The organism is Gordonibacter faecis, assembly GCF_030077735.1.
In the GTDB taxonomy this organism is placed as follows: domain Bacteria; phylum Actinomycetota; class Coriobacteriia; order Coriobacteriales; family Eggerthellaceae; genus Gordonibacter; species Gordonibacter faecis.
This window is the reverse complement of record NZ_JASJEU010000003.1, coordinates 113,919-171,589: the sequence shown is the minus strand read 5'-3', so window position 1 is coordinate 171,589 and position 57,671 is coordinate 113,919. Positions and strand designations below refer to the sequence as shown.

Genomic DNA, 57,671 nt, shown 5'->3' with positions numbered 1-57,671 from the left:
CTACGTAATGGTGGTCGCGGATGGTTCGAACATGATCATGGCGCGTGAGCTGGTGGAACAGGTGGCTGAAACGGCTGGCTGGCAGGACTGGCATCTGGTGGAAGAGTCCACGGGCACCCTGGTGTCTTTGAAGGGCCGCGAGCTCACGGGGCTCACGTACACGTGCCCCATCCGTCAGGATCTCAAGGGCACCATCATCTACGGCGACCACGTGACGCTGGACACGGGTACCGGCTGCGTACACACGGCCCCTGGTCACGGCCAGGACGACTACCTGGTGGCGCTCGAATTCGACGTGCCGCTGCTCATGCCGGTTGACGACAACGGCGTGCTCACCGACGAGGCGGGCCCCTTCGCCGGCCTTTCGGTGGACGACGCGAACCCGGTTATCATTGACTGGCTGCGCGAGCGCGGCACGCTGGTGGCTGAGAAGAAGATCACGCACAGCTACCCGCACTGCTGGCGCTGCCACGAGCCCGTCATCTTCCGCGCCACCGACCAGTGGTTCGTGTCGATGGACAAGAATTCCCTGCGCGAGGATGCGCTCCATGCCATCGATAACACGGTGGAGTGGATTCCCGCGTGGGCGAAGAACCGCATCGGAAGCATGGTGGCCGATCGTCCCGACTGGTGCATCTCGCGCCAGCGTTCGTGGGGCGTGCCCATCCCTGTGTTCAAGTGCGCGAAGTGCGGCAACACGGTGGCGAACGAGGCCACGTTTGACGCGGTGATCGACCTCTTCTATCGCGAAGGTGCCGACGCGTGGTTTACGCGCAAGCCGTCCGAGTATCTGCCGCGCGGCATCAAGTGCGAGACCTGCGGCTGTACCGAACTGGTGCCCGAGAAGGACATTTTGGATGTGTGGTGGGAGTCGGGCGTGTCGCACACCTCCGTGCTGAAGCACCGCGCTAATGAGGGCCTGCGCTTCCCGGCCGACATGTATCTGGAAGGCTCTGACCAGCACCGTGGCTGGTTCCAGTCATCCCTCCTCACCAGCATGGGCGCCTACGGTGTGCCGCCGTACAAGAGTGTCATGCACTGCGGCTTCACGGTGGACGGCGAGGGCCGTAAGATGTCGAAGTCGCTCGGCAACGGCGTGGATCCGGCCGAGGTTATGGCGAAGTCCGGCGCCGACGTGCTGCGCCTGTGGGTGGCGAGCGTTGACTACTCGCAGGACGTGAGTATCTCCGACGAGATTCTGCAGCGCACGAGCGAGGCCTACCGCCGCATCCGCAACACGTTCCGCTTCCTATTGGGCTCGCTCGACGACTTCAACGACGAGCGTAACGTCGTCACCGAGTGGGATGTGCTTGAGCCGATGGATCAGTGGATGATGGTGCGCACGCAGCACCTGCTCGCTGACGTGGAAGCAGCCTACGACGACTACAAGTTCCACCTGGTGTATCGCGCGGTGTATGACTACATCGTGAACGATCTGTCGTCGGTGTACATGGACGCCACAAAGGATCGCATGTACTCTGAGGCGCCCGATTCGCCGCGCCGCCGCGCCGTGCAGACTGTGCTCATGAACATTCTTGAGGTGCTTGTGCGCGTGCTGTCGCCCATCCTGTCGTTCACGACCGACGAGGTGTGGGAACACTACCCGGTTGCGCTGCGTGAGCGCGAAGGCCGTCCAACGAACGTACAGTTGGCGGGCTGGCCTGAGCGCCGCGACTTTATGCCCGCGCTGCCCGAGCATGCCGCTGCCGAGAAGATTGCCGAGAACTTCGGCGTGGTGCTGGGCGTGCGCGAAGTGGTGACCAAGGCGCTTGAAGATGCCCGCGCGGAGAAGGTCGTCAACAAGAGCCAGGAGGCGGCCGTCGTGGTGCGTGCGCCGCGCTCGGTGCTCGACGTGACGGAGCAGTTCGACCGTGAGGTGTTCGAGGAGCTGTTCATCGTGGCGAGCGTGGCCTTCGAAGAGGCCGACGAGCTGGCGGTAACCATCACGCCCGCTACCGGCGAGAAGTGCCCGCGCTGCTGGAACTACCGCGAACTGGGCGGCAACGCTAACCATCCGGATGTGTGTGAGCGCTGCGGAGATGTGCTGGACATCCTCGCGGCGAAGGGGGAGTAGGCTCTTGGAGGAGCAGAAGCACGCCGAAACCGCCAGCCCTGCCCCCGCGCGGCTGGCGGGGCTCTCACGCCCCCGCGCTGCCGTGATTCTCGCTGCCCTTGTGGCAGTGTGGTTCGCGCTTGACCAGCTTACCAAGGCATACTTCAACGGCTCGTTTGCGGTGGGCGAGGTGGCCGCGGGGCCGTTTCTTGGCCTCGTGCGCTTCCGCCTGGTGCACAACACAGGCATGGCCTGGGGACTGTTTGGCGACTCGACGTTTCTGCTGGGCGTGGTGTCGCTTCTGGTGTGCGTGTTTCTAACCGCGTATCTTTTCGTGCTTTCGCCGCGGCCGAGTGTGTTGGAAACCATCGGCGTGGGGCTTGTGGTGGCGGGTGGCCTCGGCAATGCGCTAGACCGCTTCACCCTGGGTTACGTGGTGGACTTCATCGAGCCGGTGTTTATTGACTTCCCGGTGTTCAATGTGGCTGATATTGGAGTGATGTGTGGGTTTGTGCTGTTTGTGGTCGGCATGCTGCTCAGCTATCGTCGCGCGGCGCATGAGGAACGCCAGCTTGCGGCATCGGGCGAAGAGGGCGAGGATCAATGAGTCGTTCGCTCTGTCATATCGTGGCCGCACCTGATGCGGGCATGCGCCTTGACGCGCTCTTGGCGGAGCGCGGGTTGTACCCCAGCCGCAGCGCTGCCGCGCGCGCCATCGAAGAGGGCGTCGTGTTCGTGAATGGCACCGTGGTGGCCAAGAAGTATGCCGTGGCTTCCGGCGACACCATTGTCTATGAAGTGTCCGAAGACCCTGCTCCCACCAAGCTGGAAGGCCAGCCCATCGACCTGGACGTGCGCTTTGAAGACGACCATCTTATGGTGCTGTCGAAGCAGGCGGGGCTTGTGTGCCACCCGTCGGTCGATCACTACGACGGCACGTTGGTGAACGCGCTCGTGTATCGCTGCGGGGCGGGCAATCTCTGCAATGTGCAGGGCGAAGATGACCGCCTGGGCATTGTACATCGCCTCGACCGCGACACAACGGGCCTTATGCTGGTGGCCAAGGATAACGCAACTGGCGAGGCGCTCATGGCCGACATCCGCGACCGCGCCGTCGACCGCCGCTACCTGGCGCTCGTGCATGGCGTGATTGCGCACGACACCGGCATGATTGATGCGCCCATCGCACGCTCGGCCAACGAGCGCACCCGCATGGCTATCCGCGACGTGCCCTCGGCGCGCGACGCTGTTACCACCTTCCGCGTGCTGGAACGCTTCGAACACGGCTCGCGCGACGACGGCTACACGCTCATCGACTGCAAGCTCTTTACCGGCCGCACGCACCAAATACGCGTGCACATGGAATACGCCAAGCATCCGTTGGTAGGCGAGCCCGTTTACACGTCGAACGCGCCGAAAGATGCGGCGGCAAACTGCGGACTTGAGCGGCAGTTTCTCCACTCGTTCATGCTGTCCTTTGAGCACCCGATGACAGGCGAGTCCCTTTCCTTCGCCGACAATCTGCCAGCCGACTTGCAAGGGGTTCTTGATGCCCTCGCGCCGCGCAGCACGGGGCGCACGGAGGCGGGCGACGAAGTGTTCTCGCTTCTAAGCAACGCGCCCCACCCGTATCTTTAGTCCTGCGCAGGTTCCGGGATAATTCCGCTCTTTCGTTGTTCACTGGTCGCAAAGCGCCGGCGGAAGGCTACACTGGTGCCGAATCGTCAACGACGAGGCAACCTGTCTCACACACGAAAGGGACTGTCATCGTGCACGAGCAAGACCGTTGTGGCATCCTTCTGGCGAATACCGGCACGCCGGCCGAACCGCGTCCTCACGCAGTGCGGAAGTATCTCGCAAAGTTCCTCTCGGATCCGCGCATTGTTCCCATGAACCGCGTGGGATGGTGGTTTATTCTGCACGCATTCATCCTGCCGAAGCGCGGACGGGCCTCGGCTGAAAAGTATGCGGCCATCTGGACCGACGAGGGTTCTCCTTTCGCCGTTGCGCACGACAAACTTCAGCATGCACTGGAAGCGCGGCTTCAGGAAGAAGGCTTCGATGTGGTGGTGCGCTGCGGCATGAGCTACAGCGAACCGTCCGTACACGATGCCGTTCGCGACCTCAAAAAGGGCGGGTGCACACGCCTCGTGGTGCTGCCGTTGTACCCACAAAGCGCGCATTCTACGACGGGCGCTGTGTCCGACGGCGTGCAGCGGGCGCTGCGTAAGGAGCGCTGGGATGTGCCGCTCACCTTCGTGGACAACTACCACGACAACGGCACCTACGCGCGCGCCATCGCCGCTTCCATCAAGCATGCCGGGTTTAACCCTGATTCTGATGACAAGGTGCTGTTCTCATTTCACTCCATTCCGCTCACGGATATTGAAGAGGGCGACACCTACGAGCTGCAGGCGGGAGCTTCCAGCTTGCATATAGCTGGTGAGCTGGGCATAGACCGTAACCGTTGGACTATTGGGTATCAGTGTCGCTTCGACAAGGGACGCGAATGGCTTTCGCCCTATACCACCGACGTGCTGGCACGTTGGGCCGAGGCACGGGTTGGGCGCGTGTTTCTCGTGTGCCCGAACTTCGCCGTGGATTGCCTGGAGACGCTCTACGACGTTGACCACGAACTCAAGCCGTACTACTACGACAAGATTAAGGAAACGGGGGGCACCCCGCACGAGGACAGCCTCGTGTACGTTCCCTGCCTTGACCGCAGCCGCGCGCACGTACGCGTACTGGCCGACGTGCTGCGCCCCCATGTGGAAGGAGACCGCTGATGGCCGAACGAGAAGCGCTGAGCGTTGAGGAAGCGCGCGACGCACGTCCCACGGTGCTGGTGGGTGTTACGGGATGCATCGCCGCGTACAAGTCCTGCGAGATCGTGCGCCTTCTGCAGAAGGCTGGCGTGCGCGTAAAGGTGGTCATGACCGAACACGCCACCGAATTCGTGGGGCCCACCACGTTCCGCGCGCTCACGCGCGAGCCGGTAGCGGTGGGGCTGTTCGACAACCCGTCGGACCCCATCCACCACATTTCGCTTGCTCAGGAGGCCGACGTCTTCGTTATTGCGCCGTGTACCGCGAACGTCATTGCCAAAATTGCGAACGGGTTGGCCGACGATCTGCTGACCACGACCGCGCTTGCCTGCACGTGTCCGCTGGTGGTGGCACCGGCCATGAACGTGAATATGTATGAGAACCCCGCAACGCGCTACAACATCGGGAAGCTGCACATTCGCGGCGCACGTATTGTGGAAGCGGACGAAGGGTATCTGGCCTGCGGCGATGTGGGGCGCGGGCGCTTGGCGGAACCCGTCGACATCGTGAGCGCGGTGCTGGATGAGGTGGGGATGACGCACGACTTGGCCGGACGCCGCGTGCTCGTGACGGCGGGCCCCACGGTGGAACCGCTTGATCCGGTGCGCTACCTCACGAACCGCTCATCGGGTAAGACCGGCTACGCCCTTGCGCGCGCGGCGGCGCGACGAGGGGCGGAAGTGACGTTGGTGTCAGGCCCGGTGGCGCTTTCTGCACCGGAAGGCGTGCGCACGGTGCACGTGGAAAGCGCGCGTGACATGCTTGTCGCCGCCGAGGCGGCGTTTGCTACGGCCGACATCGCGGTGTTTTCTGCTGCAGTGGCAGACGTACGTCCAAAGGAAGTGGCAGCTCAGAAGCTTAAGAAGGGTACTGAGGGTGTGGACTTGAGCACTATTGAATTGGTGGAGAACCCCGATATCTTGGCCACCCTTGCCGTCAGGAAGCGCCCGGAGCAGGTGGTAGTAGGCTTCGCTGCTGAAACCAACGACGTGATAGCCAACGCCCAGAAGAAACTCTCCACCAAGCACGCCGACCTGATTGTAGGTAATGAGGTGGGAGAGGGTCGCGCGTTCGGCACCGACGACAACGAAGTCTGGTTTGTCTCAGCCGAAGAAACCTACGCGCTCCCCCTTATGTCCAAAGACCGCCTCGCCGACGAAATCCTCGACAAAGCACTCCAGTTCTTCAAGTAACACCCAATGCTACCGTAGGGCAAGGGCTCTGCCCTTGCCGCTGCGAAAAAGTGTGACGCGCTTCGCGCTAGGAATGTGAGAAAACTTGTGGCATACTAGCCAGCGCGATAGCGCGTCACACTTTGTCCGCGCCAATCTGGCAGGTAAGGAACTTTCGTTGTGGCGCTTCATGCTGAAAATCGTCAATTCGCGTAAATTCCTTCTTGAAATGTGAAAGCGTTACCGGTAAGATAAGCAAGCTGTTTGAAACGCCCCGGGCGCAACAAGCAGGAAAACGGGTTGTGGCGCAGTTTGGTAGCGCACTTGACTGGGGGTCAAGGGGTCGCAGGTTCAAATCCTGTCAACCCGACCAGCAACTACACAGGTCGGAAGTTCAAAACTTCCGACCTGTTTCTTTTCCGGGAGGGAAGTATGAAACACCGCGTAACGGTGACCGTCCTCGAAACCACGGTGAACACGGCGCTTCAGAAAGCGTATCTGGCGAATCCTGAAAGCGGGCCGTGCCCTTGCTTCTCCGAGGGCGACGTTTTCGAATTCTGGCGCGAAGAGGGCCGTGACGATTTCTACCGGTTTGGCGGAGACACCCGCTTTCCCTGTGCGGAGGCGTGGGATTGCATCAGCCGCTACCTCTACACTGGCCTGCAAGGTGGCGCATTCATGCAGAAGTGGACTCGCGACGAGCGCGTGATGATTGCCTGCTGCAACGATGGCACGCGCCCGGTCATCTTCAAGCTTGAGCGCAGTGACGTGCCCGAGACCGACGAAGATCGCCGCTACCTTGAAGAGCACGATTTCACCTGGGGTGCCGCTGACGCCTATACCGGCTAGGCTGCCTTTCTGCCGTGTTACACGGCGGTATCAGATTACCCTCGATGCGCAACGCGCTGCCCACAACTCGCATACGGCCCGCTCATGTGGGGGTGTGTGTCGCTCCACTCCACTATGCTCCAAGATGAAGATTGACACAGTGGTGGAAGGAGTGGTGCAATTATGAGCATTATTGTTTGGATTATCATCGGTGGTCTTGCGGGTTGGGTTGCGAATATGATCATGAAGTCCGACGGCGGCCTCGTGAAGAATATCGTGACGGGCATCGTCGGCGCCTTGATAGGCGGGTTCGTCATGAGTTTCTTCGGCGCTGCGGGCTTTACCGGCTTCAACCTGTGGTCGTTTGTGGTGGCGCTTATTGGTTCGGTCATTTTGATTGCCATCATCAACCTGCTCACCGGCAAGCGCGCGTAAAGACGCAGCACCTAAAAAGGGGGCTGTAATAGAGCCCCCTTACTGCCAGGTCAATCGTAGGCAACTACAATTGACCTGGCACCTTTATGTTTGCTGAGCGGTAAGGGCAGAGCCCTTACCCTACGGAAAGCTTACTCTCAGTGGCCGCATTAGTTCAGCGGTATCTCCACGTCTCCCACAGTGATGGTTGCCACTTCGTTCACGTCGATGAACTGGGTGAACATTGAACTGGTATGACAGATAGTCTCGCCCTCAACTTCGTCCGATCCCCAGGCGCCATAGGTGGCATCAATAGTGCTGCCGTCTTTCATGGTAACCACAATCGTTGGCATAAAGCGCATCAGTTCGCGTGTGGATTCATTAGCGGCCAAACCTGAGTTTTCCTGCAGTGAGAGATGATCGTTCACCGTGTAATATACGGTTATGGCAATGGGGGAGATGCTTACCGAGTTAAGTTTCGCATCCATCCCGCCAAGGTTAAAGTACTGACCTGCGGGTACGTCAACCGTTGTGTCCTCGTAGTTGATAACAAATTCCATCTCCCAGGGGCCCTCAGCAATAACGATGTCGTTTTCCTTATCGTTGTAAGCCGACAAGTGTCCAAATGACACACGCGCCGTTTTGCCAATAAGTGTCTCGCCGTCTGCCATGGAGGCTGACATCTTCATAACGAGCTGAATAGCGTTATCTGCTGGGTCAGCATCATAGAAATAGGAGCTGCCTCCCGAGCCAGTCATCCCTTTAATGCTATTAAGGCCACCCCCGATGCTCATGGGTAATGCTCCGCCCTCCAAAGGCTCGATGCCCTCGAAGGGGGTTCCGTCGACGTTTGTTACGGTGAACACGATGGCATAGTTCGAGCGATCACCAATGATGGCATCGGCGGTTATGGTGACACCATCTGCTGTAGCGCTTGCTCCTACCGGGCGCCCAATCTTGTCAACCACTTCTGTCTGTGCAGGCGCGCCGCCGAACAAATCGGAGAAGGCCTGCTCCATGCTCACCAACACACCTGACGCGTACGCGCCGCCGCCCACAGCCAGTACAAGCGCCGCCGCAGCAGCCACCGCGGCAATCACGCGCCACCGGTGGCGACCACCGCGCACCGCTGTGACGGGCGCCGTTGCCTGCGACTCAGCAGCAGCCGCTGCAGTCACGTTCTGCACGAGGCGTTCCTTCGCCTCAGGCGAAAAATGCAAGGCATCCAGCGCCTCGTGATACTCAGGAAAGTCTTCATTCATGGGTGTCTCCTTCTAAAAGGGTACGCAATTTTGCGCGACCACGGCTGAGGTTGGCATGCACGGCATCCTCGTTGCGGTCGGTCATGCGGGCAATTTCCCGCGCGGTGTAACCTTCGTAGTAATACAGATACAGTGCCTCGCGAAACGCCTCGGGCAATTCCATCACCGCTTCCAGCACGGCATTGTCGGGCGGCTCCGGCGCGGCGGCGGTGGCTGCTGCTTCAAGAGGTGCGGATGTACGCCGGCGTGCACTTTTCAAAACATCCTTGCAGGCATTCGCCGTCGCCCTGATTACCCACGCGCGCTCGTGTTCGGCATTCTGGAATGTCTGCGCGCTTCCTATGAGTTTGATCAGCACGGTTTGGCAGATGTCTTCCGCGTCATGCGTGGACTTGAGGTAGGTATAACTCACACGCAAGATAAGATCCGCGTAGGTGTACACCAGCCGCTCCGCCTCGTGATCGCGTTCTGTTCTCGTGTTCATGCCTTGTCTTTCTGGTTGTCCCGGTTATGCTGGTGTTTCAGCAACGTCGCTTCACCTGCAATACGATTCAGGACCGCTTTTCCTGACAGCATAGCCGAAAAAAGCGTGAGGTCGCTGCGTTCATGCGTTTATGCCACCCACTTCACGGGGGGAGGGTGAATACCTATACTTCAGGGTAATCATTCACAAAGAGGAGGAATCTCATGAAGGAGCTTCGGTGCGCGGGGCCTCGGTTTGCCGCGTCCCTGGTGGCCTTTGCCCTTGCGGCACTCATTGCGGTGTGCTTCGCGCCGGGAAAAGCCTGCGCCGACGAATGGGTTTCTCTCGAGGAGTCCGGGTTCGAGTACAACGTCTTCTACGGCCACGTGGAAATAACGGGACACTCAGGCGAGGGCAGCCTGAACGCACGCATTCCGGCGTCACTAGGAGGCACGTCGGTAACCAGCCTCAACATTGGTTCGTGGAATAATCTTCCGGCCACCTCTTTTGACGTAAGTGCGTGTTATGCACTGGAAAGTTTTTCATGTCTCTTTGCACCCGACGCTTCGGTGGTGGGCCTCCAAGAGTGCACGTCATTGAGAGCTATCAAACTGGGGCAAGGCATGTCGGTGCTCCCCGACCCCGAACGCATTGATTTCTCGAACTTATCATGGCTCGAAGATCTCTCCATCGGTGAGTGCGGCGTGAAGCGCGTTGATCTCACGGGATGCGCCAGCTTGCGCCGCCTCTTCTTGGCGGGCAACTGCCTTACGGCGTTGGACGTAACGAATCTCGGCCGCCTGCAGTTTCTCAACGTGAAGAACAACTTCTTGGCCGAGACGAGCGGCCTGGTGGATCTGTTCGGCGCTGGTAACGTGCTGCCGCAGAAGACTTACACCGCTAAATCGCAGTTCAGCGACGTGAGTGCAGACGATTGGTACATGCAGGCGTGTGTCGTGCCCTACGTGGTGGAACACGACCTCATGGGCGGTTACGGTGACGGACGCTTTGGCCCCTACGATACCGTGACGCGCGGGCAGGTAGCAACGGTGCTCTGGCGCCTGGCGGGAGAGCCGTACAGCAAAGCGACACCGTTCTACGACGTGGACTACACGCAGTACTACGGACCTGCTATCAACTGGGCGCGCTCAACGGGTGTGATCAGCGGCTATCAGGATGAGCCGGGCGTCTATCGGCGCTTTGGGCCCGATGACCTGGTCACGCGTGAGCAGTTGGCCGCCATGATGGCCAACTACGCAACGCGCATAGCGGGAGCTGACATAGACAGCGACGGCGTGCGACTGGCTGCCATGCCCGATGCCGATTTCGTGTCGAGCTGGGCGCGTCCTACCCTTGCGTGGGCGATGGACGCAGGGCTTATATCGGGAGAAGTGACGTACCCCGGCGTGTCCTACTTGAACCCTGCGGGCACTGCACAGCGCTGTGCCTTGGCGAAGATGGTGTCGGCGTTGGACAGCAGGGTGATCTAACCCGCACCCCGCAGTTCACGGTAATCAGTCGAAGATAAGCACAAGCGGCGCGGCGAGGGTTGTTCCCACCGCGCCGCTCGCGTATACTGACGCCTGTTCGAGATGACCCGAATTGCGGCTGCGTTGAGCCCTACCAATGGTGGGAAGTTCCGCTCCGCGTTAGTCTGCCGGGACAACCCGGGAAATCCAGCGAGTAATCAGCGGGTGCGCTCAACACGAGTGCACCCGCTTCCAACCGCTTACACCACGCATAACGGAGCAACACTGATGGTAGAACAACAAGGGGAGAAGCACCCGATCAAAAGCACACCCGCCGCGCCTTGCGCTGAAGAGGAAAACATCAAGCGCTACTATGAGAACCGCCCCGCGGTGGATACGGGCGACTTGGAGGTGGCCGTACCGATAGAGCGCACCGACCGCCAGCGCGCGGGGGATGCGAAAATCGACCGCATGGGCACCGCGAGCACGTTTAAGCTGCTGCTGGAGTTTTCCATTCCGGCCGTGTTTGGCGTGCTGGTGCAAACACTCTATAACGTGATTGACGCCGTGTACGTAGGCGCATCGGTGGGGGAATATGGCCTCGCCGCCACCACGGTGGCGAACCCCGCCATGACCTTTATGGTAGCGGTGGCCATGCTGGTGGGTGTGGGCGGCAATGCGCTTGCAGCCATCAAGCTGGGCGAACGCAAGAAGCGCGTGGCTGAACGCGTGTTGGGCAACAGCTTTGTGCTTCTGGTGGGCGCAGGCGTGCTCGCCTGGATTGTGGGCCTTCTGGCGCTTGACCCCATCCTGATTGCCTCCGGCGCTGACGAGGCGGTGCTGCCGCATGCTCGCGCCTTCATGACGGTTATTATCGCAGGCTGCCCCTTGCAGTTCATCGCCTTCGGCATGAACAACTTCATCCGTACGGCAGGGCATCCCAACCGTGCACTGGGCTCTATGCTGGTGGGCACCGGTGCCAACATTGTGCTTGGCTACCTGTTCATTATTGTGCTCGACGGCGGCATGATGGGCGCGGGGTTGGCCACCGTGTGCTCGTGGGCGCTCTCCGCCGCCTTCGTCATGCAGTTCTTCCTGACGAAGAAGTCACCCATGCCGCTGCGGCGCGCGTCGCTGGGCATCAAGCCGAAAGTGGCACTGCGCATCTGCGCGCTTGGCGTGGCACCGTCGGTCATGGAACTGGGCTTCGCCGTGTCGAACATGATTATGAACAACCTACTTTTGACCTACGGCGCGTCTGACCCGTTGGGCGCGGATGGGGCGCTTGCCGTCATGCGCGTGCTGTCGGCCGTGGGTATGTTCACCATTATGCCGTCGATGGGTATTGCCATGGGTGCGCAGCCCATCATTGGGTACAACTACGGCGCGCGGAAGTTCGGTCGCATGAAACGCACGCTGGGGCAGGGCATTTTGCTGGGCATCGTCATCACCACACCGCTCTGGTTCACGGTGCTGTTCATGCCCGATATGTATGCGCACCTGTTCAGTCTGCCCGAGGCGTATCTGCCGGCCACGGCATGGGCGCTCATTGCGTATCTGGTGTTCATTCCCATTCTGCCCGTGGCACTCATCGGGTCGAACTACTTTGACGCGACAGGCCAGGCGCTCAAGGCAACGCTGCTCACGCTGACGCGGCAAATTTTGTTCTTCATCCCGCTTTTGTTGGCAAGCCCTCATGTACTGCCGGCGATCTTGCCCATGACGCCGCTGCAAAGTTTATTCTTCGCCCCGTCGATCTCGGATATCACCTCCACGCTTTTGGTGGTGTCGTTTCTTATAGTAGAGTGGCGTCGCTTGAAGAAACTGGAGGCGCGCGAGCGCACCAAGGCTGAACTTCCCGAAGGAGTGCAACCGGCCTAGCGCCTCCTTCTCTTTGTGCAGCCGCACAATTTTGAACCGGCAGGTCGGTTTTGCAAAACACCGCCTGCCGGTCATTTAGCGCCGTTACCGGCGGCAATGCAGTTCGCCTAAGCCCTTTTACCGAACAATCCCTCCCGGTACGCCCCCGTTGACAGCCCGTTCCCTTTTCTTTGATAAAGTGCGTGAAGAGGCGACGTGGGTTTGTCGCTTTTTACTTATCGCGGGTAAATCGCACACATTCGACAAAGGTAAAGGGGGAGGCTACGTGGCTATGCTCGGGTTCTTAATCCTGTTCCCGTTGGTTGTTGCTGCCGTACTTCTGGTCGTGCGCAACAATGCAGCGAGAAACGCGATTGTCAGCGTCTCGGCGCTCGTCATCGGCTTGGCATCCATCTGGCTGGTGGCAACTTATCTGGGTTCACCCTGGGTATCATTCGAGTTTGAATCGCCCGTCGTGGATTACGTCTGTAGCGGTGTAGGCGTGCTGGTGGCAGTAGCCATCCTGTACTACGGCATCCGCTACAAAAACGTGTGGGCCTGCGTGCTTGCAGTCATTCAAGTGGTGGGCGCGCTCATCTTCGAGTTCGGTTTCGCACACGATATCGCGGTAACCGAAGGGCTCTACCTCGACTCCCTCTCCCTGCTGATGGCCTTCATCATTGGTGTTATTGGCTCGGGCATCTGCGTGTATGCCCTGGGCTACATGAAGGACTTCCAGGCGCACGAGCCCGAAGGGGCGAAGGATCGCCGCCCGGTGTTCTTTGCGCTCATGTTTGTGTTTCTGTCGGCGATGTTCCTCATCGTGTTCTCGAACAACATGGTGTGGCTGTTCACGGGCTGGGAAGTGACGACGGTCTGCTCGTTCCTTCTCATTGCCTACACGCGCACCGAAGAGGCTATCAAGAATGCCTTCCGCCAGATCATCATGAACCTGTTGGGCGGGCTGGGCTTTCTGTTGGCGCTGTACGTGAGCGCCATTCAGCTGAACACGCTCTCGCTGCTTGAGTTCTTGCAGATTGGCGTGCAGAACCCGGCGCTTGTGGTGCTTCCGGCCACCGCCCTTGCGTTCGCGGGCCTCACGAAGGCGGCGCAGATGCCGTTCCACACGTGGCTCTTGGGTGCCATGGTGGCTCCCACGCCCACCAGTGCCTTGCTCCACTCTTCAACGATGGTGAAAGCCGGCGTGTTTCTGCTGGTGAAGCTTGCGCCTATCTTCCTCGTGAGTCCCGTACCGTCGGTCATGGTAATCCTCGTGGGTGGCATCACGTTTGCCCTCTGCTCGTTCATGGCTATTTCGCAGACGAACGCCAAGCGCGTGCTGGCGTACTCCACCATCGCGAACCTGGGCCTGATCACGGCCTGCGCCGGTGTGGGCACGCCTGAGGCGGTTTGGGCTGCGGCGTTCCTCATCCTGTTCCACGCTATCGCGAAGTCGCTGTTGTTCCTGTGCGTCGGCACGGCTGAACATCACATCGGCAGCCGCGACATCGAGGATATGGATCTTCTGTTCGAGCGCATGCCGCGTCTGGCGCGCTTCATGATGCTGGGTATTATGTGCATGTTTATTGCACCGTTCGGCATGCTGGTGGCGAAGTGGGCGACGCTCGTGTCGTTTGTGGATACGGGCCAAGTGGCACTCATTTTGCTCCTGGCGTTCGGTTCGGCGGCCACGTTCATGTTCTGGGCCAAGTGGCTCGGCAAGCTTTCGGGCATTGCCGGCGAGCCGGAGAACGTGGAAGTGACCGTGCATCGCAGCGAGTGGATTTCCATCATGCTCATGGCGGTGCTGGTCATCGTGGGTTGCGTGTGCTTGCCTATCATCTCCTGGATTCTCGTGGAACCCTACGTCTACAGCGTGTTTGGCACGGTGGGCCAGGATATCTCTACGGCGAACCTCTGGATTGCCTCCATTGCCGCCGCGCTTATCGCCATCGTGCTGTTCGCTGGCCTCGGCCGCAACAAGGCCAAGAAGGTGGACATCTATCTGGCAGGTGTCAGCGCCAACAACGAGGCGCGTGTGTACAAAAACTCACTTTCGGGTGAGTCGACCGCAACCGCGCGCAACTGGTACCTCGAGGGCATCTTCGGCGAGAAGCGGATCGCGCCCGTGGGTACGGTGGCCTGTTCGCTCGTGATTATTGTTGCGTTTGCCGTGTCCGCCGTTGCGCTTCCGGGCCTGTTCTAGGAAAGGGTGTGATCTGATATGTCTTTGCTCGCTGTTCTCATTGGCACCCTGGCCTTCGCTGTGCTGGCCCCCATCATCGGCTGCTTCTTGGCTGGCCTCGACCGTAAAATCTCGGCGCGCATGCAGGGTCGCGTAGGGCCGCCGCTGTTGCAGCCCTACTACGACGTGCGCAAGCTCATCGAAAAGGACAACGTGTCGGTTAACTCCACCGAGGGCACGTATATCACCTGCGCGCTCGTATTCACGCTGTTGGCGGGTGGCATCTTCTACTCCGGTGGCAACCTGCTTATGAGTGTGTTCGTGATCACGCTCTCGGGGCTGTTCTTCATCGTGGCGGCGTATTCCACGCGCTCGCCGTACTCCGAGATTGGCGCGAACCGCGAAACGCTGCAGGTCATGGCGTACGAGCCCATGGTGCTGTTCATGGCTGTGGCCTTCTACATGGCCGCGGGCACGTTCAATGCCGCGGGTGTGTTCTCACTTGATGCGCCGGTGATTACCAACATTTGGCTCGTGTTCTTGGGCTTTTTGTTCGTGCTTACCATCAAACTGCGCAAGTCGCCGTTTGACCTGTCGTATTCCCACCATGCCCATCAGGAAATCGTGAAGGGCATCACCACCGAAATGAGTGGCAAGACGCTCGCCAAAGTGGAGATCATGCACTGGTGCGAGAACGTGCTGTTCCTCGGCTGGGTGGGCCTGTTCTTCGTGTGGGGCAACCTGCTGTCGCTCATTCTGGCGGTGGTCGTGGTGTTGCTCGTGTACTTCCTGGAAATCTGGATCGACAACAACTTCGCCCGCGTGAAGTGGCAGGCGCTGCTGAAGTCCGCGTGGGTTGTGGCGTTTGTCGCCGGTTTCGTCAACATCGCCGTCCTGGCGTATCTGTAAAGGAGGCGGACAGTTTATGACGTATGCAACCAAATCGCCGTGGGTCATCCACTACGATGGCTCAAGCTGCAACGGCTGTGACATTGAGGTGCTGGCGGCGCTCTGCCCCGGCTTTGACGTGGAGCGTTTCGGCATCATCAACACCGGTAACCCCAAACACGCCGATATCTTTTTGGTTACGGGCTCGGTCAACGAGCGCAATATTGACGTGGTGAAAGAGATTTACAACCAGATGGTGGAGCCCAAGGTGGTTATCGCCTGCGGTATCTGTGCGTGCTCGGCCGGCATCTTCCACGATTGTTACAACGTGATTGGTGGTGTTGACCAGGCCATTCCGGTTGATGTGTACGCGCCTGGCTGCGCGGTGCGCCCCGAGGCCATCATCGACGCTGTCGTGCAGGGTCTTGGCATTCTGGAAGAAAAGTCGAAAGCTCTGCAGGCGCAGAAGAAGGGGGCGTAACATGGCACTGGAAACTACCTTTGTGCCGATTGAGCTGGAGGGCATTCTGCCGCTTTCAGCCGAGAAGAAAGCCCAGGGCTGGCGCTTCGTGCAGATTATGGCCGTGAATACCGAGGCGGGTATCGACCTTATTTACTCCTTCATGAAGGACGGCCTGCTGGAGAATTACGAGGTCAAGGGCTTGCAGAGGGACGCGGTGGTGCCCAGCATCACGGGCGACTTCCTTGAAGCCTTCGTATTCGAAAACGAAACACACGACCTGTTCGGCGTGACCATTGAAGGTATTGCCATCGACTTCGGCGGCTCCTTCTACGCGCTGGCGCAGAAGGAGCCCATGACCGTGATTTCGCCGGCGCAAAAGGCCGCGCGTGACAAGGCCAAGAAGGTGGCCGCTGCGAAGGCTGCGAAAGAGGCAGGCACCGGCGGGGAAGCGGCCGGTGAAAAAGCCGAACTCGATGCCAAGCTGGCGGACATGGACCCGGAGAAGGCCGCCAAGGTGCGCGCCGCCCTTGAGGCCAAGATGAAGAAGGAAGCGGCTGCGAAGCAGGCTGCAACCGATGAAAAGATAGCGAACCTCGACCCCGAAAAGGCGGCGAAGGTGAAAGCAGCCATGGAAGCGAAGGCTGCTCGCGAGAAGGCCAAGGCCGCCGAGGCTGCGGCGCAGAAGGAAGGAGAGTAGCATGGGAAAGGCGACCGTCATCCCGTTCGGCCCCCAGCACCCGGTGCTGCCGGAGCCTCTGCACCTCGACCTCGTGGTGGAGGACGAGAAAGTTATTGAAGCGGTGCCGCAAATCGGCTTCATTCATCGCGGACTTGAGAAGCTGGTTGAAACGCGCGACTACAACCAGTTCATTTACGTGGCAGAGCGCATCTGCGGCATCTGCGCGTTCGGCCACTCCATGGGCTACGCCGAAACGGTGGAGAAGCTCATGGGCGTGGAAATTCCCGAGCGCGCCGAGTATCTGCGTGTGATCTGGCACGAGCTGTCCCGTATTCACTCGCACGTGCTGTGGATGGGCCTTGCGGCCGACGCGTTTGGCTACGAGAGCCTGTTCATGCATTGCTGGCGTCTGCGCGAGCGCGTGCTTGACATCTTTGAGAAGACCACCGGCGGGCGCGTTATCTTTAGTGTCGTGAAGGTGGGTGGCGTGGTGCGCGACATCGACGACGCCATGTTTGCCGAGATCAAGCGCGTACTGGAAGGCATCAAGGACGACTACAAGCAGCTGTGCGGCGCGTTTTTGAACGACAGCTCGGTGAAGAACCGCACCGTGGGCGTGGGCTACATCAGCCCCGAGGACGCGTTCGGCTTAAGCATGGTAGGGCCGTTCGCCCGCGCGTCCAACGTGAACAACGACGTGCGCTGCCTGGGCAACGGCGGCTACGGCAAGCTTTCCGACTTCCAGCCGGTGCTCGATACGCAGGGCGACTGCTACGCCCGCGTGAAGGTGCGTGCTCTTGAGGTGCTGCAATCTATCGACATCATTGAAGAGATGATTGCCAAGATTCCCGCCGGCGACATCGCCGTGGACGTGAAGGGCTCGCCGGCAGCGGGTGCCGAGGCGGCCAACCTGGTGGAACAGCCGCGCGGCGAGTGCTACTACTATGCGCGTGGTAACGGGTCGAAGTACCTGGAGCGCATGCGCATGCGCACACCCACGTCCCAGAACCTGGCCGGCATGGCCACGGCGCTGGCCGGATGCGATCTGGCCGACGTGAACATGATCGTGCTGACCATCGACCCCTGCATCAGCTGCACGGAAAGGTAGGCCGCAATGGGAGCCTTCAAACTGGGAAAGATGACCTTCAAGTCGCTGTTCGGCAAGCCCGAAACGCTGCTGTACCCCGTGCAAACCAAAACGCCGCCGTCGGGTCTTAAGGGCCACGTTACCAACCACGTGACCTCGTGCATCCTGTGCGGCATTTGCGCAAAGCGCTGCCCTTGCGCGGCCATTGAAGTGGACAAACAGACCCGCACCTGGTCCATCAACCGCTTCCGCTGCGTGCAGTGCGGCACGTGCGTGCGCGAGTGTCCCAAGCAGTGCCTCACCATGGAGCCCACCTATACCTCGCCAGCCACCAAGAAGTATCTCGACACCTTTGAGGTGCCGGAGACACCTAAGGCTGCCGCGAACGCGAGCGAGGACGCCAAGGCTTAAAAAACTGCGAAGGATACGTGGGCGCGGCGTGTGTCTGCGTGAAACCTGGTAGAATACCTGAATGATTGAGCACGAAACCGGGCTTCGGCCCGGTTTTTGCGTCGAGCGGCGTATCCGCTTGCCGCATAGGGCCTTCACGTTGGGGCATTTTGGCAGGAGAAGAGGACATGGCGAAACAGGACAGCCACTGCTGTGGCAAGGATGAAGTGAGCAACCGTATCTTTACGGTGCCGAACCTCATTTCGTTCATTCGTCTGTGCCTCGTGCCGGTATTCCTCGTGCTGCTGTTCAACGGCTATGACCTCATGGCTACGTTTCTGTTTGCGCTGGCGGCAGGCACGGACTGGGTGGACGGGCAGATTGCCCGCCGCACGAATACCGTGTCGAAGTTGGGACAGCTGCTGGACCCGGCGGTTGATCGCATACTGATGATTGCGGGCGTGGCGGGGCTGTTTTTGGTGGGGCGACTTCCCTTGTGGATTATTGCGCTCGTGCTGGTACGCGACCTGTTGCTGCTGGTAGGGGGCGCGATTCTCCTGAAGCGCTACCAGGTGCGCGTGGCCGTAATATACGCGGGTAAGGTGGCCACCACGCTTCTTTTTGTGGGCTTTGCGGGGCTGCTTTTGAACTGGCCACTGCTGAATGGCCTGGGGGTTATTGATGCCGTCTGGCTGCCGGGCTTCTCGAGCGAGCTGTACTCTTGGGGCATCTGGTTTGTGTATGCGGGTCTGGTGCTGGCGCTTATAACCACCGCCTACTATATAGTTGTAGCACTTGCGAAGGTGCGTGCAGTGACGCGCACCCAGGCGGGTGCGCACGCCGAGCGGCGGTAACTCATGGCTGGAAGGACGCGCTCAGACGGCGGTTCCCAAAAGCCACGGACCTCTGCGCGTTCTCGTTCGGAATATACTCCACAGTCAACGGCTGGGCGCGGCGCGCGACGGGCGAGCACGCAGAGCAGCGCTACTTCGCGAACAACACGGGCCTCTTCCAGTACGAGTAGGGCAGGCGGGGAGCGCACGCGTTCAGCGAGTTCTTCGCACGGCGTGCAGAGGGATACTTCTTCCGCGCGTGGGACGCGCACCTCTTCTTACAACGAACCGGCGCTTTGGACAAAGAAGGATCGGAGCGCGTCTGACCAGGGCGGAATCGTTCGGCGTGTCTTTTCAGCGATAGGGCATGCACTGCTGGGGGTCGCTCGCCTGATCGGGCGCGGTATCGCTTGGGTGTTGCACGAGCTATTCTCGCTTGTTTCACGCAGTCGGGTTGCGCTTGCTGTGTGCTCGCTTGTGGTGGTGCTTTTGGTGGGCGGACTGGTTGACCTCGGCATGAACTGGGGCCGCGCGTACGCGGGCGTGCGCATTGGCGAGGTGGATGTGGCGGGCAAGACCGCCGATGAGATGACCGCACTCGTACAGAATGTGTATACCACGCGCCTTCAAGAGGGCCGCGTCACCGTGTTTGCGAGTGATGAGGCAGCCGTAGCCGCACCGGATGCTGCCGCACAAGCCCAGGATGAAGCCCTCGCCGAGCAGCGTACCGCCGATGAGGAACGCGCAAACCGCACGCAGTGGACAGCCGATGCCTCCTTGCTTGCGGCGACACTACCGGTTGAGGACCTAGTATCCGAAGCGCTGGCAATCGGCCGCGAAAACGGCGGCTTGCCCGCCCGCGCGGGCGCCCTGTTTGGCGGACATGTCATCGCGCCGCGCGCCTCCTATGATGCTGATAAGCTGGAAACACTCGCAGCAGAGATAGATGCCGCCATTGGCGACCCACGCGTGGACTTCGACCTCGCCATCGAAGAAGGCGTGGCGCAGGTGACTGAGGGTCACGATGGCTATATGGTGGACCGCACCACATTCGCCCGCGAACTTGACCGGGCATTTCTTGAAAGCGAAAACGGCACCGGGTCGTTTGTGGCGCGGGCGGAGTACGCGCCTTTGCGCATCGACCGCGAAACTGCCACCGCTACCTGCACGCTGGTGAACGAGGCTCTTGCGCCGGGCGCACGGTTTGCCTATGAGGGCGCCTCGTGGGAGGCTACAGCCGCTGACCTCGGCGAATGGGTGGTCACGCGCCCCGAGGAACACAACGGCACCTGGACACTCGCCGCCTACGTGGACGAAGCCCGCGCGAAACCTTCCATCTTGGAGCACGTTGAACGCACCCGTACCGGCTCCCCAACGAAGGTTTCTTTCAAGCGCGAAGGAAATGACGTACAGGTGCTCACTGACGGCACGGGAACGGTGCCGCGCGCCGCCGAAACGGCACGCGTGTTGGGAGCAACCCTTTTCGGTGGGGATACCGGCGTGGGCGCGCAGGATACCAGTGGTGCAGCAAGCGCCTGGCGGCCGAGCCCCGGCGAGCCGGTGGAGGTGTCGGTAGGTAGCGGCCCTGCACCGTCCACCTCAACCTTCGACGAAGCGCTCGACCTTGGCCTCATCGGCGAGATATCGTCCTACACCACCGAATACACCACGGGCACCGGCACGGAAAATCGCAACCACAACATTCACTTGGTGGCCGACCTGCTGAACCGCTCCATCGCCCCGGCGGGCGGCACCTGGTCTTTCAACGGCACGGCGGGCGAGTGCAACGCCGAACGCGGTTTCTTGGGTGCGGGCGCCATCATCGACGGCGAATACGACGACGCAGTGGGCGGCGGCATCTGCCAGGTGGCAACCACCGTATTCAACGCGGTGTACGAGGCGGGCTTTCCCGTGCCCACGCGCCACAACCATTCGCTCTACATTGGGAGTTACCCCGCCGGACGCGACGCGGCGGTCAGTTGGCCCGACCTCGACCTTGTGTGGAAGAACGACGCCGCTTCCGATGTTTTGATGGGTGCGACCTACACCGAGGGCTCGGTAACCGTTACACTGTACGGTGTGGACCCCGGGTATCGCGTGAGTACCAACGTGGGAGAATGGACTGAGGGAGAGAAGCACAAGATCAAGACCGAACGCGACGAGTCGATGGCACCCGGTACCAGCTACGTGAAAACGGCTGGCACCGACGGGAAGAACATCACCGTGATACGTACCGTCACGTCACGCACGGGCGAGATCCTTCATGAGGACCCCTTCTACTCGACGTACGACCCAATAACCGAGGTGGTGGTGGCAGGCCCCGAGCCGGAGGCAAAGGCCCCGAGCGAGGACACTTCCAAGGAGCCGAAGGATGCGAACGCAGAGGGCACAGCCCCCGGGGATAGCAACACCAGCGATGCTTCACACGAGACGAACGAGACGGAAGAAAGGTGATCGATCCGTGTACTACCAGCCAGATATCGAAACCATGCCGCGCGAACAGCTGCGCGCGTTGCAGCTTGAACACATGCAAAAGTCGGTTCAGCACGCCTACGACAACGTGGCGTTCTACCGCGCGTCGTTCCAAGAGGCCGGCGTTGAGCCGGGCGACCTCACCAGCTTGGAAGATCTGGCGAAGTTCCCGTTCGTGGTGAAGCAGGACATGCGCGACGCGTATCCGTTTGGGCTGTTCGCGGTGCCGAAGAAGGATGTCGCGCGCATCCACGCGTCCTCGGGTACCACGGGCCAGGCCACGGTAGTAGGCCACACGGCTTCCGACCTGAAGAACTGGGGCGATTGCTTCGCCCGCGGCATTGCCATGGTGGGTGGCGACGAGAACTCCACCATCCAGGTGTCCTACGGCTACGGCCTGTTTACGGGCGGTTTGGGCGCGCACGCCGGCGGCGAGGCCATGGGCTGCTCGGTCATTCCTACGTCTTCGGGTAACACGAAGCGCCAGGTGCAGATGATGAAGGACTGCGGCACGGACATCCTGGCCTGCACGCCGTCCTACGCACTGCTCATTGCCGACACGGCCATCGAGATGGGCTACGACCCCGCCACCGAGTTCAAGATTTCCGGCGGCATCTTCGGCGCTGAGCCGGCCTCCGATAACATGCGTGAGGAAATTGCCTCCAAGCTGGGCATTCAGTACTGCGACGTGTACGGTCTTTCCGAAATCATGGGCCCGGGCGTGGCCATGGAGTGCGCCGAGCGCGCCGGCCTGCACGTGGCCGAGGATCACTTCTACTGCGAGATTTTGAACCCCGAGACGCTGCAGCCCGTGCCGGACGGCGAGTGGGGCGAGCTCGTTATTACCACGCTTACCCGCGAGTGCTGCCCGCTCGTGCGCTATCGCACGCGCGACGTCACGCGCATCATCTCCGAGCCGTGCGCCTGCGGACGCACGCACCGCAAGATCGACCAGCTGCGCGGCCGCACCGACGACATGCTTATCATCCGCGGCGTGAACGTGTTCCCCTCGCAGATTGAGCAGGTCATCACTGGCTTCCCAGAGATTGCCACGCACTACCAGATCATCCTCACCACGCGCGGCCCGCTCGACCACGTGGAGTTGCAGGTGGAAACGGAGCCCGACTTCCCGATTGACGAGATTCGTCGCATTGAGGACCTGAAGCGCCGCCTGGGCGTGGAGCTGAAGAGCAACCTGCAGGTGTCGGTGGAGGTCAAGATCGTGGAGCCGAAGACCATCGCCCGCAGCGAGGGCAAAGCGAAGCGCGTCATCGACCTGAGAGAAGGGAAGTAAGCCATGATTTCTCAGCTGACGGTATTCCTGGAAAACGAAAAGGGTCGCCTGGCGGCCGCCTGCCGCACGGTATCCGAGGCGGGCATCAACATGCACGCGCTCAACGTGGCCGACACCGCCGACTTCGGCGTGGTGCGCATGCTGACCGACACCCCCGACGCGGCGGCCGAGGCGCTGCTTGCGGCGGGCTACCGCGCCACGGTGACGCCGGTTTTGGCTGTGCGCGTGCCGAACCGCCCGGGTGGCCTGGCGTCGCTCTTGGAGTTTATGGATGAGCAGGGCACCAACGTCGAGTATGGCTACTGCTTCTCGGTGAACGAGGACATGGCCATTGACGTGCTGAAAGTAGATGGCGAGAGCAACATTGAGGAGAAGTTGGTTGCAGCGGGCTTCGAGCCGGTTCAACCCGAAGAAATCTATGAGCTGGGCTAAACATTTGCATCATACCCTATCAGCGAAGGGTGCGCGCCTGGTGGCGTGCGCCCTCGCCTTCACGCTTGTCGTGTTTCCGTTTGTGCCGATGTCGGCATATGCTGACGTGCGCAAGGCCGACGTGGTGTTCGGCCAAACCGTGGACGAGCGCGGCTTGTCGGTGGCGCAGTGCCCCGATATTGACGCGGAATACGCCTTTGTCATGGACAAGGACGGCACGGTGTACTTCGAGCGTAATGCGACCAGTCCTACTCAGATTGCGTCCATCACCAAAATTATGACCGCCGTGGTGGCACTTGATGCCGCTGCTTCGGGCGCGGTTACGCTTGACACGCCGGTCGTGGTGTCGGCTGCTGCCGCGGCGGTGGGTGAGTCATCCGCTGGCTTGATGGAGGGCGATTCCATGCCGCTTGAGGTGGCGCTGAAAGCGCTGCTGGTGCCCTCGGGCAACGACGCCGCGGTGGCCATTGCCGAGATGGTTGGTGCTACGATGTGGAACGCACCGACAGACGGAGATGTTGCGGTGGCAATCGAAGGTACTGCAAGTTCTGCCGAGAATGCCTTCGTGGCTGCCATGAACGCCAAGGCGGCGGAGCTTGGCTGCATTGACACCGTGTTCGAAAACCCCCATGGACTTGATGACGGGGAATTTGCCGGTAACCAGCACAGTTGCGCCTCTGATGTGGCCACCATTGCTCAGTACGCCATGAAGAATGAGACGTTCCGCACCATTGTGGGCGGCGGCGACACGGCTATTGTAGTGACGCGCGCCGATGGCTCGCGGGCCACCATCAACCTGGAATCCACCGACGAGCTCATTGATTACTACGAGCCTGCCATCGGCATCAAGACGGGCTTTACGGCGCTCGCTGGCCCCTCGTTTGCGGGCGCGGCCAACAACGGCGAGAAGGAACTCTATGCCATTGTGATTCATTCCACCTCTGAGGCACAGCGCTTCGACGACGCCGAAACGCTGTTCAACTGGGTGTATGAGCACGAGGTGGACTACACGCTGGCCAACAGTTCCCAAACGGCGACCATGACCATGAATGGCAAGGCAACCGAGGTGCCCATCGCGGCCGAGGTACCTCACACCGAATGGATTGACAAAACCGTCAAGGCCACGATTTCCGACCCTACTGCGTCTGTGCGTGTGTTTGACCTCAACGGCAACGTGAGCCAGTCGCTTTCGTTTAACCAGGTGACGGGCAACGTGCGCGCCGGTGACAAGGTGGGCACCATCACGTTCAAGCAGCGCAACGCCGTGATTGCCGAATATGACCTGGTAGCCTGTGAAGACGTGGCGGCGCCTGACTTCTTCCAGGGCATTGGTATCTGGTGGGATCGCCTGTTCCGCGGGCTTTCCGGACAGCCGACCGTAGCCGAACCCCTCACCGTAAACGAGACACCCCTCGTTGTTGACAAGACCGCGCCTGCCGTATAACCCGGCAGCGATAACCGATAAGGAGCCTTCATGAGCGAAACCTGCCCTGTGTGCCGAAATGAACTACCCCCCGAGGCGGCGGCCTGCCCGTACTGCGGATTCAAGCTGCTTGGCAGCACGCAGCGCTTTGCGCCCGTCACGCTTGGCGACGAACCACTTGCGGCCAAGCCCGCACCTGCTCCCTCAGCGCAGGCCGAATTGCGTGTGGTACGTGGGCCGCAAACCGGCGTATCATTTCGCCTGGGAGATGAGCCGCTGTCCGTGGGGCGTAGCCCGCAGCGCGATGTGTTTTTGAACGACATGACGGTGTCGCGCGAGCATGCGCTCATCGAGCCGGTTGACGGCGGGCATGCGGTGCGCGACCTGAACTCGTTCAACGGGACCTGGGTGAATAACGACAGCGTCGACGCTCCGCGCACGCTGAAGAACGGCGACGTTATTCAAATTGGGGCGTTTTGTTTGGTGTATCAGACGGAATAACTCTTTTTTGGTTGGGTGTGGGACGGGCTGGTGGGCGTGAGGTGGATACCCTGCGCTCGGGCAGTCCTGGCTCGCACGAACAGTCCACTGGACTGTTCGGCTCGTGCGGAATCTACGCAGGGCACCCACCTCACGCCCACCAGCCCTCTAACCTTATCGAAGATTCTGGCTAGGACACTTTCGTAACGCCTGCTTTGTATTCCGTCGGGACTTTACGGGGGAGGAGCGTCGAGGCCTGAGAAGGGAAGAAGGGGTTCAATCCCGAACGCTGCCCTCCTCGCTTCGCCGTAAGCGCTACCCCTTGTCATCCTGAGCGGAGCGCCGCCAGGCGCGGAGTCGAAGGATCCCGTGTGGCGGTAGCAGGAGGGGCTCCTGCGCTTTAGAAGTATGCGAGCGGCGCCTTTTGGGGTGCCGTTTGTGTTTTGGGTTGGAGTTGATCTGAGTAGATTTGTTGGGTTGCCGTATACTTTTCAGTTAGGTATCTCATAAGCGGGGAAGGTCGTCTATGGAACTGATGTCAGGAAACGAAGCCATCGCCCAGGGAGCATGGGAAGCGGGTGCGCGCATTGGTGTGGCGTATCCTGGTACGCCCTCTACGGAAACGCTTGAGGCGTTTGCTGAGAAAGAGGGCGTGTACGCCGAGTGGTGCGTGAATGAAAAAGTGGCTGTTGAGGTGGGTATTGGTGCGTCGGCTGCCGGTGCGCGTGTGCTTGCCACTATGAAGCATGTGGGCGTGAATGTGGCGGCTGATCCGCTGTTTACGGCTGCGTATACCGGCGTCGGCGGCGGTTTGGTGGTGCTTGCGGCTGATGACCCGGGGATGTATTCATCCCAGAACGAGCAGGACAGTCACTATTACGCGCGTGCGGCGCATATTCCTCTGCTTGATCCGGCAGACTCCGCTGAGGCGCTTGCCTTTACCCGTGATGCGTTTGAGTTGTCTGAGCGTTTCGACGTGCCCTTCTTCGTGCGTTCCTCGGTGCGCGTTTCGCACACGAAGACACCGGTGGAGTGCGGGCCGCGTGTTGAGGTTCCCTTGAAAGCTTATGAGAAAGACCCTGGTAAGTGGGTCATGATGCCGGCGTTTGCTAAGCCGCGCCGTAAGGTGCAACTTTCTCGCATTGAAGATTTGCGCGCGTGGGTGGAAGACTGTCCGTTTAACCGCGTTGAGCAGCGCGGCTCGGCGGCGGGTGTGGTGTGTGCGGGCGCGGCGTATCAGCACGTTGTTGAGGCGTTGCCTGACGCGTCGGTGTTTAAGCTTGGCTGCACGTGGCCGCTTCCTGCCCAGGCACTGCGCGCGTTCGCGGATTCGGTGGACGCACTCTATGTGGTGGAAGAGGCCTCCGAGTATCTGACTGAGGGCGTGCGAGCACTGGGGATTGACGTGGCGGAGTTTGCAGCGCCGCTCCCGCAGGATGGGGAGCTTTCGCCGGGGTTGATTCGCGCGGCTTTCGGGCTTGAGACGCCTGCTCATGCGGTCGCTCCAGAAAACCTTCCGAGTCGTCCGCCAGCGCTCTGCCCGGGTTGCCCGCACCGCCTTGTATTCAAGGAACTCACGCGCCTAAAGGCCATCGTCACGGGCGATATCGGCTGCTATACCCTGGGCGCGTTGCCGCCGCTTTCCGCTATGGATACGTGCGTTGACATGGGCGCTTCCGTGTCCATGGCGCACGGTTTCGAGCTGGCACTTGAGGGCACCGAACATCGTCCCGTGGTGGCGGTTATCGGTGACTCCACCTTCGCGCACTCGGGACTTTCTTCGCTTATTTCTACGGTCTATAACCGCGGGTCGGGCACGGTGTGCGTGCTTGATAACCGCACGACTGCCATGACCGGCCGCCAGGGTAACCCCTTCAACGGTGAGACATTGCAGAAGCGACCCTCGCGTGAGCTTGACCTGGAAGGCGTGGTTCGCTCGCTTGGGGTGGAGGATGTGCGCACTATCGACCCGCATGACGCGCTGGCCGTGCGCCGCGCGCTCAAGGATGCTACCAGCTCTGATGAACTGTCCGTGCTCGTATTCCGCAGCCCGTGCGTGCTGCTTGAGCGCACGCGCAAGCCTGCCTTTGAGGTGACGGGCGACTGCACGGCGTGTGGCGTGTGCCCGACACTCGGGTGCCCCGCCATTGCCAAGGACGCTGAAACCGGGTGCGCCGACATCGACCCCGACCTGTGCATCGGGTGTGGGCAGTGCGCTCAGTACTGCGCGTTTGGGGCTATCGTGCAACCTGAACCGGCGGCGAAAGGGGGCTCTCATGAGTAGTACGACAACCGTGCTTTTGTGCGGCGTGGGTGGTCAGGGCACCATTCTTGCGGCTGACGTGCTGGCGCGCACGGCCCTTGCGGCGGGCTCGCTCGTGAAGTTGTCGGAGATTCACGGCATGGCGCAGCGCGGCGGCGCGGTGACCACCGTCGTGCGCTTCGGCGACGAGGTGCCTTCCATGGTGTGCGACCCTGGTTGCGCCGACTGCGTGGTGTCGTTTGAGACTACCGAAGCCCTACGCAACCTGCCCTTCCTCAAGCAGGGCGGCTACCTGCTGAGCGCTGACGAAGCCATCAAGCCGCTGCCCGTAGCCACCGGGCGCGCTGTCATGCCGGCCGGAGCCCGCGAGACGTTGACGGCGGCGGGTGCCACGCTCATTCCCGCAGGTGAACTTGCTCGCGCCGCGGGCAGTGCGAAGTCGACGAACGTGGTGCTGTTGGGCGCGCTTTCCACCCGCTTGCCCTTTGCAGCCGAAGCGTGGGAACAGGTTATAGCCGATCGCGTGCCGCCCAAGACCGTGGAGGCGAACCTGGCGGCATTTCGCGCGGGGCGCGCGTTCGCACTTGACGCATCGGGCGCGGAAGCTGATAAGGAGGTGCGCTCGTGAGCGTTCAGCAGATCAGCGTATTCTTGGAAAGCCAGCCGGGACATTTGAGCCGCGTGCTGGACGCGTTCGTGGCCGCCAAGGTGAGCGTGCGCGGCTACAGCGCCTCGGACACGGGCGACTACGGCATTGTGCGCTTCATCGTGGATGACCCCGAGCGCGCCATGCAGGTGCTCCAGGAGCTGGGAGCGGCCGCCACCACCGCTGAGGTGCTGTGCGTGCGCCTCGACGACAAGCCGGGCGAACTGGCGCGCGTCATGGGCATTATGGCTGGTTGCGGCATCAATGTGACGTATAGCTACTCGCTCATTTCCACCTACATTGCGCTGTCGGTGAAGGATCTCGCCCGCGCCGAAGAACTGCTGGCAGGCGAGCCGGTTGAACTCATGGAACAGCATGACCTGGTGCGTCCCATCGCACCTGAGGGACGGTGAGCTCGGTGGCGGATATGACCGTAAAAGGGGCGGCGCTCGCTGCCGCTGCGGCCGGGGATTTTTCCGATTTGCCCATCCACAACCCGACCATCGAATGCGCTTCGCGTGAGCAGATTCGCGCGCTGCAGTTGGAAAAGCTTATCGAACAGGTGAAATGGACCTACGAGCGCGTGGAGTGGTACCGCACGCGCATGGACGAAGCGGGTGTGACGCCCGCTGACATCCGCACGTTGGAAGACGTGCGCAAGCTTCCCTTCACGGATAAGTCGGTGCTGCGCGATACGTTCCCGTATGGCCTTTTCGCTGTGCCGCTTGATGAAGTAGTGGAGTTGCATGCATCATCCGGCACCACAGGCAAGCCTATTGTGGTGGGATACAACGCCCACGACATGGAGCTTTGGGCCGATTGTATCATGCGCCTTGTGCAGATGGCGGGCGTGGTGCCGGGCGACCGCGCGCAGATGGCGTTTGGCTACGGCATGTTCACCGGCGGTTTCGGCCTGCACTACGGGCTGCAGAAACTCGGCTGCATGATGATTCCCGCAGGCTCGGGCAACACCGAGCGCCACATCCAGATGATCGAGGACTACGGTACCACGGTGCTCGTGGCCACGCCCTCTTACGCGCTGCATATGTGCGAGGTGGGGGAGCAAATGGGCTTTAATTGGGAGGTATCCACGCTGCGGGTGGGCCTGTTCGGCGGCGAGCCGTGTCCGCCGGGCCTGAAAGCCGAGATCGAAAGCCGCATGCACATCGTGTGCACCGACAACTACGGCCTGACCGAGGTCATGGGGCCCGGCGTGTCGGGCGAGTGTCTGGCTGCGCGCGACATGCAGCACATCGCCGAGGACCACTTCCTGTGGGAGGTTGTTGACCCCCAGACGGGCGAGCCGGTGGGCGAGGGCGAAGAGGGCGAGCTGGTGTTGACCCCCCTCGGCAAGCAGGCCATTCCCGTGCTCCGCTACCGCACGCACGACCTCACGCGCGTTGTGACCGAGCCCTGCGCCTGCGGTCGCACGACAGCCCGCATGCAGAAGGTGCGCGCGCGTTCGGATGACATGCTTATCATTCGCGGCACGAACGTGTTCCCGTCCCAGGTGGAGGACGTGCTGGCTGGCATTGAGGGCGTCACGCCGCACTACCGTATTGTGGTGGAGAGCGTCGGCGGGATGGATCGCATGACCGTACACGCGGAACTGAAACCCGAGGCGTTCTCGGACTCGTTCGAGGAAATGGAAGCCCTGCGCCGCTCCATCGAAGAGCGCTTGAAGGGTGTCCTTTTGGTAGGCGTCCACGTAAAACTCGTCGAACCCGGTGGCATAGAACGCACCACCGGCAAAGCCAAACACGTTGAGGACCTGCGGAAGTAACCTGCTATCAACAGGGGAGAGGGGAACCGGAGGGGGCATCCCGTGCTCAGACAGTCCTGGGCTTGCACGAACGCCCCGCTGGGGCGTTCGGCTCGTGCGGAACTGCGCGCGGGACACCCCCTCCGGTTCCTTCCGCTTGTAAGAGACGTCGACCTACATACTTAATAAATGGAAACCGTAAAGCACATAGAACAGCATTCTGTACAACCTTTTTCTACTCCTGTGGTGGGACGGTTTGCGCCTTCGCCTACGGGGCGGATGCATGCGGGGAATGTGTTTGCGGCGTTGGTGGCGTGGTTGGTGGCGAAGTCGCAGGGTGGGCGAGTGGTGCTGCGCATCGAAGACTTGGACGCTGAGCGATCGAAACCGCAGTTCATAGATGCCGTGCAGCGTGACTTCGAGCGGCTGGGACTCACATGGGACGAAGGGCCGTACTTTCAGCACGACCGCACTGAGGCATATCGTGCAGCGTTTGAGGAATTGGTTGCACAGGGGTTGGTGTATCCCTGTTTCTGTACGCGGGCCGATCTGCATGCGGCCTCGGCGCCGCATCGGGGCGAAAAGCCGGTATATCCGGGAACCTGTCGGGGCCTTTCGTCTGAAGTGCGCGCTCGCCGTGCCGCAGAGCGTACGCCTGCCGAACGTTTGATTGTTCCTGATGAAACCGTTGCCTTCACGGATCTCATACAGGGGCCGTACGCCCAAAACCTTGCGCATGACTGTGGCGATTTCCTCGTGCGACGCTCGGACGGGGCATTCGCCTATCAGTTGGCTGTGGTGGTGGACGACGCAGAGCAGGGCGTGAACTCGGTCGTGCGCGGCGTGGACCTGCTGTGCTCAACGCCGCAGCAACTCTACTTGCAAACACTCCTCGACCTGCCGCATCCCACCTACGCGCACGTGCCGCTTATCACGGCCGAGCACGACCGCCGCCTCTCGAAGCGCGACAAGGATGCCGCCCTCGACGCATTGCTGGCACGGTTCAGCACGCCTGCTGGCGTCATCGGGCATATCGCCGGCCTTACCGGCCTTGCGCCCACCGATGAGCCGGTCACTCCCGAAGAGTTGCTGGCCATCTTCGATCTAAGTGCCTTACCCACAACGTTTCCTGACCTCGTTCAAATACGCTGGAAGTGAACGCTCGCTCTATACTCAATCCGCCTGATGACGTGCTAAAATACGCGACGGCAAAACATTCGGCAAGAGGGCGAAAGTGAGCGAACGTGAGTTACGGGAAAATTTTGGTTGCCTATGACGGGTCGGCGCCGTCGAATCGAGCGTTGGCGGACGCACTGGAGTTGGTGGAGTGCGGGCTCGGGCGCCGGGTGGTGGTGCTCAGTGTGAGCGATCCCACGAAAAAGGCTGACCCGGCGTTTGCAGCAGCTGCACGTGCAGCGGGCGTTTCGCTAGCGGCAGCGGAAGACGAGAAGCCCTATCTTGAGACGCTCAAGCATCAGGTGGTAGAGCGCATCGCCGGCTTCGAAGATGCCGTTGACCTGCGCGTTGCCTTCGGCAAGCCGCAAGAGGCAATCGTCAGATTCGCCGCCGAGGAACCCTGCGGTCTCATCGTCATGGGCAGCCGCGGCCTCGGCGCCGTCCGCGGCATGCTCGGCAGCGTAAGCACCGCTGTCCTCCACGCCTCCTACGTCCCCGTACTCATCACGAAGTAGCCGCCTTTAAGAGTGGGATGGAAAGGTAGATTGCTACTATGCCAATAAGGATGGCAATGGCGACGAGGGTTTGTTTGCGTGCGAACTTGACGTTCTTTTCTTGGGTGGGATCGGCCTCTACGAGCGCTTGTTGTTCTTCGTAGGCACGTTTATTTGACCAGATGAGCACCCAGATGCAAGGTAGTGCTATGAGTGCGATAGCAAGGCCTATGAGTGCATCGGGGAGTATGCCGGCCGCCGGACCCATCAGGGTGTCCAGTACTGTTGACGCCACACCTACGAGAATAGCAGCGCAACAGAAGAGCATCACGACAGCAACGCGCCGACCGAGTGCGCGTTGGATTGGAGTGTTCATCTCTTCCTTGGTGACAAAGTTGTTACCTGCGATAAGGTTAAGCCACTTGCCGTGCCACAATTTCCAAGCAAAGAGTGCAAACATCATAAACAGCACCAGGCAAAACACACCGCCACCGAGATATTTGTCAAACTCCATGCGCTCTCCTTCGCTCCGCTCTCTTTACTATCATAGCATGCCTCCACTTTGCGGACGCGCGACCGCGTAAGGCGAAGCGGGCGCAGAGGAGAAACGGGCGGGCAACCCTTGCTTTTGCGACAGGTGCAAAAACAGCGTACGGAGTAGCATCCAACGCAAACGGATACGCACAAGAGCAAGGGAGCGTGTTATGACCACCTACATGAAGGCGATGGGGATTTCTCGGTATCATCAGGAGAAGCTTGAGACGTTTACTATTCCGGTGCCTTCTATCGCGGATGATGAGGTGCTGGTGGAGGTGCATGCGGCCAGCGTGAATCCTGTGGACTTCAAGATTCGCGATGGAGTACTGAAACTGCTTGTGAGTTATCGCATGCCCATCATCTTGGGTTTTGACTTTGCCGGCACGGTGGCGCAGGTGGGCTCGAAGGTGACGAAGTTTAAGGTGGGGGACAAAGTGTACGGGCTGCCCCGCCGTACGATGATAGGCACATTCGCCGAATACTTCGCCGTGAAGGCTGAGGAAATCTCGTTCAAGCCGAAGAACCTCACCTATGTGGAAGCGGCGTCAATTCCGCTGGTGGGGCTCACCATCTACCAGGCCTTTAACGAACTTATGGGCCTTCAAGCGGGGGAGAAGATTCTCATTCAGGCGGGCGCAGGCGGCATCGGCACGTTCGCCATTCAGCTGGCGCGCGTCATGGACACCTACATTGCCACCACGGCAAGCCCGGCCGGCGAGGCGCTGGTCACCCGGCTTGGCGCTGATCTGGTGATCAACTATCGCGAACAGAACTTCTGGGAGGTGCTTCACGACTACGACTGCCTCCTGGATGTGTTCGGCGGGAAAAGTCTCGACGAAGGTTTCAAGATCATGCGACGTGGTGGACGCATTGTCTCGCTCAATGGCACGCCCAATGCGCGCTTTGGCAAGATACAAGGCCTCGGGTTCCTCAAGACTGAGGCGTTGCGCATTGCCTCGCTTCCGCTTACGCTGCGCGAGAAAAAGTACGACGTGACGTACAACATGATCTTTGTGCGGCCGGACAGCGCGCAGCTTGATATCCTGCGCGGCCTCTATGAGGAAGGCCGTATTGTTCCCATTGTGGACAAGGTGTTTCCCCTGGCAGATGCTCAGGAAGCGCTTGATTACTCGCAGTCGGGCCGCGCCAAAGGAAAGATTGTCCTCAAGGTGAAATAGGGTAGGACGCTCCCTTATAGCGCAGACACAATGCCGACAAGGCCCACAACGGCGAGCAGGGCTATCACGAAGAGGATGGTTCCGATGTGAAGGTGATCGAGGGTGACTGCACGGGCACGGGCGGCAGGGCGGGAAGCTTCTTCGTCCTTTTCGTGACTAGGGCGCTGCACCACGAAAAACCAGATGAGCACTATCACCAGGGCAATGAAAGCCGCGTTGTTTGCCATTGAAGCAACGAAAGCAAGGGTTGGGTTCAACGTCAGTTCAGCGGCAAGATAGACGACGAGCGTCGCCATGAGCGCACAGCCAACCATGAGGACAATCGCCATACGCCGTCCCAGCGTGCGACAGGCAACGGCATTTTCCCCCTCAGGCTCAAGGGCGGCTTTGCCGGCAAGCAGATACAGCAGCGCGCCACGCCAAAACATGAACGCGAACAGCGCACACGCCACCAGCGCAACACCCGTCACAACGAGTGCGGCAGCAAGAGAACCCTCCATGGTAAAACTCCTTTTCCTTCTGGTACTTGTGCGCCCACGCGAGGCCGTGGACGCACTGAAATTTATATCGTAAGCACAACGGCGCTGCTTGCGAACAAGGCCGCAGCATAAAACGCGCCCAGCGCCACGTTCACGCTGCAAATCTGAGCCATCGCACCAATGCGCGATGCGGGCACCAGCGGGTTCTTCATTAGTGCGCCTACCAGGGGATACGCAGCCAGCAGCATGAACGGCACCACGATAAGTCCGCTGGGGAAGAACACGGCCAGAATCACAATGATGGCAAGCAGCCACACCATCACCGCACCATGGTAGAGCTTCCGGGCACCCGCGCGCCCCAACAGCACCGGCAACGTGCGCCGGCCCGCTTCAACATCCTTTTCGATGTCGCACGTGTTGTTCGTCAGCATGATAAGCCCCACGCCGATGATGGTAGGCACCGCCCACAGAAGTGCGCGCAGATCAAAGATGCCGGTGAGCGCCTGGTAGCAGGCAAGTGGGATAAGCCCACCCATCACGCCGCCGCTCACCAGCTCGCCGATAGGCAGGTAGGACACCGGCGTTTTGCCCGCTGAGTACAGCACCACAAACGCGGCACCTACCACACCGATGGCAAGCGGAATCCACCCCGCAACCCAAATGACATAGGCCCCCAGCGCAAAGGCCACTACCAGAAAGCCAAAAGCCAGCGTGAGCGCCGCGCGCGGGTTCACGTTGTTGTACACGAGCACCGCGTCCGTGGGATCCACGTTGTCACCAGCCGAGTCGGTGCCTTTGACGTAGTCGTAGTAGTCGTTAAACGTGTTCACCGCCGCCTGCATCAGCACGCAAATAATCATCAGTACGCACGCCATAACCACCGACACCGTGCCCGTGGTGGCCGCTGCGCCCACCGCTATGAGGGAAGGTAGCAAAGCCGCAGGCCAAGTGTGGGGTGCTGCCAGCTGCAGCGCCATGCGTGGGGTGAGCCGCCCGGTGGCGCGCTCCTTGCTCATAGGTCGTTTCCTTTCTCACTGTCATACCGTGCGCGTCGCCGCGGAAGCCACGTGGGCGGCGCAGGCTTAAATCGCCTGATGGTTTCGTTCTTCAAGATGCCGCCCAGCGAACCCAGCGTCTGCCAGATAAAGCTGCGCGTTTCTGCGTCGAGCTTCGTACCCTGGCCAAGGAGGCGGCGGGTGTTCGCGAACAGTTTCTCCTGGAATTCCGCCCACGAACTTGCCTCGGTGGAGGCGAAGAGCTCATAGATGGTGTCGATAAACCGCTCGCGTTCGGCTGGCGATTTGCCGCGCAGCCAGGCATCGAGGGCTTCGTCGAAGAACACGGCCGACGGGTTGAGCGCCTCCTGGTACACGAAGTCGTCGCCCTCAACCTGCCAGGAGAATGGCTCATGCTGAAACACCGACAACGCCGAGGACACCACCACGCGGTAGTCGCGCCGGCGTTCCAGAATCATGCCGAACGCCGAGGACTCCGGCACCGTCTTGTGCAGCAGGTCACAGAAGCGTGTGCTCTCGATGCGCGGCGACGGATCCTCAAGAAACGAGGGGCCGTCGTGGTTGTACACGCCGACAATGCGGGCGAAAGTGCCCTCGTCCACGGTGAGCGTCGCGTATTCGGCGAGGTTGCCGCCCTTGGAGTGACCCCCAAGGATGAGCGGCCCTTCGGTGGCCGACGCCACGCCCGAGGCATACGCGAGCGCCGTGCACTGGGAGGGGATAACCTCTTTGAAGCACAGGTTGAAGTCTTCCTTCCAGCCAGCGAAGCTGCCATCGGTGCCGCGAAACGCCAAATACCCCGTCTCACCTGCGCCGTCGGGGAAGAACAGCGTCACGGCCGAGAACTGCTTCTCCACGGCTTCGGAGTGCTCGTTGGCATAGTAAGCAACGCTCACGTCGCGCATGCGTCGGCTCGCGGCCAACACATGCAGAAACGCGCGCGTATCCTTCGCGTCCTCCATCCAGCTGCACGCGGTAAGGTCATCCCAGTCTGAGAGCATGATCACGTCGTGCAGCAGCACCCGGCCCGCCCCGGCGGCGGGCATGCAGGGCGCCTGTTCGTAGTTGAGATAGGCGAGGGTTGCGAACACGAGCGAGTCCACCGGGTTAAACGGTGATTCCGCGAAAGTTCGCTGCTCTTCGGCGAGATACGTTACGATTGTTCCCATGCTGCCATTGTAGCCGATCGGAAAGGACAGGGCTCGAACCATGCGGGTTTGCACGCCAATTACCATACGCTACGCCGAAACGGACATGATGGGCATCGTGTATCACGCGAACTACCTGCTGTATTTCGAGGACGCGCGCACGGCGTTTTTGGAAGCCATCGGGTTTCCGTACAATAAGATTGAGGAAACCGGTTATATTTCTCCTGTGGTGAGTTTCACGGTGAACTACGGCGAGCCGCTGCGCTACGGCGAAGTGGCTGTGGTGCGCACGCGCATCGTGTCGTCGCGGCCGACGAAAACCGTGTATGCGTATGAGGTGTTCAAGCAGGGGCAAGATGTTGAGACGGCGCGGCCCTGTTGCACAGGTCAAAGTGTGCACTGCTTGGTGGATGCGGCCACGTTTAAGCCGGTCAGCTTGAAGCGCGCACTGCCCGAATTGTACGCACGCTATGCCGAAGTGCTGGAGCCAGAAGATGGTGCCGCGCCGAGCGGACATCCTGCGTCGTAGCGAGCAGGTGAGGCTACGATGGATTTCGCCATTCTTGATGCCATACAAAACGCGTGGCGCAGCCCGTTTCTTGACTGGGCCATGCCACTGGTCACGCACCTAGGCGACCTCGCTTTGATTTGGTTCGCAGCGGCAGCCGTGCTGCTTTCGCGACCGAAGTGGCGCACGTATGGGCTTGCGGTGCTTATTGCGGTGGTACTGACGGCCGCAGTGGGTACGCTGGTGCTGAAACCCCTGTTTGGACGCGTGCGACCCTTTGAGATTGCCGGGTTTACGGAGCTTTTGATACCGGCACCGTTCGGTTCGTCATTCCCTTCGAATCACTCGATGGTATCATTCGCAGCTGCTACGGCGCTCTGCTGCATACCGGCACGCGGACGCGGTGTGACGGTGGCGAAGGTGCTCGCGGTGGTGGTAGCGTGCTTGATTGCGTTCTCGCGCGTGTACTTGTACGTGCATTTTCCCAGCGACATCGCGGTAGGTGCCGTGCTGGGCATCGCGCTGGGCTTTGCGTCAGTAGCCCTGGCCAAACGCCTGCGCCCGCCCGACTCTGACGTGGGGGAGTGACAAGACCTTTACGACGCAGCTTTCTTGCGGGCGGCGGAGCGCTTCGCGGGCTTCTTCTCCGGGTCCTCACCCGTGCGTGCCTTCAGGCTGGCGGCGAGAGCATCCATGAGGTCGATGACGTTGGACGGTTGCGCGGAGGGTTGTGCGGCTACAATCTGCTTGCCGGCAATCTTGTCCTGGATAAGCCCCATGAGCTTTTCTTGGTACTCGTTCTTGAACCGCGCGGGGTCAAAGGGTTCAGACATGCTCTCTACCAGGCGCTTCGCCATATCAAGTTCGGCATCAGCCACGTCGGGGTGGGCGAGCGTTTTGGGAATATCCTTCACTTCGCTTTGGTAGTGCAGCGTCATCATGACGAGGTCGTCTTCGTAGGGAATGAGCGCGATGGGTGTTTCAGAGTTGCCGAGCACCGTGGTGCCGATGGCGATTTTGCCTTCCTCCACCATGGCAAGGCGCAGCAGCTCCAGCGGCTTTTCGCCGCCGGGTTGCGCCACCACCTGATAGGGTTTTTCGAAGTAGATGGGCGGGACTTCCTCCATGTCGGTGAACTGGACTATCTTCATGGAGCGGTCGGCGTCGGTTTTGATGGCATCCAATTCTTCATCGCTCACCACAACGTATTTGCCCTTTTCGTACTGGTAGCCACGCACGATGTCATCCGGACCCAGTTCGCGCTTGCAGTCGGGGCACGTCTTTACGTAGCGCACACGCTTCATGCTGTCTTTGGCCAGCTGATTGAAGCGCACCGCATCGTCCTGCGTGGCGGCGAACAACTCAACCGGTATATACACCAGGCCAAATGCAATAGCACCTTTTCTGCCAGCCATGAGCGCTCCTTTCCCGAGTTTGCATGCAAGCAGCACGCCGATAGATAGTGTACCCACGTGAACAGGGGAAAGAGGGAAGCGCTGGTGCGTTGGGGGAGAATTGCGGGGCGTTCGCAGGCGGGGCGTTACCACGACCTCAAGAACTAAGAAAGGGGTCGGTCCTTACGAACCGACCCCTTTTCTGCGCTGTGCGTCACGCAAGTCGCCGTATCAGCGAGATGCAGAGCGCGGCGCCCGCGAAGCACAGCAGGGAAATCGAGTATCCCATGGCTTCCTCCTTGCATCCAGAAACCCTCATCCGGGTTCCCATTGCCTGCACTTTACCACGCAGAAACAACGCATCGAAAGCACACAATGGCCTTCGTAACCAATCGGTTGTTCTGCCGTTGGAAACAAGGACACCATGGGAAAGATTCACATCGCGCTCCCCATCTTTTGACAGGGAGCGCTTTCAATTCAGTCCGTGAGGCTAAAAAGTATACGAACCCTTTTCCTCGTTCATGTCGATTTCCTTTGGCGTCTCTTGCTTTGTCTCCAACTTCATGGTCCTATGCAAGCCGAAGGCGAAGAACACAATCAAAGCCACGATATAGAACGGAAGCATGGCGATGTAGGGACCCCACATCCATCCGAATGCAGTGATGGCACCACCCATGAAAACGGCACCAATAAACATGCCGATGTTCTGCGTGAAGGCCAAAAGCGAGTTAGCGGCAGGAACATCGTCGGGATTCGTAACGGAGTTCGGAGCGAACTGCCAGAGCATTCCCGGAACCCAACCTGCGACGATACCAGCAATAATTGCTTCGATATAGTAGAGGTTCGGATCCTTCAAAACGAACACCGTTGCGGTCAGTATAACGCCGCAGATAAGAGCAATCAGCAACAGCCACCTATGGCAGTTGAGCTTCTGGGCAATGACGCCACCAATGGGAGGCGCGATAGCCGCGATCAAACCAAAAATGGAAGCCATTCCCGTAGCAAAAATGAGACCCGTGCCTAACTGCACATCAAGATAGGTGGTCAAGAAGCCATTAATGGCCATATAGACAGCTTCGTCAAGGAAGAAGATGATAGCCAAACCCCAAAGCATCTTGCTCTTGTAAGCGCGCTTGAACACCGCTTTGTTAGCCTTTGGCTTATCAGCAGCTTGATCTGGTGCAAGTTCCTTCGGGGGCTTGCGATAGAAGATCATGAACAGCGCCCACGCGACAATGTCGTAGACCATCGTACCCCACCACACGGAAACCCAAGGGGCATTAAGCCCGTCGGCGGCTACGATCCAGCCGTAGAGGACGGGGCATATGCACATCGTGATGGGTACCCACGAAGCCCAGAATCCCAGAGGGACACTGCGCTTTTCCGGCCTGAACCACGGGGCAATGCAGGAACTACCACAGACACCCATGATACCGAATCCTACACCCTCGAAAACACGGCTGACGAGAAACAGTGGAACGTTCCCGATAGCCATTGCACCCATAATGCAGCCGATTACTCCTGTCGCACACGCGATGGTCACCGTGCCTTTGAATCCCAGTTTATTAATCAGTCCTGTCGTGGGAAATGCCATGACGAATCCCATGACGTAGAACAAGGCAATTACCAAACCTAATTCAGCTTCGTTAAAGCCGAACTGAGCCATAACTACGGGACCGAGCGCAGTCACCTTGCCCATGTTTGCAGGAGCGGTAATGCCAGCTAAAAGGGCGACAATAAGTATCACCCACCCATATGCGCTCCCCTTGCTTTTTGTTTGTTCGCTCATGAAATAAACCTCCCTGTTATTTGAATTGCTAACCGGTTTGAGCCTTACCCCTCGCGCTTCCCCCTTTCCCTCTGGCCGAATCGTTGTGCTTCAGCCCTCCCATCCTTGCTGCTAAAGCGTTGCGAAGTTGATGCGCCCCTTGGATGCGTAGCAACTTCGGAATGCGATGTGCAGCACAATCAAAATTAGGAGGGATTAAGGGGGTCGGATACCTCCTAATCAGATGAAATGAGGTGAATTCCGGAGGGGTTTTTCGTCCTTTTTGACCCAAGAAGCTTGCTCGACCAGGGACTATGTCGCTTAAAACAGGTCTTTCGTGAGCCTGTACTGGTGATTTAGTGAGCCTGTTTGCTCAGTAAAGCGACCAACGAACTCGTTTTCTTCTGGAGAGATGCCCCTTGGGATGCAAAACAGTACCGAACCATACGTTCTCGATATCTACCTGATGAAGACGTCTCTTGCAGGTAAGCGTTTTCCCAGATAGTCAACTTCATACAATTTGGAGGAGGCAATTTCTCGTTCGGTTTTGACGAAAAAGTAAACAAGAAATCATTCTTAACGCTCCTAGGCTGGCTCTAATCCGAGGCCTACGATCAGTCCATCGCACTCTTATTTCGAGGGGGTGGTTGGCTCGAAGCGCGCAGAGTCAACGATCAAGGAGATTCAAGGGGTTGCGTAAAAGATTCCTTCGTGAAAGGAGAGAGAATGAGTAATTGGAAATGGCAGGAAGGTGAGTACGAAGTTGTCCGTACTTGCACATGGTCGCCGCCGGGCGAGCATCCCGTCGGGTGGAGCGTGCTGCTCTATATTAAAGATGGGAAGCTTCATCACGTCGAAGGCGACCGTAAGAATCCCCTGACCCAGGGGCGCGTTTCAATTAAGTTCCTTGAACTCCCGGCTTATAACAACAGCCCCGAGCGTATCATCTACCCGATGAAGCGCGATCCCAAGTTCCGTGGTGACAACTCCAAGTGGGAGCGCATCACCTGGGATGAAGCTTATGACATGATTGAAAAAGAAACCCGTCGTGTGCAGAAGGAATATGGCCCCGAGTCCATCATGACCTTCATCGGCACGGGCCGCGACCTGTGGCACACGGTTCCTAAGATCACGTTCTCCGCGTTCGAGTCGCCCAACTTCAACTACCCGCACAATGGTTGGTCGTGCTACGGCCCCCGTTCTTCTATCTGCGTGTACGTGCTGGGCGCGGGCTATCCCGAACTCGACTATGCGACAGCTTTCCCTGAGAAGCGCTACGACGATCCCGACTACACGCTTTCAAAAGTTGCTCTCGTCGTTGGTAAGAATCCTCTCGTTTCCAACCCCGACGGCTTGTTTGGACACGCTCTCGTTGACATGATGAAGCGCGGTACTGAGCTCATCATCGTTGATCCTCGTGCAACCTGGCTCGCCTCTCGCGCGAAGTACTTCCTGCAGCTTCGCCCCGGAACCGATGCCGCGCTGTACCTCTCCATGTGTAACGTTATCATCGACGAGGATCTCTACGACCACGAGTTCTGCGACAACTGGATCTACGGTTTCAATGAGTTTGCAGAGCGCTGCCGTGAGTACAAGCCCGATGTGGCTGCCGCCATCACCGGCGTGAACGCCGACCTGATCCGCGAGGCTGCTCGCTACTGGGCCACCAACAAGCCCGGTTCGATGACGTGGGGTCTTGCTGTTGACCAGAAGTGCAACGGCATTCAGACCGCTACCCTCGTTCTTCTCCTCTGCGCCATCACCGGTAACCTTGACGTGCCCGGCGGCGTGCTGCTTGGCGCTTCCGACCGCGAAGCTCCGACTTCTTGGTGGGGCTGGGACGAACTTGATCCGGAAATCCAGGCGAAGCGCATCGGCGCTGCTGAGTACCCGGCTGTCTCGACGGCCTGCTCGACGACGCAGCCCGACATGGCAATGGACGCCATCATGACCGACAAGCCCTATCCGATCAAGATGACCTTCACCATGTCCTCGAACCCGATCGCCTGCCCGGTTGCCGATCCTCAGATGGTGTCTAAGGCGATGCTCCGCCCTGACTTCAACGTCTTCGCCGATCTGGTCATGACGCCTTCTGCGGCCGCCTATGGCGATTTGTTCCTGCCTGTTGCTTCCTCCGGCGAGAAGGACGGCCTCGTCGGTACGCATTACGGTGCTCTGACCCTGTTCGTGGCTGCCTGCGTTAAGGGTGTCCAGACGGGTGAATGCAAGTCCGACGACGAGATCATGCTCGATCTTGGCTGGCGCCTCAATCCCTCGAAGTTCCCGTGGAAGGACCTGCATGAGTTCCTCACGTGGGAGCTCAACGGCTACGGCATTGAGGGCACCTTTGATGATCTGGTTAACTCCGAGACTGGCTTCGTCACGCCTCCGTATGAGTACGAGAAGTACGCTTACGGTCTTCAGACGTGGAACGGCGAGCCCGGCTTTGGTACGCCGTCCGGCAAGGTTGAGGCGTACTGCCAGCGCTTTGTCGAGTGGGGCGACGACGCTCTTCCGTATTACGAAGAGCCGCCTTACAGCCCGGTCAGCACGCCTGACCTCTTTGAGAAGTACCCGTTCGTGCTCACGACTGGCGCACGTTCATGGTCGTACTTCCACTCCGAGCAGCGTCATATCGAGCGCCTCCGCGATCTTGATCCCTGGCCGACCGCTGAGATGAACCCGGCTGATGCCGAGCGTCTGGGCCTGAAGGATGGCGACTGGGTGTACCTGACCAACATGTTCGGCAAGTGCCGCCAGATGCTGAAGGTTACGCCTATCGTCAAGCCCGGCGTCATCATGGCGAAGCATGGCTGGTGGTACCCCGAGAAGGGTCCCGATGATGGTGGTGCAGGCCCATTCGGTGTCTGGGATGCCAACATCAACCAGCTGGTTCCTCACAACTGCTACGGCAAGCTGGGCTTCGGTACGCCTTTCAAGTGCATGATCTGCAACGTGGAGAAGGCCGAGGGCGGTCCCGACTTTGAACCGGCGTGGCCTAAGACGAACAATTATCTGGAGTTTTGCAACTAACCAACTTTTGAAAGAAGGTGAAAAGCATGGCAGAAAAGATGGGAATGCTCATCGACTATGAATACTGCACTGGTTGCCATTCGTGCGAAGTGAGCTGCAAGCAGCGCTTTGACCTCGGTTCAGACGACTGGGGCATCAAGGTTGCCGAACTCGGTCCCTGGCAGCATGGGGAAACCGATTTCGAATGGGACTACATCCCCATGCCCACCGAGACGTGCGACATGTGCAAGGATCGAATCGCCGCAGGAAAGATTCCTCTGTGCGAGCAGCACTGCCAATCTTTCGTTATTGAGGTAGGCCCGGTTGCTGAACTCGCCGCAAAGATGGGTTCGAAGAAGAAGCTGGTTCTCTACAGCGAAACCTGTGAAGCGTCTCGCAAGAAAGCGCTTTTCTAAACAGTTTCTAGCGACCATATTCGACTCCTCTGACCCGGTCGGCGACGGTGTTGACCGACCGGGTCTCATGCGAAAGGGGGCCATTAATGAGCGGTAAGTATGTTATCAAGAAAGAGCGGTCCAAGTATCGCTTTGATATTGTTGATGAGAACGGTGAAGTAGTGTTCAAAGGCGCCATTGGTTCAACCAAGGATGCGGTGACACGCAAAATCGAACTCATGAAGAGCTTCGGAGCGGATCTTACGAACCATCTCCAGGCCGTTGAAGGGCGCAACAATGTCTACGTCATTCGCGGTGAAGAGCACTCTGCCCGAGAGGGAGAGCAGGGTCGCGTTGGCGATGCGATTCCTCTCGGATTTGGCACGGCCCAGGGCACTCGTGAAGAGGTACTTCTGACCAAGGATGCCATTCTCGCTGCATGTGATGGTGCATCCGTAGTGGATGAAACTGGCGAGTAGTTACCTTACGTTATAGTGGACATTCTTTCTTTGCTCTCCGTTTTTGTTTGTCCTTGGCATTCGAAATGGTTGCGCAAGGAAAGAGTGTCCTTCCATCTTACTAAAAAGAGAAAGGAAGACTATGTGCTACAGACCACCAGCTGCGGAAATAGCTGCTGCTGAGGCGGAAGGACCCAAAAAGAAAGAATGTCCTGAATGCGGTTCTGAGGAGATGCTCACAGCAAAGACCTGTTCAAAGTGTGGGTATAAGTTTCCTCCGATGAAGCTTGCCCCCAAAGGCCCGAGCGCCCCTGCTCCTGCAGCGCCGGGTGCTCCGTCTGCCCCGAAGGCGCCCGGAGCACCGCAGCCACCCAAGGGCCCGCAAAACTAAGAGCACCATTATGTGGGGTCGATTCCTCGGGAGGCAAAGATGGAACAGGGACTGTTTGAAATAACGCAGCGCAAAGAAAATCTGCGCTACTTGGTTGTCTTAAAGGATGAACGAGGAGAGGCAATCCTCACCAGTCAGTACAGGGAAGTCAAACCCATGTGCTTGAATGAAATTGACTGGATACGAAGGTGCGGCCCCGAGGATAGTTTTTATGAGAGGATTGACGTCGAGGGAGCGTGGTCATATGTGTTACACGCTCGCGATGCTCATATTCTCGGAACCGGGCCGAAATTTGTGACAGAAGAAGAGCGGGAGAGGGGTATTGAGGCCGTAAAGAGATATGCCCCTGACGCACCTCTTTATGATTCGACGCCCGCTATTGATCTTTCGACGCGCATTCCGGAAACGTTGAGACAGCACGCAAGGGAAACGGTAGAACTCGCCGAGGCTGAAAAAGCCTGCTTTCGACACACCTCCGCATGATTTGACACCCGGTTGTGATATTTCAACGGACGCTCCGAATACGTTAAACCAAAAGGCAAAGGAAACAGTCAGGTTTGCTCAGGCTTACATTAGGATAGTAGCAGAAACGAAATAACTGACTGTTTCTTTTGTTCTCAACATTCCTCTGAGCAGATAGGTAGTTATCGACGGTGCTCAATGCGATTTGCCTTGATGGCGGCATAGTTTTGTGGTGGGAAGCGTGCAATACATGGTAACAAGCTTGTTCAATCACTGGCCTTCGTCTGATGCTGTCCTCGGTGCGGTCGGTAGCGGTACCGCGGTTGTTTTCAACTACGTCGTGTTCTTTGGCAGAATTTTCACGTTTTACGATGGTGGATCTGCCCTTCTTCAAGCAGCAGGGCCGGCGGTAGGAGTTGTTTGTCAAGTTCTCACTTATGCAGCTCTTTACATCTTTTCTGATAAAGTTTCGCGCATCGACTACAGGATTTTTGTTTTGCTTGCGGTATGTCTTATGTGCGCGTCGCTTATAGGTGCTTTTTTCTTCTCCGATATGTTCGTCTCTCCCGTGTTCGACTTTCTCCTGTACGCATGTTTTGGCATCGGGCTTGCACTGCAGCTTGTCGGTTGGACTGACTATTCATGGTGCGTACGCGGGCCAGAGTTGATCGTGGTCGCTTTGCTATTTTTTTGCGCTATCGCCTTTGAACTTCTTCTGCATTCGAGCGCAGACGCTCATTCTCGCGTGCTCATCTGCATTGCGTCGACCTTTTTTATGGCTCTTGCCTTTATTTCAAGCCGTCAAAACGGTGAGACACATATTTTTATCAGCAAGAGCGAAAGCAACGAGTCGGTAAACCTCAATTATGGGTCGCTGTTTTCCTATGCGACGACGGGCTTCGCGATTGCATTGGTAGCAGTACTTTTGTGCGAATATACCTCAATCGGACTCATGCTATTTGCCTCAGCAGCGCTTGCGGTTGCAATTACCGGTGCGGTTGTTGTGTGTTTGGGGTATGGTCGTTTTCTTCTTCAAGGACCTATTGAGCGTGTGACGTTTCCCGAGCTCATTGCGTTTCTTTTGATTTCTCTGTTCTTTGACGGATATGTCAGACTTGCGCTTGTATGGTTTGTCGTTTTTTTACTATTGCTGCGAGACTTGGCGCGAATTGTGAACCTCTATGTCCTTGGTTCAGAGTTTGGAATTCAAACTTTAAATCTTTCCCTGAAGGTGTCCCTACCTCTGGCCTTGGGCTTTCTCTTCGGACTCCTCATCCCAGCGCTGTTTCCGCAGCTCTATATGGTCAATGTCGTTATCTTGGTTTGTGCCCTTTGCTTCGCCATAGCCATTGTTCCCTATGGTTCTGATGCGCTCACCATGCCGGATACGAAACCAGAAAAAGCGGCAACGGGGGATAGCGAAAAAGGGTGTTGGAAAAAAGCGTGCGATCAGATGTCTGAAGAAGCCCATCTCACACCGCGTGAACGGGAAGTATTCCTTTTGCTTAGTCATGGGCGGTCTTCGCTGGTGATTTCACGTGAGTTACATGTTGCTGTTACCACAGTAAAGACGCACACCTCAAACATTTACCGGAAATTTGACGTGACAACACAGCAGGATCTTATCGACCTTCTTGATGACCGCCGAGTCCAAATCGGCAAAGAAAACTCCGAACCCAAGCAACGTCTCTGACGGACACCTATGAAGTGAGGGAGGCTGTAATGTGTTTGACCTGTAACCCCTATTGTGGCCGCTGTCATCCACCGACTAAACGGAGAGCAGTTGAATGCCTCGATTGCGGAAAAACCAATACCTTCGATGATGGCAACGTGACGCGCGAGGTTTGCTCCTTTTGCGGCGGTCGTTTGCCGAAATTGCGTACAACACAAACCCGCCGCTGCCGCTACAGCGGATTACTCTGCGCCGATCCGTGTGGTCGCGTGTTCGAAAAGCAGGCGGACGGCGTATTTAAGGTATGCGACAGAAGAGTGCCACCACTTGATGCGAAGGAGTTCGCCCGCTCATTAAGGAAGGGCCCTTCTGAGGAAGACAAGAGGAAGCGACGCGCACTTGTTGAGAACCACGCCGGACCTACGTCCGGTTTACCCGTATAGCTTGATATGAAAAGATAAGGAATCTACTCCATGGAACTCACTTCTTATGAACCGTTACACGTCCCTCTGCCAAAGATGGCAGTGACCGACGCGCAACTCGATGAACGCATAGCCTCAATTGTTGCGCAAATTCCCACGTACGCAAATCAAACAGATGCACTGGTTGAACTGCACGATAAGGTGAATGCCCTTGTTACGATGCGCGAAAACGGAGAGCCTATGCCGGGGCTCGAAGAAGCTTCTCTTACTATTACGGTGGGGGACGGGTTCTTTCCCCAAGAATTTGCTCAAGGTCTTGTTGGCATGAAGTGTGGCGAAACAAAAACTTTTGAGTACCAACAAGCGGGAATTGGCACCGAGAGTGAAGATGATCTTTCCTCGACTATTGAAGCGACGGTAACTATTGAGTCGATACGCAAGCGCGTTGACCCGGAATTGAACGATGAGTGGGTTAAGCGTTTTGTTCCCCGTTTTTCAACCGTGGAAGAGTTTCGCGCTGATGTAGAAGCACGACTCGTGGAGGAGATGGACAAGAAACGCGAGGAACTGCTTCGCGAACGATGCTCCGTGCTTCTTGCGCAACGGCTCAAGGAAAAGCCGACGGACGAGGAAGTGGAAAGTGCGGCGATAAACGTGCGCGCATCATTTGAGCGGGACTGCATGAAAGAGGGGAAGGATCGTGCCCAAAAAGCGTCTGAAATGGGAATTCCCGAGGAACAGCTTGAAGCGTTCTTCCATCAAGCAGGCACAATGGCTGTGGCTCAAGGTAAAGCCATTGCAGCAATGGCCGATTATTGGAACATTCAGCCTACTGACAAAGATCTTGACGAAACGCTACAAAAACACTTCGGCAATGATAAGCAGGCAAAGGCCAGATTTGATACCGAAGAGGGACGCGAGAAACTTATCGAGATGGCACGCTGTGAGCTTGCGCTCGATGCTGTTATCACAGATGCCATTGTGTTTGAGCAAGAAGAACCCACCAACGATGTTCCCCCGCAGGTCGCCGCGCGCCAAGCGCTGAACCCTTTTGCTTAACGGTTTGTGCTCAGCGTTTCAGCAGGTAGGTCACGAGCTATCACTGCTGCATGCGTTGATGTGTTGTTGAAGCCCCGTTAGAGTTACTCTAACGGGGCGCCTTCGGTATCAGCCACTGCGGGGTGGACTACTCTCCGCAAAGACTCGTTTCGCATAGCATCTGTTTCGTGTATGATGACCGCCATGAAGTTCTCAGGGGATAGTTACATCACACATAACGCCCACGCGGCAACGGTTCTTGTTGCGGTGGGGTTCACGTGCCTGTATACGGTTGCTATCGTTTTTTTCTATTGTGACTGGCTTTTCGACCTTCCCGGTGCCAATCCACTTTGGTATGGCGGGTTACTGAACGGCCTACTCTGCCTAACTGCGGCGGTGGTGTTTCTCCTGTCGCGCAAGGGACGCGTGCGCGAGGGTAGTGCTATAGGGGTGGGGAGTGTAAGCTATCTGGCATCGCTCGCTGCGGTGTTGGCGGCCTCGCCGTCTTCTTCGCTTCTATGCGCGTACGTCGCCGCTGCGTTAGCGGGTGTGGGGGCAGGTTTGCTCATCCCTTTGTGGTTTAGCCGGATGGGGATGCTTGCGCGGAATAACTCCGGGTATGTGCTGGGCATATCATCGCTGGTCAGTGCGCCGATTGCACTTGCGCTTGACCTGTTGCCGGATGGGGCTTTGGTAGGTGGCTGCGGCGTACTGGTAATTGCATCTTCTGTGCTGCTTGTTGTACTGCGCGCTCTTCCGCACCAAGAAGAGACTGAACCTTCACACCTTCTTGCAACCGCCGCTGAAGAACCGTCAGATCCGCTGAAAAGGCTCGCCGCGCCGCTGGCCTATGTGTTCATACTGTCCCTTGCGTACGGTGTGCTCGATGTCGTAGCTATGGCAACTCCTACCGCCACGGCGGCCGATTCCGGGTTTGCCTCGCAGGGCGGCGGTATTGTGGCCATCGGCGTATTCCTTTTGTATGTGCCCTTCGGAAAAGGACGCTACACAGCACTGCTGAACGCATCGCTTGTCGTAGTGGCCACGGGGCTGGTGTTTCTCCCGTTCCTCGGCGGCGTATACAGCATTGTGTTGGTTGTGCTCACCCATGTGGGGTGGGAGATAGCACTGTTGGTGTCATACGCGCTGGTCATTGATGTTTTCCGCAGCGACAAACAGAAGCTTATGGGTTGGTCGGCAGCGGTGTTCGCATTTCCGCGTCCCGGTGTGGTGCTAGGAGGACTTGTGGCCTCGCTGGTTGCTGAGGGGAGTCATTTCGCCTTTGCGCAGATGACCATCATCGCGTTTGCGCTTCTCTATCTTATTATGATGGGCGTGTGGCTTTTGCGAACCCGCGAGAAGCGTGCCGCTGAACGCGCGCTGCGCAAGCGCGATGAACTCATCAAGCGTTATGTGCGCGCTCGCGATGACGTACAGATGCTCGCTTGCGATGAGTTGTCCGCTGCGCACGGACTTACAAAGCGCGAGACGGAGATACTACGCCTGCTTGCCCAGGGCCGCGACGCCGCGCATATCGAACGCACCTTGTTTATCTCACGCAACACGGTAAAAAGCTATACAAAATCACTCTATGCGAAGCTGGACGTTCACTCGAAGCAGGAGCTTATTGACCTGGTGAACGCCTCTCTAGAGCTCGATTCTATAAGCTTCTGAACTGGTATTTCTCAGATACCCACCTCAGGGGTGTACCGCCTTTCCCGCAAATCCGTAGCATGAGATGCGCACAAGGCGCCTCTCTTGGCGAAAAGAGAGCGCCGCACTCAAGGATTTACAAGGGAAGGGAAACGCATGACACAAGAAGACGAGACGAGGCAGACTGCTTTGCCGCCGCGCCGGCGCGGTATGTCGCGCCGCACGTTTGTCGGCGCGGCTGCGGTGGCTGGCGTGCAGTTGGCAGTATTCGGACTGGCAGGGTGCGCCCCCAAGGCCGACGATGGGAAGGCGGTTGGCTCGTACCAGCCCGGAACGTACACGGGCACTGCGGACGGCAAGTTCGACACCTTGACGGTGGAAACCGACTTCACCGAGGATGCCATCTCGGCGGTGCGCGTTGTGGAGCACCGCGACACTGCACGTATTGCCGATGCGGCTGTTGAGCGCATGCCCGAACGCATTGTGGCTGCCCAGGGCCTCGGCGTTGATGCAGTCACCGGTGCCACACTGACGAGCATGGGTATTGTGAACGCCGTGGCGGAGTGCGTCGATCAAGCGGGCGGCAAGTCCTCCAAGCTGATGAAGGTGGGGGCATCGCAGCTGACGGGGGAGACAAAAACGCTTGAAGCCGACGTGGTTGTGGTGGGCGCGGGCGCGTCTGGCATGGGCGCCGCTCTTGCCTCCGCGCAGGCGGGCAAGCGCGTAATTGTGCTGGAGAAAAACTCGAACATTGGCGGCAACTGTCTGGTGTCCGGTGGCTATCTTGAGTACCTCAGCGCACCTGAAAGCGCGCGACCTGAGATGACCGACCAGCTAAACCGCTACGTTGAGGAAGTACTTGCGAGCGAACTGGTGACCACCGTTGATCCCGAGTTGGTGGCTACGGTGCGCGCTCAATACGAAGCACATAAGGCATCCGGGTCAACAAAGCTGTTTGATTCGCTGGAGTTTTACGCGCTTGATTTCGCAGCAACCACCGGCGAGGGTCTGCCGCCGGCGGTGTATCTTCCCGTGGCGAAAAACATATCTGCAACGAACGACTGGATGAGTGACCTGGGCTTTCAGTGGGAAACGCCGACGCACCTTATCACGGGCTACACCTACCCGCGCTGGTCAAACCCCACCACAGGCGTGTGCGGCGAAGGGTACTTCGACTTTTTCGACGAGGTGCTCACGGGCGGTGGCTACGACGTGAACGTGCTTTTGGCGACACCTGCGCAAAGCCTGATGACCGAAGGCGGCGCAGTGGTTGGCGTGACGGCACGCGCCGAGGATGGCACTACCTATAAGGTGAGTGCTCCGGTTATTATTTTGGCGTCGGGTGGCTTCTCTGGCAACGACGATCTGCTACGCGAATACAACACCATGTGGCCCTATCCCGAGGGACCGCTCAGCACCACCAACGTGAACGGCCACACCGGTGACGGTATTGTGATGGCGCGCGAGCTGGGCGCTGCGGTGGCCGATATGGGTAATCAGATGATGTTCCCGTTCAACGACCCCATCACCATTTCCGCCGAGAACGTTTCCGGTACGTTCGCCGACTGCCCCATCGTGAACAAGCAGGGCAAACGCTTCCTGGATGAGACGGCCGACCGCTTCGAGATGACGGCGCTTCTCATGGAGCAGGAAGACAGCCTGTGTTACATGATCAGCGACGCGGACAGCGTGTACGTGACCGAGGCATCGCCCGGTGAAGAGACGCTGCTGCGTCGCGGTCAGCTGTTCAAGGCCGACACCCTGGAGGACCTGGCAAAGCAGATCGGCATGGATGCGGATACCTTCGTTGCCGAGATGGAACGCTTCAATGGCTTCGTGGCGAAGGGGGAGGACGAGGAATTCGGCCGCTACCTGTTTAGCGAGATCAGCGCCGTGGATACACCACCCTTCTACGCCTCACCAGCCACGTGGGCGGCCCACATCACCATCGGCGGCCTCGACGCAAGTGACGACACCTTTGCCGTCCGCAACGAGGCAGGCGAAACCATCCCCGGCCTGTATGCCTGCGGCGAGGTACGCAACGGCATCTGCGGCGTAGGCAGCATAGCCGACGGCGTAGCCGCCGGCAAAGCCATCTTCGCATAGAGCACGTGACAGGTTTCGGGAAGTACTATGCTAAAGAGAAGCCTTAGAGTTACTCTAAGGCTTCTCTTATTACGGCACCACTGAGCGTTTTAGAGTTACTCTAATTAAGCATGCGCCGAACGCGACGCTGGCGATAATTGCAACCAAGAGATGAAGACGCTCCGTCTTCTTCTTGAATAAGCAACCTGGAAAGATCATCTATAAACAAGCGAAGCTTGGAGAGAGGTAAGGTGTTCGAGTAATCAAATATTTTCAAACAAGTAATTACAAAAACAACCAAAACTATAGTAAATATTAGCAACATTAACGAAACTAAGAGAGCATTTGAAATTACAGCTCCAACAGTATTCTGATTAGGTAAAGCTTTTTGTATCACAACTGCGAACCCCGCAATGATGATCACATCGATAGATATTCGAATAAATCCTTCGTAGCGATGCTCCTTATGCTCGAGAAACCTTATAGCCTCATCTCTTACAATTCTTATCTGTTCACAACTTACTAATCCAGCACTCATCAAACTTGCACGAAGTAATTGAGAAAAGGCTGCATCCTTCGCCATCCACCGTTCAAGCATTCGTCGTCGAAACATTGTAGTGGTTCTATTTACTGAGACAGCAAAGATTAAATAAACCAATACGCTAAATATGAAAGCAGGAAGGAGCGCATAATTGTTTAGAGAGACCACTGCACCCAGACACATCGTCACTGCACTGGACAACAAGAAAGCTATGAATACTGCTTTTTCTTTAACGTTAAGGCGTTTCCACGCTCCACGAAAAGAACTGACGAGTGGTTCGTCTTTTGGTTTGTTTTTTGTAGTTGCAAGCCAAATGGCAAAATAGGATTCAATCATATATAGCCCTCGTTATCTTTTATCTTCTTCAGACGCTCCTGCTCATAATAAAAGAAATAAAAGAAATAAAAGAAAAGCCCAATTGAATTTGGGATGGATATGTTGTTTCTTTAAGTCTTTCAAGAGGTAGGAGCGCAGCGAATGAGGAGGAGTAACCGCAATCAGAGTGTTCCTATCTCATCAATACGCATCCCTCCGTCTTCTTCGAGCGTGACGGCGACGAGTTCCGAGTCGCCAAATCCGTTCAGCATCGCGCGGATCTCGCCCGCAGTCGCCACCTTCGCCAAGGATCTCGGGGTCTGGTTCGACAGAATCTTCTCGATGCAGTCCTGCGGCATGTTTTCCTCGCGCCTGCCTTCGTGTGCGAGATTGTAGAGCGGCATCTTCGAACGGAACCGCCCGAACCTGCGAAGCTCGTCCTCGCTCGCCCCTAGGCTGACTGCTATTTCGATAGATGTCCTGATGACGCTCTCCGAGCAAGCAGCCCCCTTGATGCCCGCCCTCTCGAAGGCTTCGCCGGCGATTTTGCCGATGGTTCCCGAAGTGAGCCTTTTGCCCTGGATATGACTCCTGCTGGACACCGAGGCGAAGAGTGGGTCTTCTGCCGCAGCTCCCCTCTGCTTGATGTACCGTCGGAGTAGCTGCGTCGTCCCTTTCGGGACGTAGACGACCGATTCCAGCCTACGTATACCCGCAGGCACAAAGATGGTCGCGCACTCACCGACCGTACAGACATGATTGACGTCAAGTACCTGTAGCTCGCCCGGCTTTAGCGCGCATACAAGCATCAACTCAACGATCGCACGGTTCCTCAGAGCCTGTTCGGGCGAGCCGTGCGACTCAGCTGCCTGTAACGCGAGCTGCGCGCTCTCGACGGTCAGCGGCTTGCGCGATAAGCCTCTTTTCCTAGGCACGATCCTCATGTTCTTAGCGACGTTCTCATGGATACCCTCGCTCTCGAGCCAGCGATAGAAACGCTTCACGTTCGAGACGGCCTTTCTGGCCACATGCTCCGAATGAGTGTCCAGAAGCCAGTCGACGAACTCGTCGAGCACAACCGCGTCGGCAGCATCAAGCGTCGTCTTCCTTTTTGCGAGGTACCTGGAAAGGTAGTTTACGTCGGTTCGGACGGATCCCTTCGAACCCTCCGTCAAGGTATCATACGTGAGGCTGAAGCGCTCAACGAGCTCGGGCTCAATGGCGCCAGGGCCCAAATCTATCTTGCGCTTGAAGCACTTGGCTCGCCGCCTGATGTCGACGACCGTCGAGATTGCGATCATCCCCCCGAGCGCTAGCCACTCGGCGAACGCTCGGCACCCGACCATGTACGCGTCCAGCGTCGCCTTCGTGTACCGGTATCCGACTTGCCTTCTGTACTCCTCGAGGACGTCGTAGCTGATGTCGGCGATTCCGCGCCCCGTTTCTTCGAGGTATGCGGCGAAGCCCGCAGCTCCGGCCGAGTAGTTCTTCGCTGTTCTCTTGGGCAGCCCGCATTCCCGCCTGAAACGCTCCACGAGGCTGCGCGGAGTTGCTTCCCTTGCGCTTTCTTCCATGCGGTTCCGATCCTTCGCTTCTTTTGTACCATCCCATAATGATAGATTAGCGTACCATTATGGCATTCGTTTTGGCAGAAAAGGAGGAGATGAATGCCTACCAAGAAGAATTCCAAACTGAACGCCGCCGACAGAGTGCTCATCTATCAGCGGATCGAAATGAAGGATTCCATGTCAGCCATGGCACGGAAAGTCGGTGTGTCCACCAAGACGGTAATCAACGAAATCAAGCGCAACGTCGTGAGTGAGAGCCCGATGTTCTTGAGCCAGAAGGGGCGTAACCTCTGCAAGAAAGCGGGGAGGTGCACGGTGACCTCACTTTGCGAGGGAGGCTGCATCGCGTCGTGCAGCAAGTGCACAAAGGTGTCATGCAACGAGATGTGCCCTGACTACGAGCCGGAACCGTGTCCGCTGCTTGAGAAGCCCCCTTACTGTTGCAACACCTGCCACCAGCGCTTCGGGTACGGCTGTGTACACGAGTACCATTTCTACGACCCGCATATCGCCGAAGAGTTAACACGCAAGCGCCGTTCGGAGGCCCGGCAGGGCATCGACATCACGCCGGAGGAGCTTGCCAAGATGAACGAGTTGGTGACCGTCCTTGTTAAGGACCAAGGGCAAAGCTACGAGCACGTCTGGGCGACTCATGGCGACGAGCTTCCTGTCACATGGCGAACCTACTACAACTACACCCATATCGGCGCTACGGAGCTCATCCCCCTGGACCTCCCGAAGGCGGTCCGCTTTAAGCCGCGCAAGAAGGCGAAGGGGCATGGCGACGCGGATGTGCGGGGCGACATGGAGGGTCGACTCTACTCGGACTTCAAGGAGTTGCCCGACGAAAAACGTGCGAAAGCCGTACAGATGGACTGCGTTAAGGGGAAGAAGGGCGAACGCCCGGCTATCCTAACGTTCACCTGGCCGTCGATGATCTTCCAATTGCCATTCTACATCGAAGCGGAGGACCAGGAGCACGTCCAGGAGGTGTTCTGGATGCTGCAGGATTTGCTCGATGACGATTTCGATGATGTATTCGAGATCGTTCTCACTGATCGCGGCAGCTCCTTCCTTGATTCCTCCAAGCTCGAGCTCGACAGGGATGGGAAGAAGCGCTGTAGCGTCTACTACTGTGATGCGCTCAGGTCCGACCAAAAGGGGTCGTGTGAGCGCGAGCACGCAGAACTCAGGAGGATCGTGAGAAAAGGCACCTCGCTCTTGAAGTTTGAGAAACGCGACATGCCACTCATCGCATCGCACATGAACTCGTACCTGAAGCCGGAACTCAATTTCGATTCGCCGCTGTCAAGGGCAATCAAAGTGCTCCCAGAGAACCTTCTCGTTGGGTACGGCATAGAGCTCATACCACCCGACGAAGTCGTTATGAAACCGAAATTAATCGAGCACATTCTGCAGCGGTAGCGGTGCGCTCGAACTGAGGAGCATACGGCCCAGACGGGTTTTAACCGTGGGAAGACCACAAAATCGTGTTGCCTTGCGGCACAGCCGTTGCGATAAGTCTTTCAATAGCAGATACAGGGCTTTAAACAGGTGCGTTCTTATACGGTGCTTCTTCACATTTTAAAGGCGAGCAGAGATTGTTGAATGAGTTAAGGAAACGAAAATGCGTTCCTTTACCTAGAGTTTGAAAGAGTAAAGGAAAAACACCTGCTCAAATCCATATTTCATGGACATTGTTTTTTCAACTGACCCAATAAAAGAAAAGGCTTTCGATTGTTCTAACTTTACATAAGATATGTTATCAATAATTTTGATTTTGGCTGAGGGGAGTGCTTAGCCCCAGGCGGAGGTGTTTTGGGCGGGTTCGGAAGTGGATCCGTTGAAGAGGTCGCCGTATTCTCCTGATTCGAGGGCTTCGAGGATCACGGGAGTTGCGAGATAGGCATAGACCGCCATGAGGACAAACGCGACTGCGCAAAATACGAGTGCTATGTAGCAGGAACGTTTAAGGTTTACTGCTGCAGTACGTATGGCACCTGACTTCTTAGTGAGTTCGTTGAGTTTTCTGAGCGCGATGAAACCGCATATAAAGCCCGCGCCACTCAAAAAGACGCCACCAATAAGCAGCGACACAGCGGCGGCAAGACTTGAAACCAAAATAAGGTTTTGCGCGGTTTTGAGTTCATGCATGTCTTGCTTGTTCGGCTGCGGGGTGTTTGAATTATGTCGTGGTGGCTCAGGCGAAATGGGCGCCTGAGGCGGTTGTGGCAGGCCATTATGCTCGCTCATACGGTGTTAGGTCCAATCTCTCTCAAAACAGGCCTTTTGACCTGCGGTTTTATAAACGAGGCTCTGAGAGCCGTTCTAAGGCCCTATGTTGCCTTCGGACGACTCCTAACCCATGAAAATGAAAGGTTTCCAATCGCCCACGAGGGAACTATACCATCTCACGAGCCTCAGCAACTTCCTCCGACTCCAAATCCATGGTAGCGGCATGGAGTCGGCGCAGACTTTCATCGAGTTCTGCACGTTGATACTCTAACACTGTTTCTTGCGCGCGCAGAATTTCTAACCTCTCAGCACGCGTCCGTTGGCCGCGGCGCTGCAACTTCACGTAATACTGGATACCTTCTATCGAAAGACCGCTTTTGCGAAGCGCATCAACAAACTGGAGCTGAGCCACATCTGCCTGCGAAAACGTTCTGACGCCGCGCTGATCGCGCGCGAGGTTCGGGAAGAATCCGCATTTGTCGTAATACCGAATAGTGAAAGCCGAAATGCCGGTGCGGTCGGAAACCTCGGCAATACCGAGACACGGCACGGTTGACGGATACAGCGCAGCTGCCGCCTCGCTCTGGTTGTCTTGCTGCACTACATCCTCCTTTATTCTGGACGAGCGTTTGTCCTCATCAGCAATCCCCCATAGTCCTGTCGTTTTAGGTTAGAGTAACTCTAAGCAATACGTAAGGAGGGGATTCTGCTCCAATAGAAATCGAACGACACACAGACAACAAGATAAGAGTGGTAACAGAAAGATGCTACCATTCCTTATGAAGCAACACCACTGCTGCCGAAACCACCCTCTCCCCGCTCAGATGAAGGAAGTTCTTCGCAGGGATTGAACGTGGCCTCTTCCACGCGCATGATGACCAGCTGAGCAATACGATCGCCGCGACGCACCGAAAACGGAGTGTGCGAATCAAGATTAATGAGCACCACCTTTATCTCACCGCGATAGTTGCTATCAATGAGACCAGGAGCGTTAACCACTGACACCCCGTGCTTAATGGCGAGCCCACTGCGTGGCACCACGAAGCCAGCATACCCAGCAGGCAGCGCCACCGCTATACCAGAGGGCACCAGCGCACGCTCGAAGGGAGCAAGTTCAACGTCACAAGTTGCACGCAGATCCACTCCCGCATCCCCTGGGTACGCACACACAGGAACAGGCAGTTCAGGATCAAGTTGTGTGAGCGGAATGGCAAGATTCGTCATAAGCGCAATCCTTCAAGAGCGGAAGCAAATTCCTCGACGTTTTGGAAATCTTTGTAGACGCTTGCAAAGCGCACGTAAGCCACATCGTCAAGCTTCGCGAGACGCGCAAGTGCCATGTCGCCAAGCTCCTTCGACCGAATTTCATTGCGCGAGGCATTGCGTAGTTCTGTCTCAATACTGTCGATAAGTGATGCTATCTGCTCAGGAGATATGGGGCGCTTCGCGCAGGCGGTAAGCAAGCCGCGCATAAGTTTCTGACGATCGTAGGCTTCCGAAGAACCGTCAGTTTTGATGACAATAAGAGGGTTGTCGCCCAGCCGCTCATAGGTAGTGAAACGGCGTCCGCAGTCGAGGCACTCACGACGGCGGCGGATGGCGGTACCATCTTCAGAAGGGCGAGAATCCACTACCTTTGATTCAATGTTTCCGCAGGAAGGGCAGCGCATAACGGCTCCTTTTACTCGATTTCCGCACAGCCTAACATACCAGATATTGTGCTTCAATCGACATCGCCGATCCCTTCAAAAAAACCGCCCCCACCCGTGACAAAATGACTTCGTTCTTTGCGATGAGCGCTTACAAGTTATTCAAAAGAGAAAGCGGGTGCTCCTGGGGTGGACAGGAGCACCCTGCAGCCACAGAAACGCAGCAATCTGTGGGTAAAGGAAAGAGGCCACTAGAGGCCAGCGAGTATACTTACCAAAGAAAAAAGCGTGAACGCGCAGCCAGCAAGAGCAGCTTGCCACGACTTCATACGATGATACGAACAGCCGGCGAGGCTTCCGTCACGCAACGTAAGAACAACCCCTTTTTCGCGAACATATTCGCGAACCGCACTTTGCGAAGAAAGATTCGATGC

At 58.2% G+C, this 57,671-nt stretch carries 54 protein-coding genes and 1 tRNA gene (2 of these 55 cut by a window edge); 40 read left to right on the top strand and 15 right to left on the bottom strand.

The annotated features are described in order from the left end of the window. The 8 genes from ileS to QNJ86_RS01005 all read left to right on the top strand — a co-directional run. On the top strand, window positions 1–2,074 hold the 3' portion of the coding sequence (gene ileS / locus QNJ86_RS01040) for an isoleucine--tRNA ligase (RefSeq protein WP_283830706.1). The gene continues 776 nt to the left of window position 1, outside the view; the window shows 2,074 of its 2,850 coding nt (coding positions 777–2,850); its start codon lies off the left edge, out of view; the stop codon is at window positions 2,072–2,074. Window positions 2,075–2,078: 4 nt separating this feature from the next. Continuing rightward, window positions 2,079–2,660 carry a signal peptidase II gene (gene lspA, locus QNJ86_RS01035; protein WP_283830705.1) on the top strand — a complete coding sequence of 194 codons (582 nt, stop codon included), beginning with the start codon at window positions 2,079–2,081 and terminating at the stop codon, window positions 2,658–2,660. Then, window positions 2,657–3,691, top strand: a complete 1,035-nt coding sequence (locus QNJ86_RS01030) for an RluA family pseudouridine synthase (protein ID WP_283830704.1) — start codon at window positions 2,657–2,659, stop codon at window positions 3,689–3,691. Before lspA ends, QNJ86_RS01030 begins: the two co-directional genes overlap by 4 nt. A gap of 131 nt (window positions 3,692–3,822) precedes the next feature. After that, window positions 3,823–4,839 carry a ferrochelatase gene (gene hemH, locus QNJ86_RS01025; protein ID WP_283830703.1) on the top strand — a complete coding sequence of 339 codons (1,017 nt, stop codon included), beginning with the start codon at window positions 3,823–3,825 and terminating at the stop codon, window positions 4,837–4,839. Continuing rightward, window positions 4,839–6,071, top strand: a complete 1,233-nt coding sequence (coaBC, locus tag QNJ86_RS01020) for a bifunctional phosphopantothenoylcysteine decarboxylase/phosphopantothenate--cysteine ligase CoaBC (protein WP_283830702.1) — start codon at window positions 4,839–4,841, stop codon at window positions 6,069–6,071. The genes hemH and coaBC overlap by 1 nt, the downstream gene beginning before the upstream one ends. 275 nt (window positions 6,072–6,346) lie before the next feature. After that, window positions 6,347–6,423 (top strand) — tRNA-Pro (locus tag QNJ86_RS01015). A 59-nt stretch (window positions 6,424–6,482) separates the two neighbouring features. Further along, window positions 6,483–6,899 (top strand): TIGR04076 family protein, encoded by a 417-nt coding sequence (locus tag QNJ86_RS01010; protein WP_283830701.1) that lies wholly within the window; start codon window positions 6,483–6,485, stop codon window positions 6,897–6,899. Window positions 6,900–7,061: 162 nt separating this feature from the next. Next, entirely contained in the window at window positions 7,062–7,313 is a 252-nt protein-coding gene (locus QNJ86_RS01005; protein ID WP_283830700.1) for a GlsB/YeaQ/YmgE family stress response membrane protein, read from the top strand. A 149-nt stretch (window positions 7,314–7,462) separates the two neighbouring features. On the opposite strand, the gene QNJ86_RS01000 is transcribed toward QNJ86_RS01005, so the two are convergent. Next, on the bottom strand, window positions 7,463–8,554 hold the full coding sequence (locus QNJ86_RS01000; RefSeq protein ID WP_283830699.1) for a DUF4179 domain-containing protein: 1,092 nt from the start codon (window positions 8,552–8,554) through the stop codon (window positions 7,463–7,465). Further along, window positions 8,547–9,038, bottom strand: coding sequence for an RNA polymerase sigma factor (locus QNJ86_RS00995; protein ID WP_283830698.1), 492 nt, complete (start codon window positions 9,036–9,038; stop codon window positions 8,547–8,549). The genes QNJ86_RS01000 and QNJ86_RS00995 overlap by 8 nt, the downstream gene beginning before the upstream one ends. A 203-nt stretch (window positions 9,039–9,241) precedes the next feature. Between QNJ86_RS00995 and QNJ86_RS00990 the strand changes: the two genes are divergently transcribed. The 20 genes from QNJ86_RS00990 to QNJ86_RS00895 all read left to right on the top strand — a co-directional run bounded on the left by QNJ86_RS00990 (window position 9,242) and on the right by QNJ86_RS00895 (window position 31,334). Beyond that, entirely contained in the window at window positions 9,242–10,507 is a 1,266-nt protein-coding gene (locus tag QNJ86_RS00990) for an S-layer homology domain-containing protein (protein ID WP_283830697.1), read from the top strand. Window positions 10,508–10,774: 267 nt separating this feature from the next. Next, window positions 10,775–12,367 carry an MATE family efflux transporter gene (locus QNJ86_RS00985; protein ID WP_283830696.1) on the top strand — a complete coding sequence of 531 codons (1,593 nt, stop codon included), beginning with the start codon at window positions 10,775–10,777 and terminating at the stop codon, window positions 12,365–12,367. 271 nt (window positions 12,368–12,638) lie between these two features. Then, entirely contained in the window at window positions 12,639–14,552 is a 1,914-nt protein-coding gene (locus QNJ86_RS00980) for an NADH-quinone oxidoreductase subunit 5 family protein (protein WP_283830903.1), read from the top strand. A gap of 18 nt (window positions 14,553–14,570) precedes the next feature. Beyond that, the gene (locus QNJ86_RS00975) at window positions 14,571–15,440 is read left to right on the top strand and encodes an NADH-quinone oxidoreductase subunit H (RefSeq protein WP_283830695.1); all 870 of its coding nucleotides are present in this window, start codon (window positions 14,571–14,573) and stop codon (window positions 15,438–15,440) included. A gap of 16 nt (window positions 15,441–15,456) precedes the next feature. Then, a complete protein-coding gene (locus tag QNJ86_RS00970; protein WP_283830694.1) occupies window positions 15,457–15,900 on the top strand; it encodes an NADH-quinone oxidoreductase subunit B family protein in 444 nt (147 codons plus the stop codon). Window position 15,901: 1 nt separating this feature from the next. Continuing rightward, on the top strand, window positions 15,902–16,579 hold the full coding sequence (locus tag QNJ86_RS00965; RefSeq protein ID WP_283830693.1) for an NADH-quinone oxidoreductase subunit C: 678 nt from the start codon (window positions 15,902–15,904) through the stop codon (window positions 16,577–16,579). 1 nt (window position 16,580) lies between these two features. Continuing rightward, window positions 16,581–17,669: a hydrogenase large subunit gene (locus QNJ86_RS00960; protein ID WP_283830692.1), complete on the top strand. Its 1,089-nt coding sequence runs from the start codon at window positions 16,581–16,583 to the stop codon at window positions 17,667–17,669. 6 nt (window positions 17,670–17,675) lie between these two features. Continuing rightward, complete coding sequence (locus tag QNJ86_RS00955; RefSeq protein WP_283830691.1) at window positions 17,676–18,059, top strand: 4Fe-4S dicluster domain-containing protein; 384 nt, start codon at window positions 17,676–17,678, stop codon at window positions 18,057–18,059. Window positions 18,060–18,226: 167 nt separating this feature from the next. Then, entirely contained in the window at window positions 18,227–18,892 is a 666-nt protein-coding gene (locus tag QNJ86_RS00950; protein ID WP_283830690.1) for a CDP-alcohol phosphatidyltransferase family protein, read from the top strand. A gap of 393 nt (window positions 18,893–19,285) precedes the next feature. After that, on the top strand, window positions 19,286–21,325 hold the full coding sequence (locus QNJ86_RS00945; protein WP_283830689.1) for a VanW family protein: 2,040 nt from the start codon (window positions 19,286–19,288) through the stop codon (window positions 21,323–21,325). A gap of 7 nt (window positions 21,326–21,332) precedes the next feature. Further along, a complete protein-coding gene (locus tag QNJ86_RS00940) occupies window positions 21,333–22,637 on the top strand; it encodes a phenylacetate--CoA ligase family protein (protein WP_283830688.1) in 1,305 nt (434 codons plus the stop codon). A gap of 3 nt (window positions 22,638–22,640) precedes the next feature. Continuing rightward, a complete protein-coding gene (locus QNJ86_RS00935; RefSeq protein WP_283830687.1) occupies window positions 22,641–23,069 on the top strand; it encodes an amino acid-binding protein in 429 nt (142 codons plus the stop codon). After that, a complete protein-coding gene (locus tag QNJ86_RS00930) occupies window positions 23,056–24,513 on the top strand; it encodes a D-alanyl-D-alanine carboxypeptidase family protein (protein ID WP_283830686.1) in 1,458 nt (485 codons plus the stop codon). Before QNJ86_RS00935 ends, QNJ86_RS00930 begins: the two co-directional genes overlap by 14 nt. A gap of 30 nt (window positions 24,514–24,543) precedes the next feature. After that, a complete protein-coding gene (locus tag QNJ86_RS00925) occupies window positions 24,544–24,993 on the top strand; it encodes an FHA domain-containing protein (protein ID WP_283830685.1) in 450 nt (149 codons plus the stop codon). A 505-nt stretch (window positions 24,994–25,498) separates the two neighbouring features. After that, window positions 25,499–27,256, top strand: a complete 1,758-nt coding sequence (locus QNJ86_RS00920; protein WP_283830684.1) for a thiamine pyrophosphate-dependent enzyme — start codon at window positions 25,499–25,501, stop codon at window positions 27,254–27,256. Beyond that, the gene (locus QNJ86_RS00915; RefSeq protein WP_283830683.1) at window positions 27,249–27,863 is read left to right on the top strand and encodes an indolepyruvate oxidoreductase subunit beta; all 615 of its coding nucleotides are present in this window, start codon (window positions 27,249–27,251) and stop codon (window positions 27,861–27,863) included. The genes QNJ86_RS00920 and QNJ86_RS00915 overlap by 8 nt, the downstream gene beginning before the upstream one ends. Next, entirely contained in the window at window positions 27,860–28,294 is a 435-nt protein-coding gene (locus tag QNJ86_RS00910) for an amino acid-binding protein (RefSeq protein ID WP_283830682.1), read from the top strand. The genes QNJ86_RS00915 and QNJ86_RS00910 overlap by 4 nt, the downstream gene beginning before the upstream one ends. A 14-nt stretch (window positions 28,295–28,308) precedes the next feature. After that, window positions 28,309–29,664: a phenylacetate--CoA ligase family protein gene (locus tag QNJ86_RS00905; RefSeq protein ID WP_283830902.1), complete on the top strand. Its 1,356-nt coding sequence runs from the start codon at window positions 28,309–28,311 to the stop codon at window positions 29,662–29,664. Window positions 29,665–29,832: 168 nt separating this feature from the next. Then, window positions 29,833–30,801 (top strand): tRNA glutamyl-Q(34) synthetase GluQRS, encoded by a 969-nt coding sequence (gene gluQRS, locus QNJ86_RS00900; RefSeq protein WP_283830681.1) that lies wholly within the window; start codon window positions 29,833–29,835, stop codon window positions 30,799–30,801. 86 nt (window positions 30,802–30,887) lie between these two features. Beyond that, on the top strand, window positions 30,888–31,334 hold the full coding sequence (locus QNJ86_RS00895; protein ID WP_283830680.1) for a universal stress protein: 447 nt from the start codon (window positions 30,888–30,890) through the stop codon (window positions 31,332–31,334). On the opposite strand, the gene QNJ86_RS00890 is transcribed toward QNJ86_RS00895, so the two are convergent. After that, window positions 31,324–31,827: a DUF3784 domain-containing protein gene (locus tag QNJ86_RS00890; RefSeq protein WP_283830679.1), complete on the bottom strand. Its 504-nt coding sequence runs from the start codon at window positions 31,825–31,827 to the stop codon at window positions 31,324–31,326. The two genes, QNJ86_RS00895 and QNJ86_RS00890, sit on opposite strands and share 11 nt — an antisense overlap. Window positions 31,828–32,017: 190 nt before the next feature. Between QNJ86_RS00890 and QNJ86_RS00885 the strand changes: the two genes are divergently transcribed. Beyond that, window positions 32,018–33,028, top strand: a complete 1,011-nt coding sequence (locus QNJ86_RS00885) for an NADP-dependent oxidoreductase (RefSeq protein WP_283830678.1) — start codon at window positions 32,018–32,020, stop codon at window positions 33,026–33,028. Between the two features lie 14 nt (window positions 33,029–33,042). Here the strand turns inward: QNJ86_RS00885 and QNJ86_RS00880 are convergent, their stop codons facing one another. From QNJ86_RS00880 to QNJ86_RS00870, 3 genes are all read right to left on the bottom strand, one after another. Beyond that, window positions 33,043–33,528: a hypothetical protein gene (locus tag QNJ86_RS00880; RefSeq protein WP_283830677.1), complete on the bottom strand. Its 486-nt coding sequence runs from the start codon at window positions 33,526–33,528 to the stop codon at window positions 33,043–33,045. Between the two features lie 62 nt (window positions 33,529–33,590). Beyond that, window positions 33,591–34,523 carry a prenyltransferase gene (locus tag QNJ86_RS00875; RefSeq protein ID WP_283830676.1) on the bottom strand — a complete coding sequence of 311 codons (933 nt, stop codon included), beginning with the start codon at window positions 34,521–34,523 and terminating at the stop codon, window positions 33,591–33,593. Continuing rightward, window positions 34,520–35,692, bottom strand: a complete 1,173-nt coding sequence (locus QNJ86_RS00870; RefSeq protein ID WP_283830675.1) for an Mbeg1-like protein — start codon at window positions 35,690–35,692, stop codon at window positions 34,520–34,522. Before QNJ86_RS00870 ends, QNJ86_RS00875 begins: the two co-directional genes overlap by 4 nt. A gap of 40 nt (window positions 35,693–35,732) precedes the next feature. Between QNJ86_RS00870 and QNJ86_RS00865 the strand changes: the two genes are divergently transcribed. Both QNJ86_RS00865 and QNJ86_RS00860 read left to right on the top strand, forming a co-directional pair. Next, entirely contained in the window at window positions 35,733–36,200 is a 468-nt protein-coding gene (locus tag QNJ86_RS00865) for an acyl-CoA thioesterase (protein ID WP_283830674.1), read from the top strand. Between the two features lie 18 nt (window positions 36,201–36,218). Then, entirely contained in the window at window positions 36,219–36,767 is a 549-nt protein-coding gene (locus tag QNJ86_RS00860) for a phosphatase PAP2 family protein (RefSeq protein WP_283830673.1), read from the top strand. A gap of 8 nt (window positions 36,768–36,775) precedes the next feature. Here the strand turns inward: QNJ86_RS00860 and ku are convergent, their stop codons facing one another. Continuing rightward, a complete protein-coding gene (gene ku / locus QNJ86_RS00855) occupies window positions 36,776–37,594 on the bottom strand; it encodes a non-homologous end joining protein Ku (protein ID WP_283830672.1) in 819 nt (272 codons plus the stop codon). Window positions 37,595–38,063: 469 nt separating this feature from the next. Continuing rightward, complete coding sequence (locus tag QNJ86_RS00850) at window positions 38,064–39,362, bottom strand: MFS transporter (RefSeq protein ID WP_283830671.1); 1,299 nt, start codon at window positions 39,360–39,362, stop codon at window positions 38,064–38,066. 705 nt (window positions 39,363–40,067) lie between these two features. Here QNJ86_RS00850 and QNJ86_RS00845 point away from each other — a divergent pair. The 8 genes from QNJ86_RS00845 (at window position 40,068) to QNJ86_RS00810 (ending at window position 50,950) form a co-directional block, all read left to right on the top strand. Beyond that, complete coding sequence (locus QNJ86_RS00845; RefSeq protein WP_283830670.1) at window positions 40,068–42,374, top strand: molybdopterin-containing oxidoreductase family protein; 2,307 nt, start codon at window positions 40,068–40,070, stop codon at window positions 42,372–42,374. A 26-nt stretch (window positions 42,375–42,400) separates the two neighbouring features. Further along, a complete protein-coding gene (locus tag QNJ86_RS00840; RefSeq protein ID WP_283830669.1) occupies window positions 42,401–42,769 on the top strand; it encodes an oxidoreductase in 369 nt (122 codons plus the stop codon). An 86-nt stretch (window positions 42,770–42,855) separates the two neighbouring features. Beyond that, complete coding sequence (locus QNJ86_RS00835; RefSeq protein WP_283830668.1) at window positions 42,856–43,227, top strand: YegP family protein; 372 nt, start codon at window positions 42,856–42,858, stop codon at window positions 43,225–43,227. Window positions 43,228–43,636: 409 nt separating this feature from the next. Further along, window positions 43,637–44,080 (top strand): YegP family protein, encoded by a 444-nt coding sequence (locus QNJ86_RS00830; RefSeq protein ID WP_283830667.1) that lies wholly within the window; start codon window positions 43,637–43,639, stop codon window positions 44,078–44,080. 229 nt (window positions 44,081–44,309) lie between these two features. Further along, complete coding sequence (locus QNJ86_RS00825; RefSeq protein ID WP_283830666.1) at window positions 44,310–45,752, top strand: helix-turn-helix transcriptional regulator; 1,443 nt, start codon at window positions 44,310–44,312, stop codon at window positions 45,750–45,752. A 452-nt stretch (window positions 45,753–46,204) separates the two neighbouring features. Further along, window positions 46,205–47,212: a trigger factor gene (locus QNJ86_RS00820; protein WP_283830665.1), complete on the top strand. Its 1,008-nt coding sequence runs from the start codon at window positions 46,205–46,207 to the stop codon at window positions 47,210–47,212. 183 nt (window positions 47,213–47,395) lie between these two features. Then, on the top strand, window positions 47,396–48,865 hold the full coding sequence (locus QNJ86_RS00815; RefSeq protein ID WP_283830664.1) for a LuxR C-terminal-related transcriptional regulator: 1,470 nt from the start codon (window positions 47,396–47,398) through the stop codon (window positions 48,863–48,865). Window positions 48,866–49,000: 135 nt separating this feature from the next. After that, the gene (locus QNJ86_RS00810; RefSeq protein WP_283830663.1) at window positions 49,001–50,950 is read left to right on the top strand and encodes an FAD-dependent oxidoreductase; all 1,950 of its coding nucleotides are present in this window, start codon (window positions 49,001–49,003) and stop codon (window positions 50,948–50,950) included. A 100-nt stretch (window positions 50,951–51,050) separates the two neighbouring features. Here QNJ86_RS00810 and QNJ86_RS00805 read toward each other — a convergent pair whose 3' ends face one another. Next, complete coding sequence (locus QNJ86_RS00805) at window positions 51,051–51,806, bottom strand: hypothetical protein (RefSeq protein ID WP_283830662.1); 756 nt, start codon at window positions 51,804–51,806, stop codon at window positions 51,051–51,053. A 161-nt stretch (window positions 51,807–51,967) separates the two neighbouring features. Beyond that, window positions 51,968–53,359 carry a tyrosine-type recombinase/integrase gene (locus tag QNJ86_RS00800; RefSeq protein ID WP_283830661.1) on the bottom strand — a complete coding sequence of 464 codons (1,392 nt, stop codon included), beginning with the start codon at window positions 53,357–53,359 and terminating at the stop codon, window positions 51,968–51,970. Window positions 53,360–53,452: 93 nt separating this feature from the next. Between QNJ86_RS00800 and QNJ86_RS00795 the strand changes: the two genes are divergently transcribed. Then, a complete protein-coding gene (locus tag QNJ86_RS00795) occupies window positions 53,453–54,778 on the top strand; it encodes a helix-turn-helix domain-containing protein (protein WP_283830660.1) in 1,326 nt (441 codons plus the stop codon). A 372-nt stretch (window positions 54,779–55,150) separates the two neighbouring features. On the opposite strand, the gene QNJ86_RS00790 is transcribed toward QNJ86_RS00795, so the two are convergent. From QNJ86_RS00790 to QNJ86_RS00770, 5 genes are all read right to left on the bottom strand, one after another. Beyond that, the gene (locus QNJ86_RS00790) at window positions 55,151–55,606 is read right to left on the bottom strand and encodes a hypothetical protein (RefSeq protein ID WP_283830659.1); all 456 of its coding nucleotides are present in this window, start codon (window positions 55,604–55,606) and stop codon (window positions 55,151–55,153) included. A gap of 148 nt (window positions 55,607–55,754) precedes the next feature. Further along, the gene (locus QNJ86_RS00785; RefSeq protein ID WP_283830658.1) at window positions 55,755–56,189 is read right to left on the bottom strand and encodes a MerR family transcriptional regulator; all 435 of its coding nucleotides are present in this window, start codon (window positions 56,187–56,189) and stop codon (window positions 55,755–55,757) included. A 176-nt stretch (window positions 56,190–56,365) separates the two neighbouring features. Then, window positions 56,366–56,812, bottom strand: coding sequence for a dUTP diphosphatase (gene dut / locus QNJ86_RS00780; RefSeq protein WP_283830657.1), 447 nt, complete (start codon window positions 56,810–56,812; stop codon window positions 56,366–56,368). Continuing rightward, complete coding sequence (nrdR, locus tag QNJ86_RS00775) at window positions 56,809–57,258, bottom strand: transcriptional regulator NrdR (protein WP_283830656.1); 450 nt, start codon at window positions 57,256–57,258, stop codon at window positions 56,809–56,811. The genes dut and nrdR overlap by 4 nt, the downstream gene beginning before the upstream one ends. A gap of 230 nt (window positions 57,259–57,488) precedes the next feature. Further along, window positions 57,489–57,671: the 3' portion of a hypothetical protein gene (locus tag QNJ86_RS00770; protein WP_283830655.1), read on the bottom strand. Its footprint extends 123 nt past the window's final position; the window shows 183 of its 306 coding nt (coding positions 124–306); its start codon lies beyond the right edge, outside the window; its stop codon occupies window positions 57,489–57,491.

Coding starts and splice junctions, on each gene's coding strand:
- QNJ86_RS01030 (WP_283830704.1), top strand. CDS start 2,657: ATGAGTCGTTCGCTCTGTCATATCGTGGCCGCACCTGATGCGGGCATG.
- QNJ86_RS00925 (WP_283830685.1), top strand. CDS start 24,544: ATGAGCGAAACCTGCCCTGTGTGCCGAAATGAACTACCCCCCGAGGCG.
- QNJ86_RS00930 (WP_283830686.1), top strand. CDS start 23,056: ATGAGCTGGGCTAAACATTTGCATCATACCCTATCAGCGAAGGGTGCG.
- QNJ86_RS01010 (WP_283830701.1), top strand. CDS start 6,483: ATGAAACACCGCGTAACGGTGACCGTCCTCGAAACCACGGTGAACACG.
- QNJ86_RS00985 (WP_283830696.1), top strand. CDS start 10,775: ATGGTAGAACAACAAGGGGAGAAGCACCCGATCAAAAGCACACCCGCC.
- QNJ86_RS00980 (WP_283830903.1), top strand. CDS start 12,639: ATGCTCGGGTTCTTAATCCTGTTCCCGTTGGTTGTTGCTGCCGTACTT.
- QNJ86_RS00995 (WP_283830698.1), bottom strand. CDS start 9,038: ATGAACACGAGAACAGAACGCGATCACGAGGCGGAGCGGCTGGTGTAC.
- QNJ86_RS01000 (WP_283830699.1), bottom strand. CDS start 8,554: ATGAATGAAGACTTTCCTGAGTATCACGAGGCGCTGGATGCCTTGCAT.
- QNJ86_RS00815 (WP_283830664.1), top strand. CDS start 47,396: ATGAAGTTCTCAGGGGATAGTTACATCACACATAACGCCCACGCGGCA.
- QNJ86_RS00800 (WP_283830661.1), bottom strand. CDS start 53,359: ATGGAAGAAAGCGCAAGGGAAGCAACTCCGCGCAGCCTCGTGGAGCGT.
- gluQRS (WP_283830681.1), top strand. CDS start 29,833: ATGGAAACCGTAAAGCACATAGAACAGCATTCTGTACAACCTTTTTCT.
- QNJ86_RS00880 (WP_283830677.1), bottom strand. CDS start 33,528: ATGGAGGGTTCTCTTGCTGCCGCACTCGTTGTGACGGGTGTTGCGCTG.
- QNJ86_RS00885 (WP_283830678.1), top strand. CDS start 32,018: ATGACCACCTACATGAAGGCGATGGGGATTTCTCGGTATCATCAGGAG.
- QNJ86_RS00875 (WP_283830676.1), bottom strand. CDS start 34,523: ATGAGCAAGGAGCGCGCCACCGGGCGGCTCACCCCACGCATGGCGCTG.
- QNJ86_RS00970 (WP_283830694.1), top strand. CDS start 15,457: ATGACGTATGCAACCAAATCGCCGTGGGTCATCCACTACGATGGCTCA.
- dut (WP_283830657.1), bottom strand. CDS start 56,812: ATGACGAATCTTGCCATTCCGCTCACACAACTTGATCCTGAACTGCCT.
- QNJ86_RS00935 (WP_283830687.1), top strand. CDS start 22,641: ATGATTTCTCAGCTGACGGTATTCCTGGAAAACGAAAAGGGTCGCCTG.
- nrdR (WP_283830656.1), bottom strand. CDS start 57,258: ATGCGCTGCCCTTCCTGCGGAAACATTGAATCAAAGGTAGTGGATTCT.
- QNJ86_RS00795 (WP_283830660.1), top strand. CDS start 53,453: ATGCCTACCAAGAAGAATTCCAAACTGAACGCCGCCGACAGAGTGCTC.
- QNJ86_RS00890 (WP_283830679.1), bottom strand. CDS start 31,827: ATGGAGTTTGACAAATATCTCGGTGGCGGTGTGTTTTGCCTGGTGCTG.
- ku (WP_283830672.1), bottom strand. CDS start 37,594: ATGGCTGGCAGAAAAGGTGCTATTGCATTTGGCCTGGTGTATATACCG.
- QNJ86_RS00960 (WP_283830692.1), top strand. CDS start 16,581: ATGGGAAAGGCGACCGTCATCCCGTTCGGCCCCCAGCACCCGGTGCTG.
- QNJ86_RS00965 (WP_283830693.1), top strand. CDS start 15,902: ATGGCACTGGAAACTACCTTTGTGCCGATTGAGCTGGAGGGCATTCTG.
- QNJ86_RS00975 (WP_283830695.1), top strand. CDS start 14,571: ATGTCTTTGCTCGCTGTTCTCATTGGCACCCTGGCCTTCGCTGTGCTG.
- QNJ86_RS00805 (WP_283830662.1), bottom strand. CDS start 51,806: ATGATTGAATCCTATTTTGCCATTTGGCTTGCAACTACAAAAAACAAA.
- QNJ86_RS00810 (WP_283830663.1), top strand. CDS start 49,001: ATGACACAAGAAGACGAGACGAGGCAGACTGCTTTGCCGCCGCGCCGG.
- QNJ86_RS00830 (WP_283830667.1), top strand. CDS start 43,637: ATGGAACAGGGACTGTTTGAAATAACGCAGCGCAAAGAAAATCTGCGC.
- QNJ86_RS01005 (WP_283830700.1), top strand. CDS start 7,062: ATGAGCATTATTGTTTGGATTATCATCGGTGGTCTTGCGGGTTGGGTT.
- QNJ86_RS00860 (WP_283830673.1), top strand. CDS start 36,219: ATGGATTTCGCCATTCTTGATGCCATACAAAACGCGTGGCGCAGCCCG.
- QNJ86_RS00990 (WP_283830697.1), top strand. CDS start 9,242: ATGAAGGAGCTTCGGTGCGCGGGGCCTCGGTTTGCCGCGTCCCTGGTG.
- QNJ86_RS00790 (WP_283830659.1), bottom strand. CDS start 55,606: ATGAGCGAGCATAATGGCCTGCCACAACCGCCTCAGGCGCCCATTTCG.
- QNJ86_RS00865 (WP_283830674.1), top strand. CDS start 35,733: ATGCGGGTTTGCACGCCAATTACCATACGCTACGCCGAAACGGACATG.
- QNJ86_RS00840 (WP_283830669.1), top strand. CDS start 42,401: ATGGCAGAAAAGATGGGAATGCTCATCGACTATGAATACTGCACTGGT.
- coaBC (WP_283830702.1), top strand. CDS start 4,839: ATGGCCGAACGAGAAGCGCTGAGCGTTGAGGAAGCGCGCGACGCACGT.
- QNJ86_RS00845 (WP_283830670.1), top strand. CDS start 40,068: ATGAGTAATTGGAAATGGCAGGAAGGTGAGTACGAAGTTGTCCGTACT.
- QNJ86_RS00920 (WP_283830684.1), top strand. CDS start 25,499: ATGGAACTGATGTCAGGAAACGAAGCCATCGCCCAGGGAGCATGGGAA.
- QNJ86_RS00870 (WP_283830675.1), bottom strand. CDS start 35,692: ATGGGAACAATCGTAACGTATCTCGCCGAAGAGCAGCGAACTTTCGCG.
- QNJ86_RS00850 (WP_283830671.1), bottom strand. CDS start 39,362: ATGAGCGAACAAACAAAAAGCAAGGGGAGCGCATATGGGTGGGTGATA.
- QNJ86_RS00915 (WP_283830683.1), top strand. CDS start 27,249: ATGAGTAGTACGACAACCGTGCTTTTGTGCGGCGTGGGTGGTCAGGGC.
- QNJ86_RS00905 (WP_283830902.1), top strand. CDS start 28,309: ATGACCGTAAAAGGGGCGGCGCTCGCTGCCGCTGCGGCCGGGGATTTT.
- QNJ86_RS00950 (WP_283830690.1), top strand. CDS start 18,227: ATGGCGAAACAGGACAGCCACTGCTGTGGCAAGGATGAAGTGAGCAAC.
- QNJ86_RS00820 (WP_283830665.1), top strand. CDS start 46,205: ATGGAACTCACTTCTTATGAACCGTTACACGTCCCTCTGCCAAAGATG.
- QNJ86_RS00955 (WP_283830691.1), top strand. CDS start 17,676: ATGGGAGCCTTCAAACTGGGAAAGATGACCTTCAAGTCGCTGTTCGGC.
- QNJ86_RS00835 (WP_283830668.1), top strand. CDS start 42,856: ATGAGCGGTAAGTATGTTATCAAGAAAGAGCGGTCCAAGTATCGCTTT.
- QNJ86_RS00825 (WP_283830666.1), top strand. CDS start 44,310: ATGGTAACAAGCTTGTTCAATCACTGGCCTTCGTCTGATGCTGTCCTC.